This is a genomic window from Gordonia sp. DT218, assembly GCF_049847105.1.
Classification (GTDB): Bacteria; Actinomycetota; Actinomycetes; order Mycobacteriales; family Mycobacteriaceae; genus Gordonia.
The window spans coordinates 715,838-771,981 of the sequence record NZ_JBNCNS010000001.1 but is presented as its reverse complement, the minus strand read 5'-3'; the positions used below and the strand labels follow the sequence as shown (position 1 = coordinate 771,981).

53 protein-coding genes and 4 tRNA genes (2 of these 57 running past the window's edge) are annotated in these 56,144 nt (G+C 64.6%); 28 read left to right on the top strand and 29 right to left on the bottom strand.

The annotated features are described in order from the left end of the window. From ACPXCG_RS03585 to ACPXCG_RS03570, 4 genes are all read right to left on the bottom strand, one after another. Positions 1 to 865, bottom strand: the 5' portion of a protein-coding gene (locus ACPXCG_RS03585; RefSeq protein WP_425789137.1) for a LysR family transcriptional regulator. It extends 5 nt beyond the left edge of the window; the window shows 865 of its 870 coding nt (coding positions 1-865); its start codon is at positions 863 to 865; the stop codon falls past the left edge of the window. 4 nt (positions 866 to 869) lie between these two features. After that, complete coding sequence (locus tag ACPXCG_RS03580) at positions 870 to 1,772, bottom strand: LysR family transcriptional regulator (protein ID WP_425789135.1); 903 nt, start codon at positions 1,770 to 1,772, stop codon at positions 870 to 872. 68 nt (positions 1,773 to 1,840) lie between these two features. Continuing rightward, a complete protein-coding gene (locus ACPXCG_RS03575; RefSeq protein ID WP_425789133.1) occupies positions 1,841 to 2,602 on the bottom strand; it encodes a crotonase/enoyl-CoA hydratase family protein in 762 nt (253 codons plus the stop codon). Then, positions 2,599 to 3,672, bottom strand: a complete 1,074-nt coding sequence (locus tag ACPXCG_RS03570; protein ID WP_425789131.1) for an MBL fold metallo-hydrolase — start codon at positions 3,670 to 3,672, stop codon at positions 2,599 to 2,601. Before ACPXCG_RS03570 ends, ACPXCG_RS03575 begins: the two co-directional genes overlap by 4 nt. Positions 3,673 to 3,865: 193 nt before the next feature. Here ACPXCG_RS03570 and ACPXCG_RS03565 point away from each other — a divergent pair, with 193 nt between their 5' ends. Continuing rightward, a complete protein-coding gene (locus ACPXCG_RS03565; RefSeq protein WP_425790477.1) occupies positions 3,866 to 5,032 on the top strand; it encodes a CaiB/BaiF CoA transferase family protein in 1,167 nt (388 codons plus the stop codon). Positions 5,033 to 5,250: 218 nt separating this feature from the next. Here ACPXCG_RS03565 and ACPXCG_RS03560 read toward each other — a convergent pair whose 3' ends face one another. The 3 genes from ACPXCG_RS03560 to ACPXCG_RS03550 are packed head-to-tail and all read right to left on the bottom strand — an operon-like array spanning position 5,251 to position 8,279. Next, positions 5,251 to 6,399 carry a CoA transferase gene (locus ACPXCG_RS03560; protein ID WP_425789129.1) on the bottom strand — a complete coding sequence of 383 codons (1,149 nt, stop codon included), beginning with the start codon at positions 6,397 to 6,399 and terminating at the stop codon, positions 5,251 to 5,253. A 36-nt stretch (positions 6,400 to 6,435) separates the two neighbouring features. Beyond that, the gene (locus ACPXCG_RS03555) at positions 6,436 to 7,437 is read right to left on the bottom strand and encodes a MaoC family dehydratase (RefSeq protein WP_425789127.1); all 1,002 of its coding nucleotides are present in this window, start codon (positions 7,435 to 7,437) and stop codon (positions 6,436 to 6,438) included. Then, positions 7,434 to 8,279 carry an HpcH/HpaI aldolase/citrate lyase family protein gene (locus ACPXCG_RS03550; RefSeq protein ID WP_425789125.1) on the bottom strand — a complete coding sequence of 282 codons (846 nt, stop codon included), beginning with the start codon at positions 8,277 to 8,279 and terminating at the stop codon, positions 7,434 to 7,436. The genes ACPXCG_RS03555 and ACPXCG_RS03550 overlap by 4 nt, the downstream gene beginning before the upstream one ends. 175 nt (positions 8,280 to 8,454) lie before the next feature. On the opposite strand from ACPXCG_RS03550, the gene ACPXCG_RS03545 reads away from it, so the two are divergent. Then, complete coding sequence (locus tag ACPXCG_RS03545; protein ID WP_425789123.1) at positions 8,455 to 9,606, top strand: acyl-CoA dehydrogenase family protein; 1,152 nt, start codon at positions 8,455 to 8,457, stop codon at positions 9,604 to 9,606. 10 nt (positions 9,607 to 9,616) lie between these two features. Next, positions 9,617 to 10,360: a GntR family transcriptional regulator gene (locus tag ACPXCG_RS03540; RefSeq protein ID WP_425789121.1), complete on the top strand. Its 744-nt coding sequence runs from the start codon at positions 9,617 to 9,619 to the stop codon at positions 10,358 to 10,360. A gap of 14 nt (positions 10,361 to 10,374) precedes the next feature. Here the strand turns inward: ACPXCG_RS03540 and ACPXCG_RS03535 are convergent, their stop codons facing one another. Further along, positions 10,375 to 11,184, bottom strand: a complete 810-nt coding sequence (locus tag ACPXCG_RS03535; protein WP_425789119.1) for a GNAT family N-acetyltransferase — start codon at positions 11,182 to 11,184, stop codon at positions 10,375 to 10,377. Positions 11,185 to 11,284: 100 nt separating this feature from the next. Between ACPXCG_RS03535 and ACPXCG_RS03530 the strand changes: the two genes are divergently transcribed. From ACPXCG_RS03530 to ACPXCG_RS03515, 4 genes are all read left to right on the top strand, one after another. Continuing rightward, positions 11,285 to 11,818: a YtxH domain-containing protein gene (locus tag ACPXCG_RS03530; protein ID WP_425789117.1), complete on the top strand. Its 534-nt coding sequence runs from the start codon at positions 11,285 to 11,287 to the stop codon at positions 11,816 to 11,818. 146 nt (positions 11,819 to 11,964) lie between these two features. After that, positions 11,965 to 12,747, top strand: coding sequence for a YcnI family protein (locus ACPXCG_RS03525; protein WP_425789115.1), 783 nt, complete (start codon positions 11,965 to 11,967; stop codon positions 12,745 to 12,747). Further along, positions 12,740 to 13,318, top strand: a complete 579-nt coding sequence (locus ACPXCG_RS03520; protein ID WP_425789113.1) for a copper resistance CopC family protein — start codon at positions 12,740 to 12,742, stop codon at positions 13,316 to 13,318. Before ACPXCG_RS03525 ends, ACPXCG_RS03520 begins: the two co-directional genes overlap by 8 nt. 15 nt (positions 13,319 to 13,333) lie before the next feature. Beyond that, a complete protein-coding gene (locus tag ACPXCG_RS03515; RefSeq protein ID WP_425789111.1) occupies positions 13,334 to 14,272 on the top strand; it encodes a copper resistance D family protein in 939 nt (312 codons plus the stop codon). A gap of 15 nt (positions 14,273 to 14,287) precedes the next feature. On the opposite strand, the gene ACPXCG_RS03510 is transcribed toward ACPXCG_RS03515, so the two are convergent. After that, positions 14,288 to 15,196, bottom strand: coding sequence for an alpha/beta fold hydrolase (locus ACPXCG_RS03510; protein WP_425789109.1), 909 nt, complete (start codon positions 15,194 to 15,196; stop codon positions 14,288 to 14,290). Positions 15,197 to 15,283: 87 nt separating this feature from the next. Between ACPXCG_RS03510 and adhP the strand changes: the two genes are divergently transcribed. Together adhP and ACPXCG_RS03500 are read left to right on the top strand one after the other, a co-directional pair. Continuing rightward, positions 15,284 to 16,312, top strand: coding sequence for an alcohol dehydrogenase AdhP (adhP, locus tag ACPXCG_RS03505; protein WP_425789107.1), 1,029 nt, complete (start codon positions 15,284 to 15,286; stop codon positions 16,310 to 16,312). Between the two features lie 41 nt (positions 16,313 to 16,353). Further along, positions 16,354 to 17,235 carry an alpha/beta fold hydrolase gene (locus ACPXCG_RS03500; RefSeq protein ID WP_425789106.1) on the top strand — a complete coding sequence of 294 codons (882 nt, stop codon included), beginning with the start codon at positions 16,354 to 16,356 and terminating at the stop codon, positions 17,233 to 17,235. A 193-nt stretch (positions 17,236 to 17,428) separates the two neighbouring features. Here the strand turns inward: ACPXCG_RS03500 and ACPXCG_RS03495 are convergent, their stop codons facing one another. The 5 genes from ACPXCG_RS03495 to ACPXCG_RS03475 all read right to left on the bottom strand — a co-directional run bounded on the left by ACPXCG_RS03495 (position 17,429) and on the right by ACPXCG_RS03475 (position 21,834). Beyond that, entirely contained in the window at positions 17,429 to 18,679 is a 1,251-nt protein-coding gene (locus tag ACPXCG_RS03495; RefSeq protein WP_425789104.1) for a DUF222 domain-containing protein, read from the bottom strand. Positions 18,680 to 18,776: 97 nt separating this feature from the next. Next, entirely contained in the window at positions 18,777 to 19,415 is a 639-nt protein-coding gene (locus ACPXCG_RS03490) for a LutC/YkgG family protein (protein WP_425789102.1), read from the bottom strand. Continuing rightward, positions 19,412 to 20,932, bottom strand: a complete 1,521-nt coding sequence (locus ACPXCG_RS03485; RefSeq protein WP_425789100.1) for a LutB/LldF family L-lactate oxidation iron-sulfur protein — start codon at positions 20,930 to 20,932, stop codon at positions 19,412 to 19,414. Before ACPXCG_RS03485 ends, ACPXCG_RS03490 begins: the two co-directional genes overlap by 4 nt. Further along, a complete protein-coding gene (locus ACPXCG_RS03480) occupies positions 20,929 to 21,669 on the bottom strand; it encodes a (Fe-S)-binding protein (protein WP_425789098.1) in 741 nt (246 codons plus the stop codon). The genes ACPXCG_RS03485 and ACPXCG_RS03480 overlap by 4 nt, the downstream gene beginning before the upstream one ends. An 89-nt stretch (positions 21,670 to 21,758) precedes the next feature. Further along, a tRNA-Lys gene (locus tag ACPXCG_RS03475) sits at positions 21,759 to 21,834 on the bottom strand. A gap of 176 nt (positions 21,835 to 22,010) precedes the next feature. On the opposite strand from ACPXCG_RS03475, the gene ACPXCG_RS03470 reads away from it, so the two are divergent. The 3 genes from ACPXCG_RS03470 to ACPXCG_RS03460 all read left to right on the top strand — a co-directional run bounded on the left by ACPXCG_RS03470 (position 22,011) and on the right by ACPXCG_RS03460 (position 22,334). Further along, positions 22,011 to 22,083: transfer RNA gene (locus ACPXCG_RS03470), tRNA-Glu, on the top strand. Between the two features lie 58 nt (positions 22,084 to 22,141). Continuing rightward, positions 22,142 to 22,215 (top strand) — tRNA-Asp (locus tag ACPXCG_RS03465). A 42-nt stretch (positions 22,216 to 22,257) separates the two neighbouring features. Further along, a tRNA-Phe gene (locus tag ACPXCG_RS03460) sits at positions 22,258 to 22,334 on the top strand. A 95-nt stretch (positions 22,335 to 22,429) separates the two neighbouring features. Here the strand turns inward: ACPXCG_RS03460 and ACPXCG_RS03455 are convergent. From ACPXCG_RS03455 to ACPXCG_RS03425, 7 genes are all read right to left on the bottom strand, one after another. Then, positions 22,430 to 23,518 carry a tyrosine-type recombinase/integrase gene (locus ACPXCG_RS03455; protein WP_425789096.1) on the bottom strand — a complete coding sequence of 363 codons (1,089 nt, stop codon included), beginning with the start codon at positions 23,516 to 23,518 and terminating at the stop codon, positions 22,430 to 22,432. A 6-nt stretch (positions 23,519 to 23,524) separates the two neighbouring features. Further along, a complete protein-coding gene (locus ACPXCG_RS03450; RefSeq protein WP_425789094.1) occupies positions 23,525 to 23,749 on the bottom strand; it encodes a helix-turn-helix transcriptional regulator in 225 nt (74 codons plus the stop codon). A gap of 279 nt (positions 23,750 to 24,028) precedes the next feature. Beyond that, a complete protein-coding gene (locus tag ACPXCG_RS03445; RefSeq protein WP_425789092.1) occupies positions 24,029 to 24,817 on the bottom strand; it encodes an FtsK/SpoIIIE domain-containing protein in 789 nt (262 codons plus the stop codon). Beyond that, positions 24,814 to 25,347, bottom strand: coding sequence for a hypothetical protein (locus ACPXCG_RS03440; RefSeq protein WP_425789090.1), 534 nt, complete (start codon positions 25,345 to 25,347; stop codon positions 24,814 to 24,816). Before ACPXCG_RS03440 ends, ACPXCG_RS03445 begins: the two co-directional genes overlap by 4 nt. A 1-nt stretch (position 25,348) precedes the next feature. Then, positions 25,349 to 25,723, bottom strand: a complete 375-nt coding sequence (locus ACPXCG_RS03435) for a hypothetical protein (RefSeq protein ID WP_425789088.1) — start codon at positions 25,721 to 25,723, stop codon at positions 25,349 to 25,351. Between the two features lie 75 nt (positions 25,724 to 25,798). Next, positions 25,799 to 26,227, bottom strand: coding sequence for a hypothetical protein (locus ACPXCG_RS03430; protein ID WP_425789086.1), 429 nt, complete (start codon positions 26,225 to 26,227; stop codon positions 25,799 to 25,801). Between the two features lie 72 nt (positions 26,228 to 26,299). Next, positions 26,300 to 26,986, bottom strand: a complete 687-nt coding sequence (locus tag ACPXCG_RS03425; protein WP_425789085.1) for a hypothetical protein — start codon at positions 26,984 to 26,986, stop codon at positions 26,300 to 26,302. A 165-nt stretch (positions 26,987 to 27,151) separates the two neighbouring features. Between ACPXCG_RS03425 and ACPXCG_RS03420 the strand changes: the two genes are divergently transcribed. From ACPXCG_RS03420 to ACPXCG_RS03385, 8 genes are all read left to right on the top strand, one after another. Further along, positions 27,152 to 27,775: a hypothetical protein gene (locus tag ACPXCG_RS03420; RefSeq protein ID WP_425789083.1), complete on the top strand. Its 624-nt coding sequence runs from the start codon at positions 27,152 to 27,154 to the stop codon at positions 27,773 to 27,775. Positions 27,776 to 28,166: 391 nt separating this feature from the next. Continuing rightward, entirely contained in the window at positions 28,167 to 31,424 is a 3,258-nt protein-coding gene (locus tag ACPXCG_RS03415) for an HsdM family class I SAM-dependent methyltransferase (protein WP_425789082.1), read from the top strand. 198 nt (positions 31,425 to 31,622) lie between these two features. Further along, positions 31,623 to 32,762 (top strand): DUF3644 domain-containing protein, encoded by a 1,140-nt coding sequence (locus ACPXCG_RS03410; RefSeq protein ID WP_425789080.1) that lies wholly within the window; start codon positions 31,623 to 31,625, stop codon positions 32,760 to 32,762. A gap of 599 nt (positions 32,763 to 33,361) precedes the next feature. Beyond that, positions 33,362 to 33,742: a hypothetical protein gene (locus ACPXCG_RS03405; protein ID WP_425789078.1), complete on the top strand. Its 381-nt coding sequence runs from the start codon at positions 33,362 to 33,364 to the stop codon at positions 33,740 to 33,742. A gap of 3 nt (positions 33,743 to 33,745) precedes the next feature. Further along, positions 33,746 to 34,048, top strand: a complete 303-nt coding sequence (locus ACPXCG_RS03400) for a WXG100 family type VII secretion target (RefSeq protein WP_425789076.1) — start codon at positions 33,746 to 33,748, stop codon at positions 34,046 to 34,048. Between the two features lie 9 nt (positions 34,049 to 34,057). Continuing rightward, complete coding sequence (locus ACPXCG_RS03395; protein ID WP_425789074.1) at positions 34,058 to 35,341, top strand: HNH endonuclease; 1,284 nt, start codon at positions 34,058 to 34,060, stop codon at positions 35,339 to 35,341. Between the two features lie 38 nt (positions 35,342 to 35,379). Then, a complete protein-coding gene (locus ACPXCG_RS03390; RefSeq protein ID WP_425789072.1) occupies positions 35,380 to 36,006 on the top strand; it encodes a hypothetical protein in 627 nt (208 codons plus the stop codon). Between the two features lie 4 nt (positions 36,007 to 36,010). Then, positions 36,011 to 36,652 carry a hypothetical protein gene (locus ACPXCG_RS03385; protein ID WP_425789070.1) on the top strand — a complete coding sequence of 214 codons (642 nt, stop codon included), beginning with the start codon at positions 36,011 to 36,013 and terminating at the stop codon, positions 36,650 to 36,652. 199 nt (positions 36,653 to 36,851) lie between these two features. Here ACPXCG_RS03385 and ACPXCG_RS03380 read toward each other — a convergent pair whose 3' ends face one another. The 3 genes from ACPXCG_RS03380 to ACPXCG_RS03370 form a co-directional block, all read right to left on the bottom strand. Continuing rightward, positions 36,852 to 37,661 (bottom strand): SHOCT domain-containing protein, encoded by an 810-nt coding sequence (locus ACPXCG_RS03380; RefSeq protein ID WP_425789068.1) that lies wholly within the window; start codon positions 37,659 to 37,661, stop codon positions 36,852 to 36,854. Positions 37,662 to 38,135: 474 nt separating this feature from the next. Further along, the gene (locus ACPXCG_RS03375; protein ID WP_425789066.1) at positions 38,136 to 38,492 is read right to left on the bottom strand and encodes a hypothetical protein; all 357 of its coding nucleotides are present in this window, start codon (positions 38,490 to 38,492) and stop codon (positions 38,136 to 38,138) included. A gap of 493 nt (positions 38,493 to 38,985) precedes the next feature. Continuing rightward, entirely contained in the window at positions 38,986 to 39,378 is a 393-nt protein-coding gene (locus ACPXCG_RS03370) for a hypothetical protein (RefSeq protein ID WP_425789065.1), read from the bottom strand. A gap of 764 nt (positions 39,379 to 40,142) precedes the next feature. Here ACPXCG_RS03370 and ACPXCG_RS03365 point away from each other — a divergent pair. After that, entirely contained in the window at positions 40,143 to 40,553 is a 411-nt protein-coding gene (locus tag ACPXCG_RS03365) for a hypothetical protein (RefSeq protein WP_425789063.1), read from the top strand. A 2,364-nt stretch (positions 40,554 to 42,917) separates the two neighbouring features. Here the strand turns inward: ACPXCG_RS03365 and ACPXCG_RS03360 are convergent. Together ACPXCG_RS03360 and ACPXCG_RS03355 are read right to left on the bottom strand one after the other, a co-directional pair. Then, complete coding sequence (locus tag ACPXCG_RS03360) at positions 42,918 to 44,516, bottom strand: GMC family oxidoreductase (protein WP_425789061.1); 1,599 nt, start codon at positions 44,514 to 44,516, stop codon at positions 42,918 to 42,920. A gap of 55 nt (positions 44,517 to 44,571) precedes the next feature. Beyond that, positions 44,572 to 46,320 (bottom strand): aldehyde dehydrogenase family protein, encoded by a 1,749-nt coding sequence (locus ACPXCG_RS03355; protein WP_425789059.1) that lies wholly within the window; start codon positions 46,318 to 46,320, stop codon positions 44,572 to 44,574. A 177-nt stretch (positions 46,321 to 46,497) separates the two neighbouring features. Between ACPXCG_RS03355 and ACPXCG_RS03350 the strand changes: the two genes are divergently transcribed. The 4 genes from ACPXCG_RS03350 (at position 46,498) to ACPXCG_RS03335 (ending at position 52,336) form a co-directional block, all read left to right on the top strand. Then, positions 46,498 to 47,688, top strand: coding sequence for a PucR family transcriptional regulator (locus ACPXCG_RS03350; RefSeq protein ID WP_425789057.1), 1,191 nt, complete (start codon positions 46,498 to 46,500; stop codon positions 47,686 to 47,688). A gap of 148 nt (positions 47,689 to 47,836) precedes the next feature. Then, positions 47,837 to 49,363, top strand: coding sequence for a long-chain-fatty-acid--CoA ligase (locus ACPXCG_RS03345; RefSeq protein ID WP_425789055.1), 1,527 nt, complete (start codon positions 47,837 to 47,839; stop codon positions 49,361 to 49,363). A gap of 65 nt (positions 49,364 to 49,428) precedes the next feature. Continuing rightward, positions 49,429 to 51,138, top strand: a complete 1,710-nt coding sequence (locus ACPXCG_RS03340; RefSeq protein WP_425789053.1) for a hypothetical protein — start codon at positions 49,429 to 49,431, stop codon at positions 51,136 to 51,138. Between the two features lie 157 nt (positions 51,139 to 51,295). Further along, on the top strand, positions 51,296 to 52,336 hold the full coding sequence (locus tag ACPXCG_RS03335) for a hypothetical protein (RefSeq protein ID WP_425790475.1): 1,041 nt from the start codon (positions 51,296 to 51,298) through the stop codon (positions 52,334 to 52,336). Between the two features lie 7 nt (positions 52,337 to 52,343). Here the strand turns inward: ACPXCG_RS03335 and ACPXCG_RS03330 are convergent, their stop codons facing one another. Genes ACPXCG_RS03330 through ACPXCG_RS03320 form a run of 3 tightly spaced genes read right to left on the bottom strand, consistent with a single transcriptional unit; the run spans position 52,344 to position 54,363 of the window. Beyond that, positions 52,344 to 53,096 carry an ABC transporter permease gene (locus tag ACPXCG_RS03330; protein ID WP_425789052.1) on the bottom strand — a complete coding sequence of 251 codons (753 nt, stop codon included), beginning with the start codon at positions 53,094 to 53,096 and terminating at the stop codon, positions 52,344 to 52,346. Continuing rightward, positions 53,093 to 53,809 carry an ABC transporter ATP-binding protein gene (locus ACPXCG_RS03325; RefSeq protein WP_425789050.1) on the bottom strand — a complete coding sequence of 239 codons (717 nt, stop codon included), beginning with the start codon at positions 53,807 to 53,809 and terminating at the stop codon, positions 53,093 to 53,095. Before ACPXCG_RS03325 ends, ACPXCG_RS03330 begins: the two co-directional genes overlap by 4 nt. After that, positions 53,806 to 54,363, bottom strand: a complete 558-nt coding sequence (locus ACPXCG_RS03320) for a TetR/AcrR family transcriptional regulator (protein ID WP_425789048.1) — start codon at positions 54,361 to 54,363, stop codon at positions 53,806 to 53,808. The genes ACPXCG_RS03325 and ACPXCG_RS03320 overlap by 4 nt, the downstream gene beginning before the upstream one ends. 84 nt (positions 54,364 to 54,447) lie before the next feature. Here ACPXCG_RS03320 and ACPXCG_RS03315 point away from each other — a divergent pair, with 84 nt between their 5' ends. From ACPXCG_RS03315 to ACPXCG_RS03305, 3 genes are all read left to right on the top strand, one after another. After that, positions 54,448 to 55,050: an NUDIX hydrolase gene (locus ACPXCG_RS03315; RefSeq protein ID WP_425789046.1), complete on the top strand. Its 603-nt coding sequence runs from the start codon at positions 54,448 to 54,450 to the stop codon at positions 55,048 to 55,050. A 130-nt stretch (positions 55,051 to 55,180) separates the two neighbouring features. Continuing rightward, the gene (locus tag ACPXCG_RS03310; RefSeq protein ID WP_425789045.1) at positions 55,181 to 55,729 is read left to right on the top strand and encodes a YceI family protein; all 549 of its coding nucleotides are present in this window, start codon (positions 55,181 to 55,183) and stop codon (positions 55,727 to 55,729) included. A 161-nt stretch (positions 55,730 to 55,890) separates the two neighbouring features. After that, positions 55,891 to 56,144, top strand: partial view of an adenylate/guanylate cyclase domain-containing protein gene (locus ACPXCG_RS03305; protein ID WP_425789044.1) — the beginning only. Its footprint extends 1,468 nt past the window's final position; the window shows 254 of its 1,722 coding nt (coding positions 1-254); it begins with the start codon at positions 55,891 to 55,893; its stop codon lies off the right edge, out of view.

The window sequence follows — 56,144 nt, the reverse complement described above, 5'->3', positions numbered from 1 at the left end:
GCGATTCGCGGATGAGGTCGACGAATGCCTGACCTACCGGCGAAAGGCCCGCCGGGTCGTAGGTGATCGCGAACGGCCGGACGAATCGGGGATCGACGGTCCGAACGACGACACGGTCGGCAGCGGCCTCGGCCATCGTCTTCTCCAGCAAGGTACCGCCGATGCCGGCGAGCACCATCGGCAACCGTTCCTCACGATGCTCCGACAGAACCGCGAGTGGTGGCCGCACGCCGGCCACCCGGATCGCCTCTTCGATCTCGTCCGCCACCGAATGCCCGCGCGGGACGAACACCATGGGGATCGTCGGTAGTTCGGCGAGCGGGATCGGACCGTCGGGAACCTGTGATCCTGGCGGATAGACGAGCACGTACTCCTGCTCGCCGAGCACGATGACCTCCAGGTCGTCGCCCGCGATGGGCAGATGCGCGACGACGAACTCACAGTGTCCGTCCTCGATCACCGAGGCCGCCTGCGTCTCGTCGCGAAGCTCACCGAAACGGACGCCCACCCGGGGGTACTCACGGCGGAAGCGCGCGATCAGTTCCACGATCGGCCCGCTCGCCATCGCCGGAGCGGCGAGGATGTCGAGGCGGCCGGTCAGTTCGTCGGCCGATGCGGAGAGGAGATCTTCGACCGCGCCCACGTCACGCACGATCTGGCGTGCCGGTCCGACCATCGTCCGGCCCGCGGCACTGAGCACCATGCCGCGTCCGATGCGATGGAACAGCGGCACGCCGAGCTCGCGTTCCAGAGCTCGAAGCGCTTGTGACACAGTGGGTTGCGCGACACCGAGGGCGCCGGCAGCGCCACCGATGCCCTCGTGTTCGACCACTGCGAGAAAGTACTCCACCTGACGTAATTCCATCGACCTACCAGTCGCCGAACTCGGACGGGTCCGAGGTGACACCGACGTGCCCCTTGGCCACCGCGATGAACGCCATGGCCGCGGGCGAGGGCCGGCCGGCTCGGAGGACCAACCCGAATGCCCGAGTCAACGGTGGGTCGAGCGGCAATCGCCGGCTGCCCGGCATCTGCTGTTCGGCGACCACCCGCGGCGCGACGGTGGCGGCCGTCCCGCGTTCCACCAGGTCCCAGGTCGCTGTTGGATGCGCGCAGTCGACCACCACGTTGCGGGCGTCGTCGTCGATGAGGTCGCCGATGATCGCCGACGAGCCCGGATCGGCGATGTCGAACACGAGTGGGATCGAGCGCACCCGCCGGCGGGGTACGGGGTCGGTGAGGCCGGCCGCCAGCGCCGGCGGGGCGGCGAGCACGAGTTCCTGGGCGCCGAGCGGAATGGCCGTGAAGGTCGCGTGCTCGGCTGCCGCGTCCATCAGGCCGATCTCGGCCTCGCCTCGTCGCAAGGCCGCCAGCACACCGCTCGGCCCGTCGGCCGCGACGACCCGCGCCGAGAGGCGCGGAAACCGTTCCCGGAACACCCGGATCATCTCCACCACGGGGTCGATGCTGAACGCGCCGTGGGTGACGATGTCGACCCGTCCGGCGCGTAGTTCGCGCACCGCCTCGACCTTCGCCTTGGCCCGGTCGACGTCGCCCAGGATGCGTCGCGCGGCGACGTCGAGTTTGAGGCCGGCCTCGGTGAGTTCCAGGCGACGGCCGGTGCGGTCGAACAACGTGACACCCAACCGTCGCTCGAGCGTCCGGATGGCCTGGGACAGGGACGGCTGCGAGATGTAGAGCGACTGCGCCGCCTTGGTGATCCCGCCGTGGTCCACCACCGCTACGAAGTAGGTGACGAGGTGCAGGTCCACCTCAGTGATGGTACGGATCGTCGATCGCGTCGGGTCCGGTCACCGGCGGGCGCCGGTGACCGCCGGGATCACTTTCCCGTCCAGTTGGGTGCCCGCTTCTCGGCGAATGCGCGCGCACCCTCCTGTGCGTCCGCGGAGGTGAAGACCTGCCCGAGGTGCTTCCACTGTGCCTTGAAGAGATCGGCGTCGGTGTAGTCGATGGACATGGCGACCACCTGCTTGGTCGCCCGCACGGCGAGCGGACCGTTGGCGGCGACGGTCGCGGCGAGTTCTCGCGCGACGGTCAGCGCCTCGCCGGGCTCGGCCAGCCGGTTGACCATGCCGAACTGGTGGGCGCGCTCGGCGGTCATCGGATCGCCGGTGAGGGCCATCTCCATCGCGAGCTGGTAAGGGAGGATCTTCGGCAGCCGCTGCAGACCCCCGGCCGCGGCCGCCAGGCCGCGCTTGACCTCGGGGATACCGAATTTCGCGTCCCGCGCGGCGACGATGAGGTCTGCGCTCAAGGCGAGCTCGCAACCACCGGCCAGCGCCCAACCCTCGATGGCTGCGATCAACGGCTTCGCCGGGGGCGACTCGACGAGTCCGGCGAACCCCTTGCCCTCGATGTTCACGTTCTCGCCACGGGTGAAGCCCTTGAGGTCCATGCCGGCGCAGAAGGTACCGCCCGCACCGGTGAGGATGCCGATGGTGATGTCGTCGCGCGAGTCCATCTCGTCCACGGCGGCCGCGATGCCCTCGGCCACCTCACGGTTCACCGCGTTCTTGGCCTCGGGTCGGTTGATGGTGATGACGGCGACGCCGTCGGCGAACTCGGTGAGAACTGCGGTCATCGGGAACTCTCCTCAACTGCGGCGGACGGTGTGGTCAGTGACCACCGGATGGGGACACCCTCGGTCGGGCTCAGGATGCCTCGCTGCTGCAACACGACCAGGTGTGCGTTGGTCTCACCCAGTGCCATCCGGCTCAGCGGAACCGACAGCTGCTCGAACGGTCGCGACCAGGTCACCGAGCGGGTGATGTCCCAGGCCGTGGACTGGGGCTCGGCGGCCACCGCCGCCGTGATCTCGTCGAGTCGTTCCTCATGGTGTGCGAGAAGATGTGTGACCCGGTCGGCGAGTCCACGGAACCGATACTCGTGGGAGGGCAGCGCCTCGAGGTCGGGCAGGTGCTCGGTGTTGGCCAATGAGATGAGGTACTCCGACAGCGGGTTGTGCGACTGGAACCGATTCGTCGAGACGTTCGGGCTGATCCGCGGCAACAGATGGTCGCCGGTGAAGATGACCCCGGCGTCCTCGTCGACGAAGCAGAGGTGACCGGCGGTGTGTCCCGGGGTCCACAGCGCCCGCACATTCCATCCGGGCAGATTCAGTGGGTCGCCATTGTCGAGTTCGACATCCATGGTGCGACCGTCCGGCAGGCGGGCGATCTCACGGAATCCGGTGTCCACGACGTCGGTAGGCGCGCCGTGGATCTCGAGATCCCGCTGTGCGCCTTCGATCTGTCGCTCGATCTCCGCCTCGGTGACATGGTGCAGGTGGCGCGCATCGTTGTGGTGCATCGCGAGCACCGGATCGACGTGCTCGAGCAGCCGCGGCACCAAGCCGAAGTGATCGGGGTGCAAGTGGGTGATGGAGACGTGCCGGACGTCGGCCACATCGTGGCCGGTGGCGTGTAGACCATCGACAAGGGCACGCCACGATTCGTCGGTGTTCCATCCGGTGTCGATCAGGGCGATACCGTCGGGCAGGGCGAGTGCGTAGATGAGTACGTAGCGCAGCGGGTTCGACGGCATCGGGACCGGGATCGACCACAGGCCGGGCCGAACCTCCTCGACCGGGGGCAGCACCTTCTCGGCCCATGCCTCACGCTGACGATGGCCGGTGACCTCGATCGTGGTCATTTCACCTCCAGATGATGACGCCGATGATCCAAACGGTTGCGGCGATCAACTTCCATCGGATCATGAGGTGTTCGTCATGTTCAAAGTGGGTCCGACTCAGACACGATGAGGAACTACCTATGGCGGCGGGAGATGTGCGCCGTTGACGACCCGCGGGTCGGCAGGTGATGGTTGCCCGGTGGATGCCGATCAGATGCCCCTGCCGCTGGCCGGGATCACCGTCGTCGCGCTCGAGCAGGCCGTCGCGGCACCGCTCGCGACCCGACACCTCGCCGACATGGGTGCCCGCGTGATCAAGGTGGAACGGATGGGGGAGGGCGACTTCGCGCGGAACTACGACGACGCCGTGCACGGCCTCGCATCCCATTTCGTCTGGCTCAACCGTGGCAAGGAGTCACTGACCCTGGACCTCAAGTCGTCGTCGGGGCGCGACGCGCTGCACCGGCTGATCGCCCGTGCCGACGTGTTCCTCCAGAATCTGGCACCCGGTGCCGCGGCGCGACTGGGGTTCGGTGCCGACGAACTGCGCGCCGACCATCCGGAACTGATCGTCGTCGACATGTCGGGGTACGGCAACGCCGGTCCGTACCGGGAGCGCAAGGCCTACGACATGCTGGTGCAGGCGGAAGCGGGCCTGATCTCCGTCACCGGCACCGTCGACGAGGCGGCCAAGACCGGTATCCCGACGTCCGACATCGCTGCCGGTATGTACGCCTTGACCTCGATCCTCGGTGCACTGGTGCGGCGCGGGGCCACCGGTACGGGGGCTGCGGTCTCGGTGTCGATGTTCGACGCAACGGTCGAATGGATGGGGCATCCGATGTACATGCGGCTCTACGGCGACCGTCAGATCGCACGGTCCGGCGTGGGGCACGCGGCGATCGTTCCGTACGACCGCTATCCGACCAGTGACGGCGAGATCCTCATCGGGGTGCAGAATGACCGCGGCTGGCAGGTCCTCGCCGGCGAGGTACTCGGACGCCCGGACCTCGCCGCCGATCCCCGATACGCCACCAACATCGGCCGGGTCGCTGCGAGAGCGGACGTCGACGCGGCGGTTGCGGCGGAGACCAAGCGGTTCACCACCGTCGACCTCGATGAAAAGCTCGCTGCAGCAGGTATTCCCGCCGCCGAGATCCGTGAGCTCGACGGCGTGGTGGCGCACCCACAGTTGTCCGGACGGGATCGGTGGCGCGACGTGGACACCGAGGCCGGACCGATCCGGGCGCTGCTGCCCCCGATGACGTTCGGCGACGTCGAGCTGCCGATGGGTGCGGTGCCCTCCCTCGGCCAGCACACCGAGGCGATCCTCGCCGAACTGGCTCGCGACGAGACCGACCCGCCTCCGCTGATCGAGTAGGGGACGGGTCGTTCGGTGCCTTGCCGCAGATCGGGAAGGGACGAGCCGCGTCGATTCTTCCCGCTGATCGAGTAGGTGACGAGCGTAGCGAGGAGCCGTATCGAGATCACCTGTCGCTCGGGTGGTCTCGATACGCCACTCGCTACGCTCGCGGCTACTCGACCGGCGGTGGGGGCGAATGCGTGGCTACTCGACCGGCGGTGGGGGCGAATGCGTGGCTACTCGACCGGCGGTGGGTTGTCAGCGCCCAGTTCCGGGGCGGGGCCGGTGAAGTAGTGCTCGCCGTCGAAGGCGGCCGGATGACCTGCGGCGAGAAACGTCCCGATCCTCGGCTGGTCGAGTTCGGCGAACATCGGGTTGGTTGCCAGCACTCCCGCCGCCACGACCTCCTCGAAACTTCGGTAACGCTCCCAGAGCACCGATGATCCGCCAAGCGCCGCAGTGACCTCCGCACTGCTGTGACGCGCGAACCACGGCTCGAACAGTGCGGTGAGCACCGCCCGATGGGTGAAGCGGTCGGCCTCCCTGCGGAAGTCGGCGCCGAGGGCCTTCTCCACCGCCTCGACGGCGTCGCCCACCTCGGTCAGCCCGACGAGGTCGCGGAAATGGCGCGGCGTGAGCGCCACGATCATGAACCGGGCGCCGTCCGCGGCGACGAAATCGGTTCCGTACGTGCCGTAGACGTCGTTTCCGGTGCCCACCCGTCCCCGGCCGTTGACCTGCGGTTCGGTCAGGTAACCGAGCGTGCTGGCGATCGAGAGGGCCGTATCCTCGAGCGGCAACGTGATGTGCGCGCCGATGCCGCTCTGTTCGCGTCGACGGACCGCGGCCGAGATGGCCAGGGCTGCATACAATCCACACGCCATGTCCCACGCCGGCAGCACATGGTTGACGTTGCCGGCGTTCGCGACCGGTCCGGTGATCATCGGGAACCCGAGGCCGGCGTTGACGGTGTAGTCGACACCGGGCGTGCCGTCGGTGCGTCCCAGGATCTCGCAGGTGATGACATCGGGTCGCAGCGCAGAGAGGGTCTCGTGGCTCATCCACGACCGTCCGGCCGAGTTGGTCAACAGGATGCCGCCCCCCGTGACGGGATCGGCCACCAGGTGCTGCACCAGCGACTGTCCCGCTTCGCTGCGCAGATCCGCGGTGATCGACCGTTTGCCCTTGTTGAGTCCGGTCCAGTAGATCGACTCACCGCTGTCGGTGACCGGCCAGCGGTGCACGTCGGCCGCACCGCCGATCGGATCGATCCGGATCACCTCGGCGCCGAGTTGCGAGAGCGTCAGTCCCGCCAGCGGCGACGCGACGAAACTCGACACCTCGACGATGCGGAGGCCGGCGAGGGGTTTGTCAGGGGTGGTCACGATGCTGCTCCTTCGGAGGACTCATGCCATGAGGGGTTACGCCATGAGGGCGTGGAAACGCCAGTCCAGGACGGGGCGTGAGCCGTCGCCGTCGTGTGCGACGACCACCGACCGCAGGTCGAGATGTCCGCCCCCGCCGTCGAGGGCGGCTGCCTGTTCGACAGTCAGTTCGCTGGTGAGCGTGTCACCTTCTCGAACCGGTCCGGTGTGGTCGCACGACTTCCACCCCAGCACGGTGACCAGGTTCGGCAGGGCTCGATTGGCCTGGGCGAGAGCCACTCCGATCGTGTGTCCGCCATAGACCAGACGACCGGCCGCGCCGACGCGCTCGTCGTGGTGCGTCGCCGCGATGTTGAGAGTGAGGCGGGCGAGCTCCGGCGCGCTCGACACGACGTCGCCGCTCGACGCGTAGACATGACCGGCCAGGTCGGGAGAGAAGTGTTGTCCGCGAACGGACTCCCGGTACGCGGGGAGGTCCCAGTCCGGGATGACGGCCTCTGTGGAGCGGTCGGTGCCGATGGCGGACAGGTCATCGGAGGCACGGACGCGTTCTGGGTCCGGCGATTCACTCAGGGGCAGCATCGCGCACCGGTAGAAGTCGAGCACCACGGCACCGTGCTGATCGGTGGTGATGATGTGCAGCGCGGCCAGCCCAGTCGGGGCACGGCCGGGTTTCGACGAGTTCTCCCGCAGCCCGACCACTTCGGTCGTGGTGCTCAGGGTGTCGCCGAGGTGCGGATGGCGCAGGAATCGCAGGCCGCGATAGAAAAGGTTGGCCTTGACGTGATGGGTCGCCAGCGTGGACTGCCCGATCGCCAGGTCGCAGACCAGTCCGGGGTGAGCGATCGCGCGGTCGCGTCCGGTGATCTGTCCGGCCAGCGAGACGTCGAGGGCGAGGCGCATTCGGTTGCCGACGATGGCTTGGTGGGCCGCCGCCATTCCCGATGTGATGGTCACCGACGGTGCGTCGTCGAAGACCTGCCCGATGGCGAGCTCGTCGAAGTAGGGGCCACCGACCGGGATCGTCGCGCCGGTCATGCGGGGTCCGCCTTGGCGAGGATGCGGCGGGCCGAGACGGCGAGGGCCTCGTCGAGCATCCGTCCGTCGAGGGCAGCGGCACCGTCGCCGCGGGCAGCGGCCTCGTCCAGCGCGGCGAGGACCCGTCGCGCGTCGGCGACCACGTCGGGGTCCGGAGTGAAAATCGCTTTCGCCGAATCGATCTGGGCGGGATGGATCACCCAGGTGCCGTCGAAGCCGAGGTCCCGGACCCAGGTCTTCGCGTTCCGGAACGCATCATCGTCGGCGATGGTGAGGTGTGGTCCGTCGATCACCGAGATACCCGCGGCACGTGCGGCCGTCAGCACGGTCTCCTGGACCGGGTGCCAGACGAGTTGCGGTGCGGTCGACGAACGTCCCAGCGTTGCAGCAAGATCCGCGTATCCGATGATGACCGCGGCGAGCCGATCGGACCCACGGCAGATGTCGGCGATGTCGCGGATGCCGACCGGGGTCTCGACGAGGATCTGGAGGCGAGCGGGCGAGTCGCCGAGGAGGCGATCGGCGTCCGCGAGTTGCCTGGCCGACTCCGCTTTGGGGAGTACCGCCGATGCAAGCGACGATCCCATCGTGGCGCAGGCGGACAGATCCGCCTCGACCCAGTCGGTCCCGAATGCGTTGATGCGGATCGACACCGGCCGCTTGCCACCGAATTCGGCGACGAGTGCAGCGGCGGCGTCGCGGGCAGTGACCTTGTTCTCCGGCGTGACGGCGTCCTCGAGGTCGAGGATCACCTCGTCGGCGTCGGAGGCGAGTGCCTTGCGTGCTTTCCGGTCATCGGAGGCGGGCGCGACCAGGACGGCCCGGCGTCTGTGTGTCTGCACGAAATCCTCTATCCCAGGTACGGCCAAATGTGCGGCCAAATCGGTGTCCCAAGAACTCTTACCAGACGCCCGGATGCAACGGAAGTGCGCGACAGGCCTTGACACCGTCACAACGAACGGTAAATATGGCCGTACAAATTGTCATCAATGTATTACTGTTGCGTGAGGTGGGTTCATGAGCAACCTGAATGCCGAAGAGTCGTTTCTTGTCGAGACGGTGCGTGCGTTCGTCGACCGCGACGTCAAGCCATCGGTGCAGGAGGTCGAGCACGCCAACGAGTACCCGGACAAGTGGATCGAGCAGATGAAGCAGATCGGCATCTACGGTCTCGCGGTTCCCGAGGAGTTCGGCGGATCACCGGTCTCGATGCCCTGCTATGCCCGGGTGACCCAAGAGCTCGCCCGAGGCTGGATGAGTCTGGCCGGCGCAATGGGCGGCCACACGGTGGTCGCGAAGCTGCTGACCGATTTCGGCACCGACGAACAGAAGCAGAACTATCTGCCTCGGCTCGCGACCGGCGAGATGCGGGCGACCATGGCCCTCACCGAACCCGGCGGCGGGTCGGATCTGCAGAACATGTCGACGGTGGCCGAGGTCGACGGCGACGACCTGGTCATCAACGGTTCGAAGACATGGATCTCCAACGCGCGGCGTTCGGGTCTCATCGCGTTGCTGTGCAAGACCGATCCGGCCGCGCAGCCGCGGCACCGGGGCATCTCCATCGTGCTGGTCGAACATGGCCCGGGACTGACGGTCTCGCGTGATCTGCCCAAGCTCGGATACAAGGGCGTGGAGAGCTGTGAGCTCTCGTTCGACGACTACCGGATCTCCCGGTCGGCGATTCTCGGTACCGAGCCGGGCAAGGGCTTCGGCCAGATGATGAAGGGTCTGGAGACCGGGCGTATCCAGGTCGCCTGCCGTGCCCTGGGAGTGGCCACTGCGGCCCTCGAGGATTCACTCGCCTACGCCCAGCAGCGCGAATCGTTCGGTCAGCCCATCTGGAAGCACCAGTCCATCGGCAACTATCTGGCCGACATGGCCACCAAGCTCACTGCGGCGCGGCAGTTGACGTGGCACGCCGCCGACCAGTACGACCGCGGCGAACGCTGCGACATGGAAGCCGGCATGGCCAAGCTCTTCGCCTCCGAGATCGCCATGGAGATCGCGCTGAACGCGGTCCGCATCCACGGCGGCTACGGCTACTCGACCGAATTCGACGTCGAGCGCTACTTCCGGGACGCTCCGCTGATGATCGTCGGCGAGGGCACCAACGAGATCCAGCGGAATGTCATCGCGGGGCAGCTCGTCGCCCGGGGCGGGATCTGAGGATTCCGCGATGAGCGCACGCGACACGACCGAGCCCGCCTATCGGGCACTGGCCGGCACGCTGCGTGCGCGGATCGCGGAGGGCCGCTACCGCGGCGGGGTCCGGTTACCCACCGAATCGGAGCTGTCCGACGAGTTCGGTCTGAGCCGACAGACGGTGCGGCGTGCGTTCCAGGATCTGGTCGCCGAGGGTGCGGTGTACCGGGTCCCGGGCCGAGGGACCTTTGCCACCGAGGGCAATGGGCGATACCTGCGGCAACTAGGGTCCATCGAAGACCTGATGAACTTGTCGGACGACACCACCATGGAGGTGGTGTCCGCCCCTCGACGGCAGGTCGATCTCGACGCGGCCGGTCGCCTGCGACTGGACACCGACCTGGTGTACCGCATGGTCTTCCGACGCTTCCACGATGGCGTTCCCTTCGTCCTGACGACGGTGTGGTGGCCGGAGTCGGTGGCACGACCGGTGATCGAACGACCGGAGGTGGCGGCCGGGGCCACGAGCGCGCACACCATGATCGGTCTGCTCGAACCCCATCTGGCCCGTCCGATCGCGGAGGCCGCGCAGTCCATCACGGTCGCTGCTGCGGATGCGTCGGTGGCCGAGCAGGTGAATTGTCCGGAGGGCCACCCGATGCTGCGGGTCGACCGCCTCTACAGCGATGACGACGGGAACGCTGTCGAGTTGGCTGTGAGTCACTTCCTGCCCGAGCACTACACGTATCGGGTCACCTTGCGGCGGAGTACCAGCTGACCGGTGGCGCGCGGTCAGTCTCCGTCCGGAGTCACCACGTAGTGGCCGGACCGCAGGAACCGGGTCGTGCGCTCGGTTCCGGCAGGACCGAGGAGCGGGGCGAGCGCGGCGCGCAGGGCGATTCGCCACCGTGCCGCGGCCACCGCATGTGTGCGCCGCATCGCCTCGATGTCGCGCGGGACCGGAATGATCACCACCGAGTCGGAACCGATGTCGGTGACCGGGTGGGGTTCGTCGGCGACGACGTCGATGCCGAGACGCGCACCGACGCGGAGTAGATCGTCGGCGGTGTCTGTGGGTGCCTCGGGCGCCGATGAATCGAGTGACCACGAGACGAGCAGCCGATCGCTCTCGTCCCCGCCGGCGAGTTCGTCCGCCAGCTCGCCATAGAAATCGCGGTGGTAGGCAAGCGGTACCGCACCGAGTTTGGTGAGGTTGAAATAGGCGTTGCGCGCGACGAGAGGATCGAAGGTCCAGGTGATGGTCTGCAGGCCGCGCGCCACGGCCCACTCGCGCTGGTGCATCTTGAGTGCATGGCCGACGTTGTGGCCGCGGCCGACCCGGGAGACCCCGGTGATGTGGCTGTGCAGTGATCGACCGACCGGCGCCGCGAAGAAGCCCACGCTCCCGCCTGCCAGCCGGTCGCCGACATACGCACCGGCGACATAGTTCCCGGCGTGCGAGAGGGCGCGGAGCATGTCGACGCTCACCGGCCGATTGCCGGGGTCGGGGTGCCACACGTCGTCGAACACATGGGTCAGCTGCTGGAGATCTGTGGGGGACGACAGCTCGCGGATCTCGACAGCGGTCGACGTGTGCGGCATGACCTCATCCTGTCATCGTTGACGCGGATCACGGGGCGAGTCCGGCCAACCGTCGGTGCCCTGCTCAGGAGGTCCGGTCAGCGCACTAGGATGACCGGTCATGGGTCGTGCGACGCCTGATCGATCGCCGGATGCGCTGACGCGCGTCGCGGCGGGCGTCGTCGTCCCGGTGGTCGCGGTGGCTGCACACGGTCTCGGAGGCGGCTCGGTGCAGGGCTCGGCGGGAGTGCTGCTCAGCGGGGGCATCGGCGCACTTGTTGCGCTGGTACTCGGCAGTCAGCGACGACGGTCGGCGACCACGGCCACGCTGTCCACCGCCGGCCTTCTGACGCTGGCCCAGATCGCGTCGCACCTGTCGTTGATGGCCGTTGCAACACCGTCGTCGGCGATGCACCACGACGCACTCCTCCCGATGCTGCTCACACACCTGATCGCCATCCCCCTGAGCGCCGGGCTCATCGTGGCCGCGGCCGGTCTGCTGCGGGCACTCACCTCGACGATGCGGCGCCTGATCCCGCCGCCGCGGTTCGCCGCGTCTCCTCCAGTCGTGCCCGTGCGCTGGGTGGCGCCGTACCTCTATACCGGTGTCGTCGTCGGAGGGGTCGGGGTCCGCGGTCCGCCCGCACTGCCCTGACCCGATTCGCCAACGCTGTCCGACCCCGCGCCGCGACGCGGTGGCATCTCCGCGTGCCGGCACATCTCTGAGCGTGCCCGGCCCACGTGGGGCGATCATCACACGCCTTTCTGCGTGTCTCCGAGACTTGGAAAGAACCAAAAATTATGAGTAACAGACTGATTCGACGATTCGCCCTGCCTGCAGGGGCCCTCGCCATCGCGGCGGCGGCCACCTGCGCCGGCGTGGGCGCCGCCACTGCGCACGTCACCGCGAACGCGCCGACCCTGAGTCAGGGGGGCTACGGCGTGGTGAACCTGGTGGTGCCCAACGAATCCGACACCGCCGCGACCACTGCACTGACGGTGACCCTGCCCAAGCTGAAGTCGGCCCGCCCCGAAGTGATGTCGGGATGGAAGGCGACAGTCGCCAAGGACCCCTCCACCGAGGAGGTCACCTCCATCACCTGGACCGCCCTGCCGGGTACGCCCGGGGTCCCGGTCGGCGAGTTCGCCCAGTTCCGCATCTCGGGCGGGCCGTTCCCCGAGCAGGAGAGCGTGTCACTACCCGCCATGCAGACCTACGCCGACGGCGAGAAGGTGGACTGGTCACAGCCCATGGGCGCGAACGGGGAGGAGCCGGAACATCCGGCGCCGACTCTCACCTTGCCGGCAGCCGAAGAAGGTGCCGACCATCACGGTGGCAGCGCAGACCAGAGCGGTGGCACGGAGACCTCGACGGCGTCGGATGCGGACTCGTCCTCGGCTGACGGCACCGCACGGTGGCTGGGCGGTATCGGCCTGGTGATCGGAGCGCTCGGCGCAGTGTTCGGTATCGGCGCGCTGGTCCGCTCCGGCCGACGCGGTGCCGCGACACCTGGCGGTGACGATGCGCGACGCGGTGACGATGCGCAGAGCGGTGACGATGCGCAGCGCAGTGACGATGCGTAGGCCAGAAATGGTGGCCCCGGCTGTCCGTCGTCGTTCACCGTCGGCCGTGCTCGCGGTGGTCCTCGGTGTGCTGATCACCGGGCTGATCGGTACCTGGGCCGCGCCGATCGCGTCGGCCCACTCACGGGTGGTGTCGACGGATCCGGCCAACGGGGCCTCGGTGCAGACCGGCCCGCAGCAGGTCACCATCACCTTCAACGAACCCATCCAAGAGTCGTTCGCCGTGCTGACCGTGGTGGGTCCCGACAACCACTACTGGCAGGACGGCAAGGCGACGGTGAGCGGTCCGCGACTGAGCGTCGCGTTGCGCGAACTCGGTCCGGCCGGGACCTACACGCTCAACTACCGCGTCACGTCCGCCGACGGCCACCCCGTCGAGGGCAAGCGGACCTTCCAGCTCACCACCGCAGGCAACGGAACTCCCGGTCCGGCGGCCGACACCGCGTCCGGCGGGGGCGGCGACGGTCCGCCGTTGTGGCCCTTCATCGTCGTCGCCGTCGTCGTGCTGGTGGGTGGGCTCGGCGTGATGCTGTGGCTGACGCGCCGGCCCTCTCGACGGTCGTCGTCGTGACCGCGACGGACTGACGTGGGCATTGCGGGCAGGCGTACCCCGGAGTCGCGATCGTGGATGCGCGATCTGGCGCTACCGGGTGCGTTGCTTGCGATGTTCAGCGGCCTTGGTCTCTGTTGGATCCTCGCCGCGCCTGCCGGGCCCGAGGCCGCAGCCGTCCCGTCCACGGCTGCGGTCGGCGCCGCCGTCCTGCTGGTCGGCCTGGGTGCGCTGCCCGGGCTCGGGCTCCATCCGTCGATACGGGTCATCGGTGTGGCGGGTGGCGTCTGGTGTGTCGCGGCGCTCGTCTCCGCCTGGATGCGCACGGCAGACCAGGCGGGCGAGTCGTCGCTGGCGGTGAGCGTCGGCCAGTTCGCCGACACCCTCGGTGAGGGGGCCCCCGAGGTGGTCGAACTGATCGCGGCTGTGCTGGTGGTCGCGCTGGCGTCCGTCCAGCTCACCGGCCGGATGGATCCGCCGGTCGCGGCCTACGCGGTGCTCGGGGCCATCGGACTGCTGGCAGCCGCCATCACCGGGCATCCGAGTCAGACCGCGGTCGGACCGGTCCTGATCGGCGCCCACGCCCTGGCCGCCGCCTGGTGGTGCGGCTGTCTTGCGGCAATGCTCGTCACCATTCGCGGCCGGGCCGGGTGGACCACGGCGCTGCCCGTCTTCTCACGACGGGCGGTGTGGGCGGTGGCGATCATCGCCGCGACGGGTGCGGTCACCGGTCTCATGGAGGTCGGTGGTCTCGGCGAGCTCGTTGCCGCGGGCTACGGGCGCATCCTGCTGGCCAAGCTGGCCGGCACGGCCGCCCTCGTGGTGCTGGGCGCGCGACATCGTCGGCGGTGGGTGCCGGCGGTCATCCGGCATCGGTCATCGGAGACCACGTCGATCCGACTCGCGATGGGGGAGCTGCTGGTGATGGCCGTGGTGCTGGGATTGGCGGTCGGGTTGTCGACCACCGCGCCCTGACGGTCGGCGCCGGAGTCAGCGGGGTTGGTCCCAGACCGCCAGCAGTTCGGTGATGATGTCGACCGACATCCCGAGCGCCCCCAGGTGACTCTCGCCGTGCATCGTGAACAGTTTTGCGTCGGGTAGGAGTGACACCATGTGTTCGCCGTGGCTGTAGGGGATGATGTGGTCGCGGTCGCCGTGCCACCAGCGCACCGGCACGGTCACGTCGGCCACCCGGAAGCCCCAGCCCTGCGAGAAGACCACGATGTCGGAGAATGGCGCTTCCATTCGCTGGGACCCGCCGTGGAGCAGGTCGTCGAGGAACATCGCCCGGAACTCGGGGCGCGACAACAACTCCCGATCGCCTTTCGGCGACAGGCGTCCGTAGATGGAGATCGCTGGATCGGCGATCGGGCGCGCCACACTCAGCACCGAACTGACCACTTTGCCGACCGGCGCACCGGCCACCCGTAGGACCGGTGCGGCCGCGCGGGCCAGACGCATCGCACCGCCCTCGATCGCGTCGGGTCCGACGGTCGGCGCGACGCCGCCGAGGATGCCGGCCGTCACGACCCGATCGGGAAAGGCATGGGCCACCCCGAGGGCATATGGTCCGCCGCCGGAGAGGCCGATGACGGCGAACTCGTGGATGCCCAGCGAATCGGCGACCTCGCCCAGGTCCGCGGCGAACTCGGACACCGACTCATAGGAGTGCGGGGTCGAGGAGCCGACGCCAGGCCGATCGAGGCCGATGATCCGAATGCCGTTCTCGGCCGCGAATGCGCGAGCCTCGGTCGGGATCTGGCGGCGTGCTCCCGGCGTCCCGTGCAACCAGAACATGGCGCGGCCGTTGGCCGATCCGAACTCGGCGAACCCGATCCGCCGTCGACCTCCGTCCACCGCGACGGAGCCCTCGATCTTGGGGCGGTCGATGTCCATCATTCGTCCAGCATCCCACGTAAGTTGTGTCTTGGGTCACGTGACCCCGACAGGTTTGGGGGAGACATCTCGATCGAAAGGTGATGCGCGATGACAGATCAGACTTTCACGGCAGCCGTGGTGACCGGTTTCGGAGACCCGCTGACGATCTCGGAAGTGGAGATGCCAGTCCCCGGTCACGGGCAGGCGCTCGTGAAGCTCGAGACGTCCGGTGTGTGCCACACGGACCTCCATGCCGCGCACGGGGATTGGCCCGTGAAGCCGGCACCTCCGTTCGTCCCGGGCCATGAGGGCTACGGCACCGTGGTCGGGGTGGGGCCGGGCGTGACCGACATCGCGGTCGGCGACAAGGTCGGCAACGCGTGGCTCTGGTCGGCATGTGGCCAATGCGAGTACTGCCGCACCGGGTGGGAGACACTGTGCGAGAAACAGCAGAACGGCGGGTACTCGGTCAACGGCTCGTTCGGCACCCACATGCTCGTCGACGAGCGGTTCGCCGCCCGCATCCCCGATGGTGTGGACCCGGTCGAGGTGGCACCGATCCTCTGCGCAGGCGTCACGGTCTACAAGGGTCTGAAGGTCTCCGAGACCAAGCCGGGCCAGTGGATGGTGATCTCCGGGATCGGAGGTCTCGGCCATGTCGCCGTTCAGTATGCGGCGGCGATGGGTATGCGGGTCGCCGCCGTCGACATCGGCGACGACAAGCTCGATCTGGCCCGTGAACTGGGCGCGGAGGTCACCGTGAACGCTGCCGAGGTGGATGTTGCCGAAGCGATCGTCGAACAGACCGGCGGCGCACACGGCGTGCTCGTGACCGCTGTCCACCCGCAGGCGTTCGGGCAGGCGATCGGCATGGCGCGACGCGGCGGGACCATCGTGTTCGTCGGACTGCCACCGGGCGACTTCCCGGCGCCGATCTTCGACGTGGTGCTGAAGGGACTCACGATCCGGGGTTCGATCGTCGGTTCCCGGCAGGACATGACCGAGGCACTCGACTTCTACGTGCGGGGGCTGGTGAAGCCGACCATCGCGACAACGCGACTCGAGGACATCAACGATGTGTTCCGCCGGATGGAGGAGGGCAAGATCGAAGGGCGGATCGTGATCGACTACCGCTGACCACAGGTATTTCTCATCGAGAACCGCGTACCGTCGTGAGGGTGAGTTCTGAGTTCGCCCGTGGTGTCGCCCGTGGATTCGGGCACGTCCTACGTCCGTATCCGATCCGCGACATCCCGCCCGGCACGAGTGTCGATCTCCCCGGCCGCGGGCCGACCTACGTCACCGATTCCGGACCGAAGGACGCACCCGCGGTATTCCTGCTGCATTCGGTTCTGACCACCGGACTGCTCTGTTGGTACCCGGTGATCCCCGAACTGAATCAGCGGTACCGAGTCATCACGATGGATCAGCGGTGGCACGGTCGCGGCATCCGCTCGGATGGCTTCGACCTGGTGGACTGCGCCGACGATGTGGTGGCCCTGGCCGACACACTCGGCATCGACAAATTCATCGCGGCGGGCTTCTCGATGGGTGGCGGCATCGCCCAGCTGACGTGGCGGCAACACCGACAACGCGTCGCGGGACTGGTGCTCTGCTCGACCGGGCCCTATTTCAGCACCCGCGACCCCGCGCACCGGGCCAATGCCCAGCGGACCGGACGACTGCTGACCGCGACGAGCCGGATCATGCCGAAACCGTCGCGACGCCTCGACGACACCTCCGCCCACACCGCGGTGTGGGCGATGCGTCAGTTCTTCTCCACCCCGCTGGGGCAGATGGGGCAATTCGGTGACGGACTCGGTGAATTCGACTCGCGCCCATGGCTCGACGAGATCGATGTGCCCACCTCGGTGGTGGTCTCCGTCCGGGACCGGGTGGTGGAGCCGGAACGTCAGCAACTGCTCGTCGACGGGATCCCGGGAGCGCGGCGGTTCGAGGTCGATGGCGGACATGCGTGCTGCGTCCTCGGTGCACAGTTCTTCATCCCGCCGTTCACCGAGGCCGTCGACGCCGTCAGTGAGGTCTCGATCGGGGCGTGAGCGTCTCGCCGGTGGCCTGCCACCGGGTGGCGGCACGGCACCGCCTACCGCGCACCCAGTCGCCGATGCTTCGGGACGGGCCGTCGGGTACGCGACACCGGTTGGCGCCATTACGGTTTCACACTATTGACTTGTCAAGGTTCGATTGCGGTCCCGGGCGCCGCCGGGTGCATGGGTGAATGGTCAGCTGGAGTCAGGCGGCGAGCGGGAGGTCGCCGACGGTCATCGTGCGTCGGTTGTAGGCGGGCAGTGGTCGTCGTCTGGGATCCACCGTGGCAGGCGGGATGAGCCATGGATGGCTGTCTGTGCCGATCACCACATCCCACCCGTTGTGGTGTACGTCGGCGTGGCACGACGGGCAGAGCAAGCAGCCGTTGGCCAGGCATGTCTCTCCGTCATCTGCCCAGTGCTTGATGTGATGCGCTTGCGTCCGACTCGCCGGCGCACCACATTTGACGCAGCATCGGTCTCGTACGTAAAGCGCCTTGCGGATGTGGGCAGGGAACAGTCGCTTGTCGCGGCTCATGTCCAGCGGCACCCGCTCGCCGTCGACGAGGACGGTGGTCACCGTGGCGTCGCAGGACAACCTGCGCAGCGTGGCCTCGGTGATGGACCCCATGAACTGCAATGACGCTCGTGTCGGCGCGTCGGCAGGGACGGTCAGCAGAACCTGGGTGCGCGGGGCGGATGTGTTCTCGCCGCCGCGGGCGGCGATGTCGAGCAGGGTCTCCAGGGCGTCGGCGCGGCGTCGGCCGGGGGTGCGGGAGTCGGGTGAGCCGTCGGGTTCGGGCCTGGGAGCTGACAGCTCCTCGATCGCGGAACTGAGCTTCTCGCCGACCTCGGCGTCGAGTTCGGCGAGAACATGCAATCGGCCGTCGTCGGTCACCTGATGGTCGAGGGTGTTGATCGAGCGGTCCTCGGCGGCCGGAAGGCCGCCGTCGACCTGCGCGGCGAGTTCATTGCCGATGACCCGGGCGCGTGCCGTGACCTCGGCGGGTGTGGCACCAGAGAAGAACTGGCCGAGGAGGTCGGTGACCTGGCGATGGCGTGCCTCGTCGTCGACGGGCTCGGGGGACCGGGTGGCGATGTGGTTGACGCCCTTGACGATCGCATCGACATGCTCTCCCGAGATCGCGCCGTCTCGGGCGTGCGCGCACAGGGTCGGCAACGAGGCCATCGATGACGAGGCGCGTAGCAATCGCGCCGCGACGGCGGGTGCGAATCCCATGACGATCAACAACTCTCGTGTCGATCGGCCGTGATCCTTCGCGATGCCGAGTCGATCGAGCATGCCCGCAAGCACGGCGGCCCGATGATCGATCAGGTTGCGCAACGTCACGACCGACCTCATCGCCTCGTACGCTTCACGTCCCGTGGTCGAGTCGTCGAAGTGGCATTCCCTGAGCGAATCGGCGATGCCGATGAGATCCCCCGCTGTTCTCATGCCATCCAATGTAGTCGAACAAACATTCGAATACAAGACCAATTCGCCAGCAGTGCAAGAAAATTCAGCCACTTCAGTGAACGTCAGTGAACAGGAGTCACACGCTCCGCACGATCAGCACGTGCAATGTCCGGGGTCCGTGGACGCCCTCCACGCGATCGAGTTCGATGTCGCTGGTGGCGCTCGGCCCACTGATCCACGTCTGCGGATGCGTGTGGACCCTGGTCTCGACGAGCCGGGCGACCGCCTCGGGGACATCGCCGACCACCTGATCGGCGTCGACGATGCATATGTGGACATCGGGTACCAACGACACCGCGCGTCGGCCCTGGCCCGGTCCGTGGTCGAGGACGATGGTGCCGGTGTTGGCCATCCCGACCGTTGCGGTTGTCACCACGGCGCCCACGGAATCGAGCTCGGCGGGTGACAGACCGTCATCGTTTTGCCAGTTCAGGTCCAGACCGAGCCGCCTCCGGACATCGCCGTCGGCCAAGATCGGTCCGTCGACGTCGGACAGTGCGGCGGTCACGGCAGCGCCGAGATCGTCCGCCGACACCTGCTCGACCACTGCACGGTAGTCGGCCACCCGCTCGGCGAAGCGATCGATCAGGCCGAGGTCACCGGTGCTCACCGTCTGCCCGTACGCCCAGTCGACGGGCGTCTCGTCCACGTGGGGATCGCTGACGTCGTCGAGTGCGGTCCGGATTCGTCCGAGTATCTCGTCGCGCGCACTCATCTCCCGCCCTCGCCGTCCCGGTCGTGTCGGGGGCCGCGCTCGCGTTTCCACCAGTCTCGGAACGACTCTGCCGGTGGTACCGGGATGTCGCGGGCCGAACTCCAGCCGGCCAGCGGTCCTGGAATCGACCCGATCGTGGTGCGCCGCCGGAAGAGTCGGTTGCTCGAGGACGCCGCCTTCTGTGCGGCCTCCAGCCGCTTGTGGGAGCCGAACATCCAGGCCATCGCCTTCATCGCCGCGGCCTCCGCCGTCGGGAGTCCGCCGCGATGTTCGTCGACGACCCGGGTCCGCAAGTGCACCAGCAGTTCCGGTATGTCGATACGCACCGGACAGGCGTCGAAGCAGGCGCCGCACAGGCTGGACGCATACGGCAGCGACTGATCGACAGCCGAGCCGGTGCCGCGTAGCTGCGGAGTGAGTATCGCGCCTATCGGGCCGGGGTAGACCGAGCCGTAGGCGTGGCCACCTGCGCGCTCGTAGACCGGGCACACATTGAGGCACGCCGAGCAGCGGATGCACCGCAACGCATCACGGCCCACCTCGTCGGCCAGCACGGTGGTCCGATTGTTGTCGAGCAGGACGATGTGCACATTCTGTGGACCGTCTCCCGGGGTGACGCCGGTCCAGATCGATGTGTACGGATTCTCCCGTTCGCCGGTGCTCGACCGCGGCAGCACCTGGAGAAAGACCTCGAGGTCGGACCAACTCGGCAGCACCTTCTCGATACCGACCACCGAGATCAAGGTTTCGGGGAGGGTGAGGCACATCCGGCCGTTGCCCTCGGACTCGACGACCACGAGACTCCCGGTGTCGGCGACCGCGAAGTTGGCACCGCTGATCCCGACCTTTGTCCTTAGGAACTTCTCCCGCAGGTGGAGTCGTGCCGCCTCGGCGAGGCGGCGCGGATCGTCAGTGAGGTCGTCGGGGGCCGGTCGTCCGACCTCCTTCATGCGTCGCAAGAAGATCTCACGGACCTCGCTGCGGTTGCGGTGGATGGCGGGGACAAGGATGTGACTGGGCCAGTCGTCGCCGAGTTGCACGATCAACTCGGCGAGGTCGGTCTCCCAGGCGTCGATGCCCGCCGCCTGCAACGCCTCGTTGAGCTCGATCTCCTGAGTGGCCATCGACTTGACCTTGACCACCTCGTCGGCGCCGGTCCGGCGGACCAGGTCGACGACGATCCGGTTGGCCTCCTCGGCGTCCCGGGCCCAGTGCACCACCGCGCCGGCCGCGGTGGCCTTCTCCTCGAACTGCACCAGGTAGTGGTCGAGGTGACGCAGGGTGCGGTTCTTGATGGCCTCCGCGGCCCGTCGGAGTTCCTCCCAGTTGTCGAGCTCGCCGACCACGCTCGCACGCTTGGCGCGGATGATGCCGGTGGCGTGGGCGAGATTTCGACGTTGGGTGGTGTTGGCGAGTTCGGTGCGGGCGGCGACCGGGAACTTCGGCATGCCGACGAAGGTGGAAGTCACACCGACATGTGGATGACCGGTCTCGGGAACGGGGTGGGTGGTCGTCATGCCGGCTCCTCCTCGGTCGACGCCAGGATCTCGGCCAGGTGCATCATGCGGATGCCGGAGCGTTCCCGTGACAGCAGGCCGCCGATGTGGGCGAGACACGAGTTGTCGCCCGCCACCAGGACTTCGGCGCCGGTCTCTTTGACGTGGGCGGTCTTGTCGGAGCCCATCGCCACCGAGACATCGGCGTTCTTCATCGCGAACGTGCCGCCGAAGCCGCAGCATTGCTCGGCTGCCGGCAACTCGACCAGATCGATCCCCTTGACGCTTCGCAGGAGTCGCAGCGGCTTCTCGCCGACTCTCAGCATCCGCAGCGAATGGCATGTCGGGTGATAGGTCACGCGATGTGGGAAGTACGCCCCGACGTCGGTGACGCCGAGGACATCGACGAGGAACTCGCTCAGCTCGACCACCTTGGGTACCAGGACGTCGACGGCCGAGCGCAACCCACGATCGCCTGCGCGGTCCGCGAGCCACGGATGCTGATGACGCACCGACCCCACGCACGATCCCGATGGCGCGACCACCGCGTCGTAGCCGCCGAAGACGTCGACGAACTGACGGACACCCGGGATGGCCTCATCGGCGTAGCCGGTGTTGGTGAACATCTGCCCGCAGCAGGTCTGCTCGACGGGGAACTCGACCTCGACCCCGAGTCGCTCGAGCAGCAGCGCCGTGGCCTTCGGGGTGTCGGGCCACATCGTGTCGTTGAAGCATGTGGCGAAGAGCGCAACCCTCATGGTGGGATCATCCACCTCTGGACGGGTGATCGCAGCCCGATCGGCAGAGGCGTCCCAGGGAGCATCAGGACGACTCGCTGCACAAATGTTGGTGCCCCCAGCAGGGCTCGAACCTGCGACCTGCGGATTAAAAGTCCGTAGCTCTACCAACTGAGCTATAGGGGCGCGCCCCGCATGTGCAGGGCCTCGACGAGTTTACAGGCTGGTTCGGTGGGTGTGAGATCGGCATGCCAGGTCGGGACGACAATGTTTGCCAGAATGGCAGATTCACCCTCTGACCATAGGATTTGTACTTTGTTCAGCGCGTGTCCTAAGCTAAGTCGGCTCCCAACGGAGAACCGGCCCCCTTCGTCTAGCGGCCTAGGACGCCGCCCTTTCAAGGCGGTAGCGCGGGTTCGAATCCCGTAGGGGGTACGCTTGCCCGGCCCCGAGGTGACGAGGGGACGGAAGAGTAATACAACAGAACAAGCAAGGCCCTGTGGCGCAGTTGGTTAGCGCGCCGCCCTGTCACGGCGGAGGTCGCGGGTTCGAGTCCCGTCAGGGTCGCAAAATTCATTTTGCGATTGGCATTCGGTTCGGGTGCCGCCCGGCCAGGTAGCTCAGTTGGTACGAGCGTCCGCCTGAAAAGCGGAAGGTCGTCGGTTCGATCCCGACTCTGGCCACCACATGTTTTCCCAGTTCACAGCTGGTTTCTGGAGCTGTTGTAGCTCGTTTTCATCGGATAGTTGGGCCCTTAGGTGGGCCACTGGTGGGCCATCGCTCAGCCCGGGGTGGACGGATTCTCGATCCTGGCCAATGTGTCGAGGGCGTCGGCGACCGCGTCCAGCTCGCCGTCGTAGAGATCGGCGTAGGTGTGGGCCGTCACCGTGATCGAGGCATGGCCCATGGCCTTCTGAAGGATGCGGAGATCCGCACCCGCTGAGCGGGCCAGGCTCGCATAGGTATGTCGTAGATCGTGGATGCGCAACGACGGATAGCCGAGGGCGGCCACCTGTTCCTTCCACTTGACTGACCGCACCCAGTTCTCGCGACTCAATCGAGCGCCGCGTGGCGATGTGATCGCCGGTTCATGACGCGGCCGACCATCGATGCGGGCCTGCAGCGCGGGCGTGATTACTGCGGGTATCGGAACCGAGCGTTGCCCTGCGCGACTCTTCGGCGCACCATCGATCAGCTTCCCACCGACCTGTGTCATTGAACGCCGAACGTGGAGCCGACGACGTCGAATGTCGACATCGGCGACGTTGAGGCCGACGAGTTCACCCCATCGCAACCCGGTGTAGGCGAGGACAGTCACGACGTCTCCTTGGTTGCCACAGAGGCGCGCCAGGGAGCTGACTTCGTCCGCGGTCAGATACAGGTGCTCGTGATGACCCAGCGGCGGGAACGAGGTTCCGTACGACGGGTTCTTGACGATCCACCCTTCGCTGACCGCGTGATCGAGAACCATCCGAAGTACCGAATGCCGCCAGCGCTTGGTCCGAGGCCCGACGGTCATCGCGTTGACCCACTCCTGCACGCTTGGGCGGTCGACCTTGGTCACCGGCCAGCTCCCGAACGCCGGCTCGACGTGGCCAGTCCAGTTGTCTTCAAAGCCACGCCGAACCTTGGCAGTCACCTCCTGACGACTGGCGAGCCACGACGAATAGACGTAGGCAACCGTGATCGCGTCGCCTCTGCGCGGGTCGTAGATCACTCCACGGTTTCGGGCGGCGATGACCTCTGCTTCGAATACCCGTGCTTCGCGCTCGGTGCGGAAGCTCTTGCGCCGCTTCACCCGCCCGGGGACTCGCCACTCGACCATCCACCGGGAATCGCCGTTGCCGTTCGCATACTTGCGAATGCTCATGGCGGCTCAACTGACGCGGCTCGCGCGGATCCAGGTGAGTACGTCCTCGCGGTCCCACCGACGGCGACGAGGGCCAAGTCGTAGATGGGGCGGCCCGTCAGCCGGAAGACCATGTTCACGGCGTACTGCGTAGTCGTGCAGGGTCGACACGGATATTCGTGTCAGGTCGGACACCTCGCGCGCTGTCAGCAGCACGGGTGCCGCCACCTGGTCCCGCAGTGTTTCACTCATCGCTCTCCTCAATTGTTTTGTGAATCAGGACATCTGTTGGGCCCAGGGGCGCGATTTGGCTCTAGCCCTCCGCCTCCCGCCGCACGGGCTTGTGGTCGTGTCCGAGGCAAACATGCTCGCTTCCGCAGTTCAGGCGCTCAGCAACTTCCAGCGACTTCCTCAGGACCTCCCGCGCTCGCGTTGCAGTCTCGGGGTCCGACTGGACCATCTCGGTGCCCCGCAGCTCGTACACGATTCCGTGTTTCACTTGATTCCCCCTCGTCTTCTGAGCAATTCGTTCTATGGCGAGCTGCTAAGCGTGTGTGTGGCAGCTGCTTCAAGCGACCTGTTCACGGCCGCTCGGAATGACGGGTAATTGAGGTAGTAGCCCTTGAAAAAGGTGATTGCCTCACCTACGACTACACCTTGCCCGGGCTTCAGCTCGAGTACCCGCTTGCTCGCGATTGGGTCAGCGGCGAGCGTCTCGCTTGCCATTCTGATTGATGCCAGATCCCGCTGAGCCATCGAGATAACCTGCGCAAGTTGGGATCGCACCCCGTCGAGCAGCCGCGCTTCCGGACGCTGTATCGCGATGAGAAGTGCAATTCGCGCCTTGCGCCCCTCGGCTGCGATGCGTGCTACCAGCTGCTCGAGTTCGGTCAGCTGGGATTTGCTCGCTGCACGCTGCAGCGCGGCGTACTCCTCAAGCACTGTCAGCAATAGCGGAGTCTCGCCGTCAAGCCATTCGAGTGGGATGAGGTCAGTTCCGGCTATCCCTAGTGCGGCCGTGCGTTTGTCCATCTCAGTTACGACCCTTCTCATTACGGCCAGGGACTCTTCGACACTCTCTGTCCCGAGCGCAATCCATCCAGAACTGCGTACGAAAGGAGATAGCGTGATGGCCGACGGATCGGCGCCACACACCCTCACATTCGGGCGGCGATATGCTTCGGCGAGGACCGAAAACATGATCGAGGACTTTCCGCTGCCGGTCACACCTGCAACAAGCGAGTGCGCGGTCAGATCGATTGCTACTGCTGCGCCCCGCTCATCGATACCGATCGGCACGCGAAGCGACGCCGACGTCATGCCACGTCTCCGTCCATTGCGCGCCGGAATGCCTCCTGGCTGGGCAGAGAGGGATCAACATCCGCCAGGTGCGGCGACGGGTGATCCAAATCCAATGGATTACGGCTTCGCAACCCGATTACAACCTCCGATCGAGATCGCGATATCACTTCCATCGGGTCAGCTCCGGGGAGCAGCCCCTCAAGACGGTGGAGTACATCGCTAGTTAGATGCGACCCAGACACTCCCTCCGGAAGCCGGATGGTGGCGCGCGGGCCGGTGGGAGCCAACTCAACTTCGCGGACGTCGGGGTGGATGACCACTGTGGATTCTTCATCGCCGTGTCGGTAGGAGAGTGGTTCAAGTCCTGCTGCTGACCAGTCGACCTGAAACCATGACCGAGTCCATTCTGCTTCGTCGGGCGTCAGTCCTGTGGTGTCGATCGCCAGGTCGTGCATCGTCTTCAACTGTTCGATAAATCCGAGGATCAGGAGTCCCGGAATACCGACCACGACTGCCAGCCCAAGCACGGACCAGAACAGCTGTGCCATGTCACTCACCTCCACGACGCCGGGTGGACGTCCCAACAGGCTCAATCCCGGAAACTTCGAACCACAGGCCACTTCTTGTGCCGGTCGCCCACGGAGCGGCCATTACCGGTCCTACAAGCCCCACAGGCGTGAACGCTTCCAGCCCATCGGGAATGGGAGTGTAGAGAGTGAACTTCAGGGATCGTCGACTTTCAATGCCCGGAATGGCGGCAAGGCAGTCGATCTCCACTCCGGCGACACCATCACGGACCTTCGGGGTCTCCACCCACTCGCCCGCCCCATTGCGTTCGCGTCGCACCGCCGGCCGTGAATCGATGATCCTCACGTCCCATCCCGTCACGTCGACCGGTACGGAATCCACAGGTGAAATTGCCATTACTGCTCCTTTCGGTTTGCACGTCACAAGCGACGCACTAGTCAAATTAGCTGTGCGACAACCATGTTCCGATGATCAATGTCGGTTGGCGCGGGGTCGTGGGTTGACAAAGACGAGATCCTCACCCGGCTTGTTACCGAGGACAATGTGCGACCACGAGCGGACGTCTCCAAGAAGAGGATCTTCTGGGTCCATCCATTCGCGGAGTGTTCGTACGGTGAAGTTGACTGGTATCCATTTGCCCGACTGTGAGATTCGATCCTCGCAGCTCTCGGCATGCTCGACGAGCACATGGAAGCTCGCATCGAGACCCGTGCACCGCGCTTCGGTGACAATAAGTACATCGATGTCGTTGGGTGGACCGTATGCTGCCCCGTGGTGACAACTGACCCACGACCCGAAAATCACGACAAAGTGTGGCCGCGTGAGGGACATGTGGACGAATTCAGACCGCAGGATCTCAAGCTCGCGATCGAAGTCTGACTGCTGTGTCTCGACGGTCATGATGGAGCTTCCTCACAAGCGATTGTTGCAGCGCAATAGAAGTGGATGTATAGAAAGGGTGTGTGGGGCGTTTCAGGCGCCCCAACAGATGCGGATCTCGGCTGGTGGGCTCGGATCGTCGGGCATGGGTGCGATCGTCGAGTCATCGAGCCAGAGTGTGACTGGACTCGACGCGGCCTGGCTGCGGTTCGTCGCAGTCACGGCCTCAATCTGGTAACGCCCGAAGTAGGACTCCCGAGGACGAAGCACGTACAAGTTTCGTGCTAGCTCCTCCCACAATGTCGTTCCCAGTAGCCGTTTTCGGCTCACATCCCATCGGCCACATGCCAGCACCATGACATTCGACTCGACGGCGAGTGAGCGAATCGCTTCGAGTTCGGCGTATCGTGCGGGTGTTTTGCGGATGACTCCAGCCTTGGCCTCCAGGGCCGACGTGCTGTCGAGGACGAGTAGTCCACCCTCCCCGACTGTTGCTACTGCTTGCGCGAGAGCCTGGAAGCCTCCGAAGTCGAGAGCAGTGCGTCGGACGTTTGGGTATCCAAGGAGCTCGTCTGCGAGTTCGTTTGGTGTCCAATCGCTCGCTGCAATGGCAACATTCGACTGCCACTCCACTGACCGCGATAATTGCTTTGCAATCCAGAAACCCATGCGGGTGGAGATCGCGCCTGGGCCGTAGAGCGCCGCGAGGCCAGGTACAAGTCCGCCATAGATCATGTCCAGCGCTTCGACGCCTGTCTCATTGACCTTCGCTTCAGTCATTGTGTCGCCTCCACATCCTGTGGTCCCGTCCGAGTTAGCCGATAGGACCAACTGCTGCTATCGGTAGGAAGAGTGGTCACTGTGCCGACTCACGGCAAGCGGCAGAACCCACAGTTTGTGGAAATGTGCAGTACAGGACCGATTCTGGGAGGGTATGATTCGACTATGCCGCTACCCAAGGAAGTCCGCGATCTGGCTGTCGAGCGACTGGTTCGACTGGAAGCAATATGGATCATCGCTGTCTTCAAGCTTCCTCCTAGTGACACCTATCTTGAGAGCAACTTGATTGCGTCAATTACCAAAGGTGAAAAGAGTGAGGATGCCATTGTTGATTGGATGCGGAGTTTGCGACCGGATGAGTTGCTAGATTCGATGACGCGAATGACCGGCACGGAGTGGATACAAACAACCGAAGGGGGCGATGGGGAAAGTCCCGTGTACGATCACCTAGATCCAGGGGAGATTCTCGAAGATTGGATCTTCTTAAAAGCCATCGATTTCGCTATTGACTATGCTCGTCGGGTTCGAGTTGACGAAACTAGTATCGACGATTATTCCGCACGCTCAGCGCTTGCTCGCCTACTTGTTCTGGAAGCAATGAACTACGCTTTTGAAACTTACGCGCATGCTCATACATCTATTGCTCACGACGAACATCGTGAGGCAACATGGGGGCGGATAGGTGCCATTCTGGGAATGGAAGCGAAGAATATGAGCGCGTATCACTCTCGCCATCGGACACAATCTGTCAACACGCCATATCGGCGACGGAGCCGCCGTAAGCATTAGCGATGCACGGCTTATATTTTGGAATTCTATCCAAGGTATTTGCAACTCGTGTTGCACCGTATGGCGTAGTCAAAGATGTTCTCTCCGCGGACGTGGCGTGGCGAACTGTGCTGTCGGATCTCGCTCGCGAAGCGGCACGAGAATGGGCCAACGTTCGCCGGAGCAGGTTCCCCTACAACCCAGAGCCGGCCTGGTCCCGAAGTGTGCGGCGGCCTCAGGACTGTCGACACGGAGGGCGTTGTGAGTAGCGATACGATCGACGGGGTGGAGAGTTTGCAGTGAGTCCGATTCTCTGCGGCACATCCGGCGTGCTTTAGTTGCGTGTCAGCGTCCTGACTTACGATCAGTCCTTGGACACAAGCCAGAGCAAACTGCGCAGGAGGATTCCCCGATGGCGAAGCGCCTCTCCAGTGGGCGGAACGAAATCGGCATGTTGTCTGACATTCGTGACGTAGCGGAGCAGGTCGGTGCAGAGACGCTCGGCTTTGAGATCGAGTGGGCTGTTGAAACAACCGCTAGGCGTATCGGCAAGCGGCCGGATGTCGAGATCCGTCGAGCTTCCGGTAACCGTGAACTCTTGGCGTCTGGGGAGGCCAAGCGTCCGGAGGTGCCGGAGGGCGTGCATCCATACGTCTCTGGTGAGGTCAATGGAGCTATAGCGAAGGCCAAAGCGCTCGGCGGGCGCTACGCATTCACGACCAACTTCCTGTCGATCGCGATGTTCGATGCGGAGGCGTACGACGCCAGCTCCGGCTATCTCAACGCGATGGTTGGCGAGGAGGTCAGGCTTCTCGACGAGAAGGAGGCGCTCGTCGCAGACTGGTGGAGCACGCTCACACCGCAACGCCGCAGCGACCTCCTGCGCCCTGGTCTCGAAACGTTCTTCGGACAACTCCGCACGCTGCTTCGCTTGGGCAAGACTGTAGCCAAAGCTGGCAAGGACGAGGTTTACCTCACAATATTCAAGGCGTCATCCGACGCTATCCTCGCTGAGGCCCTGCCAACCGTCCTCGACGACATCTCCGGTCTCCGGCTGCCGGTCGCGGTGGCTGTCGAGGCGAGGGATCGAGGCTTTGATACTTCGAAGGCCGACGTTGTTCGGTACTACGTCGCGCAAGCCATCGGCGAGGTGCTCACATCAGGCCTTTTCTATGAGACTGTCCGCCCGACCTTCTCCCTGAAGGCAATCTTGTCTGGCACCTCGCCCAACACCTCGCAGCTTATGTGCGAGGTATTGATGAGAAACCTGGCCGAGGCGACCCGGGTTACCGGTGATTACGAAACGATCTTTGATTTTTCAGAGGGCGCGAAGTACGTACTCGGCATTGAGAGCCAGACACTTCGGAACCACTGGCTCGAGCTGTTCGGTGCGCTCGATGGAGTGAGGTTCGAGGAGGTCAACTCCGAGATCATCGGAGTCATATTTGAGCGCCTTATATCCGCAGAACGCCGACAAGACATGGGGCAGCATTACACCCAGACCCGCCTGGCGCGCGCGATGACGGCCTGGGCCGTCGAGGGGCCTGACGACATGGTCGTCGACTTCTGCGCAGGTGGCGGTACCTTCTTGGTCGAGGCTTACACCAAGCTCCGGGAGAACAAGCCTCACGAGACGGTGTTGGAGCAGGTTTTCGGCAATGACCTGGATTCTTTTGCGGTACATCTGTCGACGGTGAACCTTGCGACTCGCGATGTTTACAAAGGCCACAACTTCCCGGCAGTCTCCAACCGGGACGCTCTCGACATCCGACCGGGCGATGCGGCTGTCGACGTTTCACCGAAAGTCGGTGAGCAGTATCGGGTCGACTACCCAGATAGCTTCGAGGCCATCGTCGGAAACCCCCCGTACGACGAGAGGGCCGATAACCCGGAGGACTATCGAAGTGATCTTGCGACCGTCGCCGGGAGGGGCGGGTTGTCCGTACTTCCGAAGGGCATGCCGGACAACATCAACCTTGCAGGCTGGTTCGTCCTTCTCGCTGCAGCGTGGCTCAAGCCGGGGGGCAGGATCGCGCTCGTCCTACCGGCAGCCATTCTCCAGAACGAGAAGCATGTAACGCTAATCAATTGGCTCCGTTCCCGATTTGACATCTCTGTGTGGCATACAGAGTCGGACGTATGGTTCTCCGACGCCCGCGTCGCTCCAATCACATTGTTCGCCAAGGAGCGCGAGAAAAAGGAGGCTTCATACGGACGCTTCGAGTTCGTCGACGTGCTCGCCCCGGTGAGCGGAGGGATAGCCGTCGTGGATGGCTTTCCTCGCCCTGGCGATGCGCATGATGTCCGCGACCTCGGCACTCTGTTACCTGACCAGGATGGAATCATCGCAGGGACAATCCCTGACCCCCTCAGTGCCTTTGAGCTTGCTCCGAATGTCATCCGGCTGGGATCAATACCGGGCGTCGTCATTGCCAGCGGCAACAAGCTCGGCCATCCGCTTTATCGTCTCAAGGACCGTGACCCGAAGAAGCCCGGGGTGCGTCGCGACCTCGTTGGATTTGATATTCAGACTACACTGAACCGCAGTTACCTGACCCCGTTGTTCCGCTCGCCAAAGGACGAACCGACAGGCGAATTCGACCCGTCCCGAGTTGACTGGTGGATATTGTCGGCCCCTGCCGCAATTCCGAAGGGGGGCGCGTTGGAAAAGTACATCCGGGCTGTGAAGCGTGCGGGCGCGGCAGACGCTCCGAGCGTGCAAGCCAAGGGCAAGACTTGGTGGTCGGTCGACTGGAAGCTTTCGCACATCTCTGTGGGTATACATCCACAGTTCCAGCCCCAGGTCTGGTGGAGTGACGAGGAGTTCGTCGGAACCAACAACTTCCATACGGTGACGTTGACAGTTTCCACCCCCAAAGAAGACCAGGAACTGGTAGCTGCTTCACTCGCCAGTGTCTACGGCAACCTCTCGTCTCTGTACCGCAGTAACGAGGTCGGGTGCGAAGGAGTGCGCTGGGTCTCGACCAACAACCTTGACGGCTGGTACGTCCTTGATTGGGCGAAGGTGACCAGTGAGGACAAGAAGGCAGTGCTCGACGCGTACCGTGAGTTCCGGAAGCTGAAGTACACCAAGGTCTACGAGATGACTGCTACCGCAAAGTCGGCTTGGCAAAATCTCAATGCTGCAGTGGCGAAGGCGGCTGGTCTCACCGATCCGCATGCAAGCGCTCGTATGGGACTGCGCGAAGCGCACGAAACCACGTTTCGGCGCCGTCAGCGCGAGATTGTGGCCACGAGTGGCCGGACAAGGGCTGGGGCGTCTGGCGGTGGAAAGCTCTTGCGCGACATTAAGGCCTTCACCGAAACCAACTTCCAATCTGCCCTAGCCGCTATGTCCGACGGTGACGCGACCGTTAATCTCAGGACGCACACCGTCGAGGACACACTCTTTGACATCGAGAACGAATCGGAGAGGTACCGGATCGGCAACGCGCTAGTGGTGATGGTAGGTGAAGGTTTTGAAGCAGCGCCCTTGTGGGACGACTCAACCATCGATGCGGTCGCGACTCTGTATGATCAGGTACTCCGTCAGTTTGTCCAGCTGGACGATGACGGAAACCCGCCGTCCGGCTATCAGCACACTGCCGACCTCATTCGTGAGCAGGTCACGCGAACTCTCGCTGGGGCAGTGAAGAAGCGATTGTCATAGTCCGCAAGAAGGCAAATCGCATGTTTCATCGCGTGCTTAAGCACTATCTGCGTCGGCGGTCGGCCGCTGTGTCGATCAGCCATCCAAAGAGCTTTGCGCGGTGTCATTCTGATAGCCGACATGAGACCTCGACACGCAGTTGCGACCTGCCCACCCTAAATCAATCTTCGCCCCGCTCCGCGCCGTTACGCTGTGAAAATGCCCAGGGAGTCATACAACGTTCGTATCCTGCGCGGCAAGGCTATTGCTTCCCTACGCACGGGGGTCACGGCCTTCAACGGCCTGGACGACAGCGGGCGGACCACTACAGTTTTGCTGAGCTTCCAGCACGCTTTTGAGATGCTGCTGAAAGCAGTCTTGGAGGCGAAGAAGGACAAAGGAGTCTTCGACAAGCGAAGCCAGAAGTCGATCTCGCTGGACAAGGCCATCAATCGCTGCCAGCAGATCGAGGGGGTGAAGCTGACTGATGACGAGGCCGGGGTTATCCGGCACCTCGATGCCATGCGAGACGCTGAGCAACACTGGCACCTGGTGGTCGACGAAGGACTCCTGTTTCACAACGCTCGATCGGCGGTAACGCTGTTTGATGACCTGCTCCAGCGAGTCTTCGACGAACACCTGTCAAAGTACATTCCGACACGTGTTCTGCCGATAAGTGCCGAGGCTCCAATGACTCTGGACCTGCTAGTGGATAGAGAATTTCAACGGATCGCAGACCTGCTTAGGCCTGGGCGGAGAGCGACAGAAGAGGCAAAGGCTCGAGTGCGTGCGTTGTTAGCGACCGAGGCCGTCGCGGACGCCGATGCTGCGGAGGTGCGTGAGGACGATGTGCGCCGTGTGACCCGGGGTATCCGTGAAGGGAAGTCGCGTGCGCAGGTCTTCCCAAAACTAACTGGCTACACCTCGGAGATCGAGGGCGACGGGGTAGCAGTGGAGGTCCGCATCGTCAAGAAGGAGGGGCTGCCGATCACCTACACGGACGACCCCACAGCCGATACGGCCGCGATTCGGACAGTCGACCTGGAGAGAAAGTTCCATATGGGTGCTCGCGACCTCGCTGACAAGGCCGGAATCGGGAAATCTCGTGCTGTGGCCCTCCGCAGGCATTTGGGTCTCGATGACGACGACGATCACTTCTCCCATCGGTTCCGGTTCGGCGGTATGGAGCACCGTAGATACTCTGACAACGCTCTCAAGGCGATGCGACAGGCCGTGAAGACAATTGACCTGGAGAAGGTCTGGCAGTCACACCGGACCATCCCTTACAACAGCGAGATCGTGCCGCCGGCATGCGACCAGCCCGGCTGTGCGATCTCTGCCCTGAAGGACCTTCCGTGAGCGCACGGTGAGGCACAAGATGTAGACGTTCTGCGGTGGTCGACGAAATTGTGTGAATGACAGTGCTCTACGAAGAGGTTGCGGCAGCTCCTCGCGAGAATTTAGAGCTCGGTCGGAAGTACATCCGGACCCGTGGGGCCGCGGAACCTGACATGTCCATAATGTTCCCGACGCGAGCACCTGGCGAAAGCGTCGATCCCCTCCTGCGGGATGTACCCCACGGTGCCGTGAAGCACCGCTTCTCCAGAAAACCGTTCCGTGTCGGACAGGCGGTCGGTGAGAGCATAGGCAATCATCTTCTTACCGGCGCCGGGCCGCCCAGCAGGGCGTTGAGCCGTCCGGCGACGACGCTAGGGTCCACGTCCGTGAACAAAGTATCGCTCCAGCGCCCGGTGTTAATGCGCACGGTCAGCGATCGCAACGCCGCTGTCATGCGCCCAGAATCCTTCTACCCGAGGACCTCCATCTCTCTAGATGACATCTTCGGTGATTGGTGTAGGCGTTCGCAGGGAGAGGCAGGCTGTCGGCAGTTACCTGTAGGCCAACCAAACGACACTCGATAAGAGTGGCCACATACACGATCCTGTAGCTTGAGTGCGATGTCGGGGTTCGATATTGAAACTGATGGCGCTGAGCTGGCAGCTGCAGGACGGGGGCTCAACGCTGGCTCGATTGTGCTCATCGAAGCGGTGCGGATTCTGGACGATTGCACAGTCTTCCTAAGACGCCCAGAGAGCGAGTACGCGCGGCTCGACGTCTACACCGTGCGTCGTGAACAGTGGGTTCTCGGTTTCTCGACCAAGAATCGCCTGGTCAGAGTATTGGGGCCCTGTAGTTGGATGGCACTTACAGGGCAGGACTTGATGGAAAATATGCCACCTGAGGCCAATATTGGTATCGACGTCCAGGATGACCATGGCTTCTTTGTGCCAGCGGCGCTGATCGCGGCACGGTCTTTCACCGGCACCTGGGGGAGGTAAAAGTTGAGTACTGACACGTTCAGAATCCTGTTAGAGCAGGTCACGGGTGCTTCTATCGGGATCAAGTCGACGATCGATGACATGAAGACAATCGCGGTTGACAAGATCGACGGTCCATCAGGCCAGTACGGTCATGACGACCTAGCATCAGCCTTCCAATCGTTTTGTGACCGATGGGATCAGGGAGTCAAGGACCTCATTTCAGACACTGAGGGCCTCGCGGACGCATTGGATTTGGCCGTCGCCAATTACGCGCGGCAAGACCAGGTCAGTGCTAAAGCACTGGGCATCCCGATCGTCGAGTAGGTCGGGACGATGGCGGAACTTGGCGAAACGAGCGATCCGAAGGAGCTCATTCCTGGGGACGCCGCCGCGATCGACGAGAATGCCCTCGCGATCGGTGGACGCGGCAACTCGATGGCCCTGGCGGGAACGAGCCTTCAAGGAATTAATACTGGCGATTACTGGGACGGGTCTGGCGCCGAGGCGTTCCGGGAGGTCTTCAAACAAGAGCCTGTCAAATGGCTCACCGCGGCTGACGCATTCATCAACACCGGGAACACACTCGGACAGTACGCAGGCGTCGTCAGATGGGCGCAAGGCCAGGCTCAAGGCGCTATCGACAAGTACAACGAAGCTCAGCGCGCAACAGAGCAAGCAATCGCGGATTACAATGCCGCGGTCACCAGTGCGAACGCCACGAACACAGCGAACGCCGCCGATGGGAACCCGGTGCGGGTGACTGTGCCACCGTTTCACGACCCCGGCATTGAGGGCCGTGAAGCTGCGGAGGCCATGCTGGCACACGCGCGGCAGCAGCTCAAGGAGGCTGGAGACACCGCAGCAGGCAATGTTCGCAGCCAGCAGGCCCATGCCCCGAAGGGGCCGCACAAGCGAAGCGGGATCTGGGACTACATCAAAGAGGTTGGCGGTGGAATCGGCGATTGGGGAACTGGCTCATGGGGCGCACTGAAAAGTCTGTTCACGACCAACCCAGTCGACAGCGTAAAGGGGATCTGGAACGCTGTCTCGCAAGATCCCAAACAGTTCGGCAAGGACCTCGTCGACTGGGATACATGGGCTGAGAACCCTGCCCGGGCTGCTGGCCGTGTGATCCCTGACGCGGCTCTGACTGTCGCAACAGCTGGCGTGGGCAGCGTAGCTCGACGCGGCGCCGCAGAGTCCGTGGAGGCAGGAGTAGATGCTGCCGACGCCGCCAGTGCTGTGCCGAAAGGTCCGTCGCTGGCAATGAAGTACAAAGACACCTGGACTGATGCCCAGCGGGCAGAGATGGATCGGAAACTCGATACTTTCAACGAGAAGGTCAAGGACGACGGGTTCCAGCGACAGCCAGGACCGTTCGTCCGGGACCCCAACGTCAGGACCGAGTTTCTACAATCCCAAGGGTTGTCTCGGCCACCAACAGGCCTGCAAGTCGATCATATACAGGACCTCCAAGCAGGTGGAGCTGACGACGTATCGAATCTCCAGCTGCTCGACGCCAGTGTCAACACGAGCTTTGGCTCGCAACTGCGCAATCTCATGAGCCAGCATCCGCCGGGTACCGTGTTTGGTGCAGTCGAGATGCTACGAGAGTAGCCAGTCACGGGGTCGTCGCGGCTGGATAGCCTTGAGCGGTGAGAAGGGGCAAGCAGATGGAATGGAAGTTTGAGCGGCTGTCACGAAGCCTTTGGCAGCCCAGTTTGGTCGGCTCGTTTTTCGCCGATCGGGGTCTGTGCGGTGTTTCGGGAAACTCGGGTCTCCTTCGATTTCATGATAGGGAGTCTGGCCCGATCGCACAGCGGTTTGTCGATAGTGCGTTCGGCGGACGTGGCGTTCGCGCAGATGTGTTTGCGTTTGACTGGCGTGCAAGACAATTCGCGATCAGCACGTGTTTCGATGCTGAGGGCAACTACGCCGGAGGTGGTCAACCCGGAATGATTGTGGCGCTCGACCCGTTCGACATGGTCACCGAGCCGTGGGGGCTCACCATCGACAAGTTCGAAACGGCACTCACGCTGCCGGCAGTCGAAGCGCAGCTTGAGCCCGACCTTTTTGACTCGTGGCGGACTAGCCAGCAAGTCGAACCTCTAACGCTTGCGGCATGCGCTGGTGCTTCGGTACCTGGCTTCTATGGTGGTCAGCTCGAGATTGACAACCTCGAGCTGAACAACGTCGAGGTGTATTTGACCTTCGTTGAACAACTTTGGGCGCGAGCCTGTGAACAGCAGCCTGGCGACCCCGCACCAAAGCTGAACCTCTGATTCGATGCCTACGAAACTGACGCCCAAACAGTGGAAGCAACTCACCGCCGAACTAGCACCACAGGTTGGTGAGTGGCTCAGCAGGCATGACTCTGTATTGACGGACAAGGGAAGGAAGTTCGCCCAGCGGGCTATCGACAAGGCGAATCTCGCAGGCGAGACCGGAACCAGGACGCTGTTTGAGCCAGTTCTCCTCGTGGCCGCCTCAGCTGAACCCCTCGATATCGATGGCCTGTTCGCCATTTGCGACCGAATTCCCTTCACCGGCGACTACTTTCAGTGGGACTACGTCCGTGCGACCTATGCGACCGCATACCGCATCTTGGCCAGGGCCGGAGACGCTGAGAAGGCCGGGTATCCCTTGCAGATGCTCTCGTTTCCAGAAAATGGAGAGCGGCTGGCGGAACCCTTCGCTTCCGGCCTTCCCGCGATCGTGAATCGAGCCAACGGCGGTGTCCTCGGCAGGAGTGCCGATTACCCCCGGCCGACAACGACCATCCCGGCGCTTCAGCACTTGCTGGGTGCAGTTCGTGAATGGAATATCATGTGGGCGTACGGCATATCATCTGAGTGGACACGCGAGCGAATAGACGCCGAGCTGGCTCAGGCTGTGGCTAGCGCGTCGGCATTCGTTACGGCGGCTTAATTGAAGATGGACCTGCTCGATGTACTGGGGCTCCCTACGAACCTCGCGCCGAACTAGCCAGCCTCCGGACGATGAGGACGTAAGCCAAGGGCGATCGTTGGCGCGGACGAAGACTCAATGGCACTGGTATTTCCGCCGCATTACGGTCAGTGGACGTGAGACGAGCTAGTCTAGGCATGCCAGGACGCTCCCGCACTTCTCACATTCGCGAGAGCAAGTCGGCCTTCTTCGCTGAGAACTCGTCCTCGGTCAGCACTCCGGCATCCCGTAACTCTGCGAGCTTCTTGATCTGCTCAGCCATATCCGGCGCCGCGGGTGGCAGCAGCGGTGCCCTGGGCCGACCCCGATCGGCACGTACTCGGCGGAACGCCTGCACAAAAGTCTCGGCTCGCCCGTGCGCAACCTGCTTGATCTTGGCTGAGCGACCTGAAATCGATATTTCGATTACCTCTCCGCCAAGTTTCTGGGAGAAGCCTAGCGAACCGATCGCCGCAAGGTCGAATTCCTCGGTTCTTGCTGACAGCGCCGACTTGTCGAAGAAGAATAACCGCTCGGTTGTCAATACCAACATCCCCTGCCTGCCGTCGTAGACGCCTTGGGTCAGCTCGACAGCTCGCTCTTCAACGTGCAGGAACTGTGTCAGTGCTGAGGCCTCTCGGAACCCAAAGAACCGCCCCATTTTCCCGAGTCGGTCCAGCGCATCGGCGACGCCGAGATCATCAATTTGCGGCATCGTGGCCAGGATCTCGGTGAGCACCTCGTAGTGCTTGTCACCAGCCATATCGATCGCCCAGTCCACCAACGATGTGGAATCCGATTCTGGCCGCACCCCTGCCGTAACTGTCGACGCCCACCGATTCCTTCGGAGAGATCGTTTTGCCTCCCCGGTCACCGGATTACCCGGGACGGTAATGACCATGCCCGCAGCGGTCATGCCCGTGACCACTGCGTCGCAAGTGACGTCGAACGTGGCAAGGACTCGTGTGCTCGTGTGGCGAACAATTCCCATGGCAGCAACACCTTTCACGTCATCGCAATTGTACGTCGATTGCCCATACGAGAGGCACGTTTAGCGTTGATCAAATGTGGATGCGTTGACACATGTAGTTGGAAATACTGAACAAGGCCCGAAGAACTTGTCTGGAGGGGCGAAGCGCGCGGGGCACCTCAGGCCAACCAAGATGCCTTGATCCTGGAAGCTGCCTGTGAATGCGTACTGACTGCCGCGAGACCGCTGACGACACGAACCAAACCCCGTGTCGAGGAGGATGACGTTGGCCCAATTCGCGGAGTGCAACGCGATCACGCCGCAGATACCGGTGCCGTGACCGTTGAAGGTCGTCCGCACTCGCCGGCCTTTCAACGTCAAAGTGAAGGTATCGCCGCAGGTGCTCGAGCAGGCATGCGAACTGGGCCCGATCTCCTGAGCCAAACTTTCTCGGCAGTCCCGGCAGATGAGCCGGCGCTGTCGTGGTTATCGTGGTCAGGAAGGAACGGTGAAAGCGGCACTATCGGTCGAGTATGGCCAGACGATGTCGAGCTGGTCGTCAGGCTTGAGCTTAGTGTCCTGGAACATGATCCAGCCTTTGTGGCGATCACCAGGGTTGAGGTCGTTGTCGGTGAACTCGGGGTAGGCGTCGTCGCACGCCCCTGAGCTGATGGTGATGTCGTCGGTGACATATCCGTCAGGGCTCTTCGCGCGGAACCAGTCCGGCGACCCGAACGACATCGGTGCGGAGTCTTGGTCTAGCGCAACGTCGAACTGGATTGCGGTGAAGGGCTGTTCGGCGTCGACGTAGTCTCCATCGCGATAGGTTTCGCATTTCGGATGTGTGTCCACGGATACGATTGTCAGTGTTGCAGCCGCCGGCGGGCCGTTGGAGTAGGAGTTTCCACTAAGGTGGAATGGTGTTCCGACGGTGACGACCTGGGGAGCCGCTGACGTCGGAGCAGTTGATTGCTTGGAAGCGGTGGCATCCGCCGAGTCGCTACTATCCGAATCGCACCCTGCGAAAAGCAATGCGGCGGTAGCGAGGGCGAGCGCCGTTGGCCATAGTCGGCGATATGTGTGTGCCATTAGCGAGATCAGCCTCTCAAGTTGGTGTCGGCTCGCTGTGCATCTTGGCTGATAGATGCTCCGCAGAAAGTCTCTCACTGCGTTGGCGTTTCCGTCCGGCTTTTGCCGTAGAACCCGCGGGGTCTGAGGCAGGTCCCGGGTCACGGGGCCATGGTCTGCTCCAAAAGCGGACACCCGACTCACTCGACCGCTTCACCCAACTCGTCGGCGCCAGGCGAACGACTCGGACACTTGCAGGACGGGCGATTATTCGAGGTTACTGATTTGCGCAGTCGATCGCGTCTTGGTGTGCTGGTGTGCCGCTGAAGTTCTGTCCTTTGTATTGCGGCCAGTGGGTTAGGGCGGCGGCCATTGCGTCGGCCGAGACGATGGTCTTGGATGTGTCGTCCAAGGTGTTGACAAGCCATACGCCGGTTTGTTCTCCGGTCGACGTGGTGACGTTGAGCGCTACGTAGTAGAGGTCGGAGTCGGGCGATTGCACTGCTCCTGAACCGGTGACCGTCAACGGCGCTGGTTCACCACCGTGAGCGATGTCGGTGACCGTGGCCTCGGGGACGTCGATGCAGTTATCGGGCGTCGAATTGCTGCAGGCGACTGCTGTGGCAAAGATAAACGCGCCGGCGGACAGAGTGGCGACCGGTTTCCGCATAGGTGCACCTTTCTGGTGGGCAGTTGGGCGATTGTAAGTCGCGGAGTAGTCAGCGAGAACGGTTGTGAACAGAACTGTAGTCTGGTCGGCTCGTTTTTCGCCGACCGGGGACTGTGCTGCGCCTCGGGAAACTCTGGTCTGTTTCGATTTATCGATAAGGAGTCTGGCCCGATCGCACAGCGGTTTGTCGATAGTGCGTTCGGCGGCCGTGGCGTTCGCGCAGCTGTATTCGCGCTTGGTTGGCGTGCAAAACAATTCGCGATCAGTGCCTGTTTGACGCCGAGGGAAGCTGCGCCAGACGTGGTCGACCCGGAATGATTGTGGCGCTTGACCCGTTCGACATGGTCACCGAGCCGTTGGGGCCCACCATCGACAAGTTCGAAACGGCACTCACGTTGCCGGCCGTCGAAACGCAACTTGGGCCCGACCTGGTTGGCTCGTGGCCTACTAGCCAGCAAGTTGAACCCCTGACTCCTGCGACTTACGCTGGCGCTTCGGTGCCTCGGCTTCTATGAGCCGGTGTGTTTGATCAGTGGCTGGATCGTGTCGGCCCCATCAATGCGTTGGTGGCGGTGAGGATGGCGCCCCCCATGACGCGGCCCTTCCGTCGGCGGTCTTGGTGGCCGAATGCACGACGATGTCGGCCCCCAGGTCACAGCAGCGCTGCATGCCGAGTCCTAAACGAGTGACAAAATTTGACCTAACCTGAAGTGGTTTCACGCCGGAGACGAATCGAACGCCAGGTGAGAGGAGGTCGCACTCAGATGTCAGGCGACGGTAGCGGCAACCTGCATCCATACGTCCAGGTTGTGGGTCCCTTCTACGACGAGCAGGGAGCCGCGAGTGTGCTGGAAGTGACGTACAACGAGGTGGGCGCCATGATCGAGAACGGGAGTCTCATCGCCTGTCAGCTGGCGGACCCCGATAGGACCTGGGTCCTCCCTGCATGGCAGTTCGATCGGTTCGGAGGCGTCGTGGCGGCGACCGCCGATGTATGGCGTGTTCTGATCGATGAAGGCAGGGCGGATGATCTGAGATGGTCGGCGGCATTGTGGATGTGCTCGGCCAATCCTGATCTCGACGAGATGACCGCCGTCGACTGGCTGTCCGAAGGGCGATCGGTCGAACCGGTGCTCAACAGCGCCCGCACCACGATGTCGCAGTGGCAAGCCTGAACGCCGGTTCCGTCAGTTCCCGCCACGTCGGCGCGCAATCTCCGTCGACATGCTTATCGGTCTCCCGCCACACCCGTCACGTTCTCGAACGAGAGCACTCACCACCTGTCGGCAGAACGCCGGTCCGTCATTGACTGCGGCGAATCCACCGACAAGCGCTCCCTGAGCGCAGAGTCTGCGTCGCCGGCTCTGGGTATGGACCGCGACTGGAAACCGCAAACCGGGGTGGTACACCGCTGTTGTTCGTGACCAACGACGGATGATGCGACGGGCCCGGATGAAGTCGTCAACGTCCAGGGTCACCGACACTGCTGTCCGTTCCAGCCTCCAATAACCCCAGAATCGACCAGGACCTGTAGCGGGCATCCGCCACGCTTCAGGCACCAGGTGCTGGTACTCCTTCGCTGAGGAACCTTTTGCCGCACCATGTTTCGAAAAGTAGACGGCCAAACGTTTGGGGTCAGACGCACGAAGCCCCTCCTTCACATCGACGGCCGTTCCCGCCCGCTCATGCTTCATTCTCTCCACCGGATCAGGATGATCGACGATGTCGGCCCACGTCTCCGACAGCCACTCTCGGAATCGATGCACGGGCTCGGCAACCACCCGCGGAACGTGGCCGCGCTTGCGTTCGAGACGCGTACGAGGAGGTACGAGCCACAGGTGGACATGGGGCGCCCGACCATCGTCGCGTGTGCCGAGTGGGGACTCCCCACCACAGCACTCGGGGCAGTAGCACCGAGATCCTCGTGACCTCGCCTGAAACTCCAACTTCCACAGTGCTGCAAGGGGTCCGTACCGACGCTCGTATCGGCGTCGGAACGCCGCCAGATGTGCCTTCACAGTGCTCCCGGCCGGTGCCACCGACAGCCAGCACCGCGGATACGTCAGAGTGACCATCGCCGGAACGCCGCCAGCATCCAGGATCGGCGAGTAGTCGATCTCAGCCAGAGCCTTCACCATGTGCGCCCGCGACTTTCGCGACCATTCCGTGACTTCGCGCGTCGTCTCCGCGCGATCCGCCAGATGGACTGCCCCGACAGCCGACGCTGCCGCGGCAAGGAGCGCCCGCCGCTGCTCGTCGGTCAGCATCAACCACCATTCACCACACACCGGGCCCGAGGACGACGACGGCGCAGCCAGAGGTGGAAAGTCGCTCCGCCGAAGACCTTCTACCACGTGGTCGAGGCGTGCCCTGCCGAACTGCGACACCCAGAGCGCCACCTGAGATGTCGACTCTGAGGCTTTCAGATGCTGTTGGACCCCGCGCTCGACGGTCTTCGCGTCACGGTCAGGATTCACCGCAGATAGTGACACTGCACCCGGCGCGACCCGCAGAGCGAAGGTCAGTCCCTCCTTGGAACGACCCGAACCCACCGCCGACACATCCGACGCGAACACCGACCGCGCTACGCTCCGAAGCGGGCCTGGAATGGCCCGAGCAGCACCGAGAATCGTTGCCGCTGCGCCAAGTTTTCGGTCGTAACCAATCGGTCCCGACCCGACGCGTGCATTCCGACTCTCCGGTGGTGTGTCGCCGCGAAGTAGAAACTCAGCCGATATCCCGGCATCAACCACATCCACCGCGGTGGGGAACCGGAATCCGAGGTCGAACGCCCCTTCAACTGTGTCGGGTACTTCAGCGGCCAGTTTTGGGACATATAACAAGCCCTGCGCAGACGCGGTGGCGGAGCCCGCCTTGCGGCCTCCGCCTGCGCTCCCGCTCCCACCTGCGGCCTGCGCTTCCGCTTCCGCGCCTCCGGTCGGGCATGCGGACTCCGTCCGGTCCCTCCCTGCGGCGCTCCCGCTCTCGCTTCGGCCTCCGGTTCCCGCTCTCGCTTCGGCTCCGGCCTTCAGGCTCCCGTCACAGCGCGACTCACATTTCGCGCGGTTTGCGCCGTGCCCTTCGCTGCCGCCCGACCCCTGCGGGGATCGGTTGCCACTGATCGGACCCTGTCCTGCGCGGGCATCGTTGGATAGACTCGTAGTCGGAATCGACGGCATTTCGGCTCCCGTACCCCCGGCCAGCTCCAACTGGTGCGGGGGTTCTTTTATCGGGAGCTACAACGGATCCAGGTGGGCCACTGGTGGGCCAAGACCTCGGAAATACCCGGGCTAGCCGGTCCTGCTGGTCCTATCTGACCTGCGAAAATAGTTATGGTGCACGTACTCAACCGCCTGAAAAGCGGAAGGTCGTCGGTTCGATCCCGACTCTGGCCACCACACAACCCCCGCTGAGTCGGGGGTTTTCTGGTGTATGGACGTCGGTCAGACGACAACGAACTCGGCTCCGGCGACCCGGCGGATGAGTACCGGGTCGTCGGAAGCCGATGGATGTTCTGCGCCGTGACAGACGCCTCCTGATCAGCTGTCCGCGAGGATCAGATCCGCCGCCTTCTCGCCGATGATCACGGCCGGGGCATGCGTGTGCCCGCGCACGATCGTCGGCATCACCGAGGCGTCGGCGACGCGCAGGCCCGAGACACCGCGCACTGCGAGTGTGGGTGACACGACGCTGTCGGCGTCGCTGCCCATGCGGCAGGTGCCGACCGGGTGATACAGCGTGTGCGAGTGGCGATTCAGCACCTCGGTGAGGATGTCGTCACCGGGCACACGGACGTCGGTTCGCGGCTGCGACACCACGCCGAGACGCCCGCGCAGCGACGGCGCCTGTGCGATCTCGACGGTGGCCCGCAGCCCTTGCATCATCGCCGCGCGATCGACCCCGTCGGAGTCGCTGAGATAGCGCGGGTCGATCAGCGCCTTGGCGCTCGGGTCCGCCGAGCGCAGGGTGATCGTTCCGGTGCTCTTCGGCTGGACCAGGACTGGACCCATCGCGACGGCGTGGTGCGGATACGCCTCGCCGAGGCCCTCGTTGTAGAAGGCGACCGGCGCGAAGATCAGCTCGAGGTCCGGCAGGCGCAGATCGTTTCGGCTGCGGATGAAGCCGTATGCCTCGCCGACGTTCGAGGTGAGCATGCCGCGGCGACGGAGCAGGTACTCGGCCAGCTGGCGGGGGCTCTCGGCGTCGCGCAGCGTGCCCGAGTCGACGTCCCAGCCGATCGGCGCCAGCAGGTGATCGAGCAGGTTGCGGCCGACTCCGCGGTTGTGCGCGACGGTGCGGATGCCGTGCCCGGCGAGATCGTCGCTGTCGCCCACACCCGAGAGCATGAGCAGCTGCGGCGTGTTGACGGCGCCGCCGCACAGCACGACCTCGCGTCGCGCGTGCACGGTCTGGGTCCGACCCGCGTGGGTGTACTCGACACCGACCGCGCGGGTGCCCTCGAACAACACTTTGGTGGCGAGGGCTTCGGTGATGAGGCTCAGGTTCTTTCGCTTGAGCGCGGGGCGTAGGTACGCATCGGCGGTGGAGAACCGAGCGCCCTTGTGCTGGGTCACCATGGTTTGCGAGAAGCCCTTCGGCTCCGGCAGATTCGCTCGCTCGACGGTATGTCCACACTCGGCGGCCGCATCGAGGAAGGCGCGGGTCAGCGATCGGGGCGAGCGTTGCTGCGACACACGCAGTGGCCCGGTGGTGCCTTCGTCGCTCTCGGTGGCGCCGGAGACGTTCTCGATGCGCCGGAAGTAGTCGACGAGGGAGTCGAACGACCAGTCGTCGCCGGCGTGCTCGGCCCAGGCGTCATAGTCGGCGGCGAATCCGCGAACCCACATCATGGCGTTCATCGACGATGACCCGCCGAGCGTCTTGCCGCGTGGGTAGAAGACCCGCCGACCGCCCAGTTCCCGCTGCGGTTCGGTGGAGTAGTCCCAGTCCGACGCGCTGCCGAAGAGTTTCGAGAACGCTGCGGGGATGTGGATGAACTTGTCGGAGTCCTTCGTCCCGGCTTCGAGGACCAGGACCTCGTTACGAGAATCGGCGCTGAGTCGGTTCGCGACGACGGCACCGGCGGAACCGGTCCCGACGACGACGTAGTCGACGGTGCGTGCTGCTGTGCTGGGCATGGAGGCCTTTCGTGGTTGGATGGTCGGCCGCAGTTGTGTTCAGCCGCAGGTTGGTTCAGCCGCGTAGTGCGGACGCGAAGATGGCGGGCAGTTTCAGCGGGGACGGCGCGCTGGCGAAGTCGGCGAGCAGGCGACCGGTCGTGGCGGCGGTCCGGTTGGTGACGAACCACGGCGGCTTCGGGGAGATCGACCATTCGCGATGCAGAACCGAGCGCGGTGCGGGCCGGAAGGGCCCGCGAACCACGGTACGTTCGGTGTCGGCGAGCAGGAAGGCGTTGTGCACCACGCCGGTTCCCGATTGAATGTCGTCCATCGTGTGGCCCGGAAAGGCGCCCCACGTGGCGGCGGCGCTGAGGAAGCCCACCCCGGTCCAGGCGTTGACGGCGATGGTCCCGTAGCGCAGGTCGGCGATCATCGTCTCGAATGCCTGGCCGAGTTCGGCGATGGTTCCCGGGTGTGCGATCACGTTGATCCCGAGGGTGCCGAGGAAATGATTGTTGGCGGCATCGGTTGCGGTGGTCAGGAATTCGGTGCCCGTACCCGGGAGTTCGAGGACACCGAGGACGGGGCCGAAGTACTCCGTGCGCAGGATCGCCTCGTCACATTCCCCGTCGCTCCGCTCGCCCCGGTCGTCGAGGGACAGTCCGGTGACGAGTAGTCGCTCGTCAGCCGTGCCGAGCTGCTCGGCCTCTGGGTACGCCGTGCGGGCGGCGCCGACGCGGTCGTCGCTGCCCGGGTAGTAACAGACCCGTGCCGGAGCGGAGGCGAACGCCTCGCGGAGCGCGTCGAGGAACTCCTGCTTCTGGTCCCAGTCGGCGGAAACGACGACGACCTGGGCGGCCACGCAGTTGTAGCCGCCGTTGTGCAGTCGTTGGGTCGCGATGTGCTCGGCCTGGAAGCGTAGGTCCGATGCGCTCCATCGACCGGGCACCACGATGGCCGGGGACACACCGCCGAGTTCGCTCGTGATCGGCTTGGTCAGGCGGGGATTGTTCTGTGCCCGACGCTCCCGGGCTTGCTCGCCGGTGCCCCAGACGATTGCGTCGTGCGTGTTCGCGCTACCGGTCATGTGTACGTGCGCCACCGCGTCGTGGCCGACGAGGTACTCGCCGACGTCGGCCCCACCGGTGAGGATGCGGATCGCGCCGAGCGAGATCAGCGGTTCGAGCACCTGCTCGAGCACGGGCAGCAGGGGATCGGTGAGCGGGTTGAGCTTGAGGGCGACCACCCGGTTGTGGGCGAGGAGTTCGTAGATCACGTCCAGCGGGGCGATCGACGTGATGTTGCCGGCGCCGAGGACGACCCCGATGCCGCCGGTGACAGTGGGATCGAGCTGTGCGAGACCTGCCGCCGCTTTGGCCTGCGCGGCATCCACCCCCGGCCGCAACCACACGTCGGCGGTGAACCCGCTGAGCAACAACGAGTCGTAGACCGACGACGGCAGGACCCGGACGGTGGTCTGGCCCGCGGCGGTCCCGAAGGAGGCGTCGGCTACGGGGCTGCGACCCGCGACCAGGTCGCGAAGCGTTTGTGCCGCTGCACCGAGGCCGGTGGCGAATGCATAGGGACCGGACATCCATTCCTCGCCGAGGAGGGCCGAATGCGGCCCGAGCCGTTTGATCGACGCCGACGCCGCGACCCAGTCCGCGCCGTGCGTCCCGGTCAGTGCCCGGACACGGTCGAGAAGGTCGGCGCGTTTGAGCAGGGGCAACCCTGCCCAGGCCTTCTCACCTGCGGACAGATCGGAGAGCGCGGCGTCGATCAAGTCCCGGTGATCGGCGGTCTGGTGTGTGTCGACGCTCATGTGCGTAGATCAACTCCTGTTGTCTCGTGGTGTTGGAGGATGGTCCGATAATTGGATTCTTCGTGGTGGACCACAGTTGCCGCCATAGGCGACGGCCACGCTGTCTACCGCGTGGCCTTGTGCACGGGCACAAGGCCAAAGTGGTGCAGCTCACCATGGCGCGCTACGATGTCAGCCGTGGCCATCTCAACCAGCAGCTCGACCGCAGCTGCGCTCGCCGCCGATCTGCTCGAGGATCTTCCGGCACTCACCGGGACCCTTGTCGAACGATTGCAGAGGGCGGAGGAGACGTACCTCGAGTCGCAGTTGCTCACACTGGAGCAACTCTCGGCCGCGTGCACCGAGAATCTGAGTTCGATCCTCACGGTGCTTGCCGGCCGCGGCCGAGTACGTATCGACGTCGCGCGCGCGACCGGTCGACTCAAGGCCGAGCAAGCGATCCCGCTCCCGGCACTGCTACGCGCATACCGGCTCGGTGGTCAGCTGATCTGGGAGCAGATGCTGGACGGCTCCCGCGGTGTCTCGCCGGTGGAACTGCTCGACGTTCCCGGCCGGCTCTGGGCCGCGATCGATACGTACTCCGATGCCGCCGTGGAGGGCTATCGGGAGGCGGAGATCCTGCTGACCCACGCCGATGCCGAGGCGCGCGCGCTCCTCGGCCGGACGGTGTTCGACGACCACTCGGACAATCCGACGGCCATCATCGATGCCATGCGGGCACTCGGTCTGCCGGAACGGGCGAGCTACGTCGTGGTGTGTGCGGAGGGTTCCGAGTCGCGCCCTGCCACCGCGACCGCTACCGCCGGCCGTTTGCAGAGCAAGGGCATCACCTCGGTCTGGGACGCGCGACCGGACGGCTATCTCGGATTGATCTGTGGCCGGTACGACGCCGACATCGAGTCCGCGTTGACGGAACTCGGCGCTGTGTTCGATCAACGTGTCGGTGTGAGCGGACCGTTCTCGATGCCCATCGAGATCGCGCGTGCCGTGGACGAGGCGCGCCTCGCCCGACGTTCCGTCCCTCCCGGCGGTGCAGGTCTCAGCCGCTACGGAAGTCTCACGCTGGCATTGCTTCTCGTCCGCAGTCCGGATACGGCGCGTGAGGTTGCGGTCCGCACTCTGGGGCCACTTCTGAACCTGCCCGACGACGAACGCGAGGAGATGCTCGCGACGCTCGAGGCGTGGTTCGAGTGTGACGGTTCCACCGCGGCCACCGCGGGACGCCTGCATTTCCATCGCAACACCGTCCTGTATCGGCTGCGCAAGATCCGAGACCTCACCGGAAAGTCTGTCGACAAGCCGGTCGACGCCACCGAGTTGTACCTCGCACTGCGTGCGGTACAGCTGCTCGGTGATCCGCGGGTGTGAAGAGCTCCGCGGCGCGCATGGCCGGTGTACCCGAATGTGCGGATGAACAATGCGGTCGCAGATCGTGTGTCGCAACGACCATCGACGTCCGATCGGGTGTGCGCGACAATATGAGACATTCACGACATCAAGTTCCAGGAGTAGAGCGATGACAAACCTTTCCATGAATCTCGTGGCCACGGCACGCGATCACGGCGACACCGTCGCACTACGATGCGGGGAGCTGGAGCTCAGTTTCGCCGAGTTCGACTCGGCCGCAGCGCGAATCGCGACGTTGCTGGAAAGGGAAGGCATCGGGCCGGGGGACCGGGTCGGCATCATGTTGGGCAACACACCGGCGTTCGCGCTGGCGTTCTACGGGATTCTCCGCCGCGGTGCGATCGCGGTGCCGATGAATCCGTTGTTGAAGGCCCGCGAGATCGAGTTCTACCTGACCAACACCGGAGCGTCCGCGCTGTTCGCGACGCCGTTGTTCGCCGACGAGGCGCGCGTGGCCGTCGACGCCGCGGGCGGCCGGTTGTGGCTGGTCGACGATGCCGGTCTGGCCGAGATGATCGCCGACCTGCCGGCTCAGCCGAGCCCGGTCGAATGCGAAGACTCAGACACGGCGGTGATCCTGCACACCTCGGGCACCACCGGCAAACCGAAGGGCGCCGAACTGACCCACGGCGGCCTCGCGCACAACTGCGAGGTGACGGCGCGGACGCTGTTGGGGATCGAATACGGCGACGTGGTCATGGGATGTCTGCCGTTGTTCCACGTGTTCGGGCTGACCTGCGGAATGAACACGTCAGTCCTGGTCGGGGCGACCCTGACGCTCATTCCTCGTTTCGATCCGCGTACTGCCGTGCAGGTGATCGAGCGTGACCAGGTGAGCGTGTTCCTGGGCGTCCCGACGATGTACGCGGCGATGTTGAGCGTCGCGCGGGAGTTCAGCCCGTCAGCAACCGCAAGTCTGCGGACCTGTGCATCGGGCGGGGCGTCGCTGCCCGTTCAGGTGCTCAACGACTTCGAGAAGACCTTCGGATGCATGATCCTCGAGGGCTACGGATTGTCGGAGACCTCACCGGTCGCCTCGTTCAACCACCCCGACCGCGAGCGGAAGGCGGGCTCGATAGGCACCCCGATCGAGGGCGTGCGGATGCGGGTGGTCGACGGAGAGGGGAACGAGCTCGCCATCGATGAGCCCGGCGAGATCCAGATCGCCGGCCCCAACATCATGAAGGGCTACTGGAACCTCCCGGACGCGACGGCTGCGGCGATCGACGCGGAGGGATGGTTCTCCTCCGGCGACATCGGGAGGGTGGACTCCGACGGCTACTTCTTCATCGTCGACCGCAAGAAGGACCTGATCATCCGCGGCGGCTACAACGTGTACCCGCGTGAGATCGAGGAAGTTCTCTACGAGCATCCCGCCGTCGCCGAAGTAGCCGTCGTCGGAATCGCGCACGAATCGCTCGGCGAGGAGATCGGCGCCGCGGTCGCGCTGAAGCCGGGAGCTGCCACGGACCCACGCGAGCTCATCGACTTCGTCAAGGAACGCGTCGCCGCCTACAAGTACCCGCGCCACGTCTGGTTCCTCCCCGAGTTACCCAAGGGTGCCACCGGCAAGATCCTGCGCCGGGAAATCAACGTGTCCGACGTCGAGAGCAGCACCGGACGGGCAAACCGGTAACACACCTTCAGGATTCGCGCTAGGCTCCGCCACATCCGATCGACTTCGGCGGGGGGATGGGGCGGATGAAGGTATCTGTGCGATGGGCGCTGGCGATCGCGGTTTCCGGACTGGTCGGTGCGATGGTCGGGCAGACCGCTGCTGTTCCGATGGCGGCCGGTGAACCGTCACCGAGCCGGACCGAGCATCGGATCGCGTCGTCGTCGCCGGTGACCGACGTGATCGCGTCGGTGGTCAGTCTCAGGGTGCCGCTACCGTCGACCGCGAAGGCTCATCCCGCCGCGTGTGATCGCCTCTCCTACCTCCGGTACCGCTCAACCGACGGGCCGGCGAGATCGGTTGATGCCGACCGCGTCCTCGTCGCCCAACCCGGCATCTTCGAAGGAGCCGGGGCGTTCGAATCCGTGGCGCGCAACACCGTTTCCGCGGCGGCGGCGCGGGGACGTCATATCGAGTTCTGGGCGCTCGATCGCCGATCCAATTGCCTCGAGGACCACACCGGGACCCAGGCGGCGCTCGCGGCGAAGAAGCTCGATATCGCGACCGACTACTACTTCCACGGATCGCCGGTGAACGGGCGGAGATTCGGCGGCTACGCCGACGGTTCGGCCACCGCGTGGCTGGGTGATGTGGGGCTCGAACAGACGCTGCGTGACGAGTACGACGTGCTCCGCCGCGAGTTCCCCGACCAGGCGGCTCGCAAGCGGAAAGTCTTGTGCGGCGGACATTCACTCGGCGGATTCATCACCGGGTACTTCGCGAACTGGGACTTCGACGGCAATCGTGCCACGACGGGTGATGCCGGATTCAACCAGTGCTCCGGCTATTTCGCGCTCGACACCGTCATCAAGGCCGGCGGTCCCAACCCGATCCGCGGCGTCGACACCCCTGACATACCAGCCGCACTCGCGGCGCCGCTCGCGGCCGCCTCCGGCGAGCTCACCGATTTCTATCCGGTGCTACGGCTGCCTGCGGTCATCAATCCCGAGACGACCAATCTGCTCGCGATCGCCGGCCTCGCCGCGCGCCTGAACCCCGACGGCGTCAACGATCTCGTCTCCCGCCTTCCGCAGAACCCCAACATCGATGCCACCCTGCGGGCGCTGCTGTCGAAGGATCCGCTGATGGCCGCCACCGGATCACCGAGTATCCGCGACCTGTATGCCACCAACGACGCCGTCGTGGGGGCCCTGCTCGACGACAACTCACAGCCGCTCGGGTTCCTACAGGCGAGTGTCGGATTCATCGATCATGGGCCGGTGCAGGACAAGTCCTTCCCGGTGCCCAACGGGGTCGTCGCCGCCGCGCCGGCACTGGGCAGCGTGTTCGGGCCCGACCGCAAGGCTGCGCCTTCGGTGTACGGCGACCCCAGGGTCGTCTACACGTGGGACGACTACGACGAGGTCACCCCGAACGCCTACACCGACCCGTCGAAAGAGGTGACGTCAATCGCGCAACTGGTGCGGAGCCTGTCCGAGCCGCCACTCGACTTCACCGAATGGTATTTCCCGATGGCGATCAACACCGACCTCGTTCAGGGGACCGCTCCGGCGATCGCTGCCCACTACCTCTACCGCGACGGAGTCAAACGCAATCCCGTACTCACACTGCAGGGTGACGGTGGCCTCGGCCTGGGAGCGTCGGACAATCCCACAGACGTCCCGGTCACACTGCACGGCTACAACCACATCGACGTGCTGACCGCGGCGCAGCGACAGAACGACGGGCGGCCCGAGCAGGTCTCGACCCGGCTGGCGGCGTTCAGCGGGCGCTGACGAGACGGTGTGCGGTTCCTGACGGTGATCCACCTCGAGTGCCGCAATCCACCTGTGAACCATACGAAGGTGGATTGCGACGAACAGGGTGGATCGGGCGGTCGGGCTCGCCATACTTTCGACCATGACCGAATCGCGACAGTCGCGCACCACTGCGGTGGTGATCCGGAGCATCTACGGCACTGCGGCGGTGGAGTGGTTCCTGATCGTCGCGATCGCCACGATCCTGGTCACCCGGTTGTACTTGCAGCTGACCGGATACCCGCAGGTCGGAGGAGGCACGCTACACATCGCGCACGCGCTGTGGGGCGGTGCATTGATGATGCTCGCACTCGTGGCGGGTTGGCTGTTCCTCGGTCCGGCGATTCGCATTGCGACGATCGTGGTGGGTGGTGTCGGGTTCGGACTCTTCCTCGACGAGGTGGGCAAGTTCGTCACCAAGGACAACGACTACTTCTACGGCCCGGCGGCCGAGATCATGTACGTCCTGGTGGTGGTCGTACTGCTGATCAGCCGGGTAGTCCGCGACATCAAGAAGCCGACGGCTGCGGAGGCGATGGCCAACGCGGCCACGATCGCCGCCGACGGCATCTCGCACGGCGTCCCTGGCCGACGACGTCGGCAGGCGGCCGAGTTCCTGGACCTCGCTGCCGGGAAGGGTGCCGACCCCGCGGTAGTTGACCACATCCGGGCCCTTCTCGATGCGGGACAGGACGCGCCGGACCGGTTGATGCGGCTGCGCGACCGTGCCACCGCTCTGATCCCCGGAATGTTTCGCAGTCCACGATGGGTGACCGTGGTCGGCTGGCTGCTCGTGGTGAGCTCGGCGCTCACGTTCGTCGCCGGGGTGCTCGCCTTCTCCTTCGACTCCCGCGATTCCGACCTGTACTTCGAGGTCAGCCGCAACGGCCATGCAGCCTGGATTCTGTTCATCAGCGGCGTGCTGACGCTGGCTCTGACGTTGCCCGCCATGCTCGCGCGTAGGCGAACGGCCCGCGTGTGGCCACTTCGCTCACTCCGGCTGGCGGCGCTGGTCTTCACCCTGACCAACGCCCTCGTGGACTTCGCGCTGGAGGGCTTCGGCGCATTGTCCAATCTCGCCATCGGGCTCTTCGCGCTCGCGGTGATGACCTACCACCTCGGCCTGCAGGTCGAGGCGTCGGATGCACACGGCGAATCCGATCAACTGAGAGTGTGAGCACCGATCACCGGGTCAGTTGCAGCCGCCGCCAGGTCAGCAAGGTCAACACGGTCGACACGAGGATCAGTGGGGCCAGCAGCGCCAATTGCCACCTGGTCACGTCCACGCCGTCCGAGATCGCCCATAGTGCCGGGGCGGCGATCGTGAACCACCCGCCCGCCCCGCCGATCGTCGCGACCTGAGCCGCGATCACGATCCCGATCGCACCGACCACACCGACGAGGACCGATCGGCCGACCGTCGACACCCATGCCACGGGCAGGGCGCAGACGGCTGTCATGACGCCGAGCGCGAACTGGCGTCCCAGGCCGGGAAGGGTCTCGGCGGGAGGAAGACCCAGCCCGGATACCAGCCCGCCGACGAGCAGGGTGAGCGTGATCAGTGCGCTGGTGACGACCGCCCAAACCAGGTAGACAACGAGTTTCGCGGTCGCGATCATCGGTCGTGACACCGGGAGCGCGAACAGGCCGGTGATCGTTCCGTCGACGAATTCCCGACCGAACATCCAGGCCAGGACGACGCCGAATCCGAGAAGTGCGCCGGCCCCGGTGATCTGCGCCGCGCCGGACAGCAGGCCTGTCCAACTTCGCTCTCCGGCCGCGCCGAGTTTGTCGAGCATCCGGGGGTCGCCACTGTGCGCGGCCAGAGGCATGGCGCAGGCCAGTACCGCGGTTCCCGCTCCGAGCAGCAGGGTGCCCGCCCGCCCCACCGAGGCGCGCGCGAGCTTCACGGTCTCGGCGTAGAGCGCTTCCCTCATCGGCCTTCCCGTTCATCGTCGGCCCGGACGGTGTCGAAAAAGACGCGTTCGAGATCAGCGCTGCCCGGCGCGAGCCGTCCGATCAGGCGGCCCGAGTTGAGCACCTCGATCCGATCGGCGATCCGTGCGACCTCATCGAGATGGTGGCTGCTCACCAGGACCGCAGCTCCTGATGCTGCGCTGCGGCGCAACGCATCTCGGAGCAGGATCACGCCGGACGGATCCAGGGAATTGGTCGGTTCGTCGAGGATGACGAGCTTCGGGTGATGCTGGAGGGCGGACGCGAGTCCCAGGCGCTGTCGGTTCCCCAGGGACAACTTCCGTGCGCGCTTGTCGGCGTATCGGGTGAGGTTGAACTCGACCATTGCTTTCTCGACCACATCTGTTTGTGCCCAATGCAGTCGGGCCGACAGGATCAGATTCTGCCGCGCGGTGAGCTCGCCGTAGGTGAGTGGGTACTCGACGAGATGGCCGACCGTTGCCCACGCCGATCGCGCCACCCGGTCGATCGGTTGCCCGTCGAACTCGACGATGCCCGAGTCCGGCACCAGCATGCCCAACAGAACGCGCATCAAGGTGGTCTTGCCTGCGCCGTTGAGCCCGACGAGCGCGACGATCTCGCCGGGGTCCAGTTGCGTGGTGACGCCGCGGACGCCCGTTCCGTCACCGAATTCGCGGGTGACGTCGCGTACCGCGATCCGGGGAGTGGTCATCGGGCGCCCTCCAGGATCCCGAGAGCGCGCCCGATGGCGGCGCCGATCGGTTCGTCCGTCCGCTGTGCCCAGGACATCAGGGTCGCATTGAGTGCGCCGATCGCGGATGCCGCGGCAACGTCGGCGTCCAGGGAGTCGACTCCCCGTGCGCACAACGCGTCGCGAATCGCCATCTCTGTCCTCGCCGTACTTTGTGCCATGGCGACGCGCAGCCGCGGTGACGACGCGATCACTCGCAACCTGTCGCGGATCCGGTCGGTTTCGGCGGTGCCTTCGCTGGACCACACCGCCCGGATGCCGCGCGCGACCGCGACAAGGGCGGGGACGTCGCGAGGCTGGCGTGCCACCGCGGCGGCGATCGCAGGGTCGAACGGGTCGTCGAGCACCACTCTTTCTTTGCTGGGGAAGTTGCGATAGAACGTCATCTCCGTGACGCCCGCGGCCCGCGATATCTGAGCGACGCTGGTGTTCTCGAACCCGTCGGTGGCGAACAGCTCCAATGCCACACCGACGAGCCTCTCGCGGGTGCGCTGAGCCTTGCCGGCCTGCGACATACCAAGAATGTTAGATTCTAACATTCTTGGTGACAAGGGCCATGCCGCGGATTCCCGGCGACGTCGACATGATCAACTGAGACCGTGAGCACTCTTGATCGCGCGTCCGTGACCGCCCGGATTACTGGTTTCGAACGACGGGTGGCGGACGTGGCCGATGCCCGTGCCGCGGCTGTCGCGATCACCATCGCCCAGAAGGGCGGCCATCATGGGATCTGGCTGACCAAGCGGCCCGCGACGATGCGTCGGCACGCGGCGCAGTACGCCCTGCCGGGCGGCCGACTCGACCCGGGGGAAGATCCGCCGACCGCCGCGCTCCGGGAACTCCACGAGGAGATCGGCGTCGAACTACCTGCCGACAGCGTGCTCGGCATGCTCGACGACTACCCGACCCGATCCGGGTTCGTGATCACTCCGGTCGTCTGTTGGGCCGAAGAAGAGACGGAACCGACTCCCAGTCCGGAAGAGGTGGCGCAGTTGTTCTTCGTCACACTCGAGGAGTTGATGGTCGAGCCCCGGTTCCTCACCATCCCCGAATCGGATCGTCCGGTCATCCAGCTCCCGATCGTCGGCGCATTGGTCCATGCGCCCACCGCGGCGGTCATCTACCAGTTCGCCGAGGTCGTCCTCCGGGGGAGATCCACCCGTGTCGATGGCTTTGAACAGCCGGTTTTCGCCTGGCGCTGATTTTTTCAAAAAAATTTCCAGAACCGGGGAATTGAATCGGACCACGGTCCGTTTGAACGTGTGATGGGTCGCGAAGGCCCACGCCGACAGACCGAATACCGATCACCGTCCACTTGGAGGATTTGTCACCATGACCACAGCCGTAACCGCTCCCATCGCCGCCGGCACCTGGGCGATCGACCCGACCCATTCCGCCGTCGCTTTCTCCGTGAAGCACCTCATGGTCAGCAAGGTCCGCGGGAACTTCGAGACCTTCTCCGGCACCATCACCATCGCCGAGGACGGCACCCCTGCCGTGCAGGCCGAGATCGACGTCACCTCGATCAGCACCGGCAACGAGCAGCGCGACGGACACATCAAGTCCGCCGACTTCTTTGACGCGGAGAAGTTCCCGAAGGCCACCTTCGTCTCCACTTCTGTCGCCCCCAAGGGTGACGACTACGTCCTCACCGGCGACTTCACCCTCCGCGGCGTCACCAAGACCGTGGACCTCGAGCTCGAGTTCAACGGTGTGAGCCCCGGCATGGGCAACGGCCCGGTCGCCGGTTTCGAGGCCAAGACCGTGCTCAACCGCAAGGACTTCGGCATCGACATCGAAACACCCCTCGAGGGCGGCGGCGTCGTCGTCGGTGACAAGGTCACCATCACCCTCGAGATCGAGGCCGGCCAGCCTGCTTGATCCCGGCTGCCTGACCTCGGCACCGGAGTCACCTCCGGTAGACCCCTGACGGGAGTCGATGCCGCGCGAGACCCGCGCGGCATCGGCTCCCGTTTTCGTGTTCGGCGCCACCGCGGCGTTCGGTAGGCTTGCACTACGCCGCTGGGCAGGGAGGTGGCCGTATGGTGCGACCACGCGGCCCCTGGTCCGACACCGTCGGGTCGTGGGGCGGAGTCCATGTGCCCTCATTGTTGTGGGGCCGGATCAGCGCACCGATCTCGCAGCATTGGGCCAACTTGACCGCGACCGAACGCGCGCGGATGGCTCGATGGGCCACTGCGGCGGCGGCCATGGCGATCAGCATCACGAACTGTGTCGTCGGTGTGGAGACCTTTCTCCTCGTGCAACTCGCCTTCAACGGGGGCCAGCTCAACTT

Coding starts and splice junctions, on each gene's coding strand:
- ACPXCG_RS03575 (WP_425789133.1), bottom strand. CDS start 2,602: ATGACCGCAGTTCTCACCGAGTTCGCCGACGGCGTCGCCGTCATCACC.
- ACPXCG_RS03570 (WP_425789131.1), bottom strand. CDS start 3,672: ATGACCACGATCGAGGTCACCGGCCATCGTCAGCGTGAGGCATGGGCC.
- ACPXCG_RS03565 (WP_425790477.1), top strand. CDS start 3,866: ATGCCCCTGCCGCTGGCCGGGATCACCGTCGTCGCGCTCGAGCAGGCC.
- ACPXCG_RS03555 (WP_425789127.1), bottom strand. CDS start 7,437: ATGACCGGCGCGACGATCCCGGTCGGTGGCCCCTACTTCGACGAGCTC.
- ACPXCG_RS03545 (WP_425789123.1), top strand. CDS start 8,455: ATGAGCAACCTGAATGCCGAAGAGTCGTTTCTTGTCGAGACGGTGCGT.
- ACPXCG_RS03540 (WP_425789121.1), top strand. CDS start 9,617: ATGAGCGCACGCGACACGACCGAGCCCGCCTATCGGGCACTGGCCGGC.
- ACPXCG_RS03535 (WP_425789119.1), bottom strand. CDS start 11,184: ATGCCGCACACGTCGACCGCTGTCGAGATCCGCGAGCTGTCGTCCCCC.
- ACPXCG_RS03530 (WP_425789117.1), top strand. CDS start 11,285: ATGGGTCGTGCGACGCCTGATCGATCGCCGGATGCGCTGACGCGCGTC.
- ACPXCG_RS03525 (WP_425789115.1), top strand. CDS start 11,965: ATGAGTAACAGACTGATTCGACGATTCGCCCTGCCTGCAGGGGCCCTC.
- ACPXCG_RS03520 (WP_425789113.1), top strand. CDS start 12,740: ATGCGTAGGCCAGAAATGGTGGCCCCGGCTGTCCGTCGTCGTTCACCG.
- ACPXCG_RS03510 (WP_425789109.1), bottom strand. CDS start 15,196: ATGATGGACATCGACCGCCCCAAGATCGAGGGCTCCGTCGCGGTGGAC.
- adhP (WP_425789107.1), top strand. CDS start 15,284: ATGACAGATCAGACTTTCACGGCAGCCGTGGTGACCGGTTTCGGAGAC.
- ACPXCG_RS03495 (WP_425789104.1), bottom strand. CDS start 18,679: ATGAGAACAGCGGGGGATCTCATCGGCATCGCCGATTCGCTCAGGGAA.
- ACPXCG_RS03490 (WP_425789102.1), bottom strand. CDS start 19,415: ATGAGTGCGCGCGACGAGATACTCGGACGAATCCGGACCGCACTCGAC.
- ACPXCG_RS03485 (WP_425789100.1), bottom strand. CDS start 20,932: ATGACGACCACCCACCCCGTTCCCGAGACCGGTCATCCACATGTCGGT.
- ACPXCG_RS03480 (WP_425789098.1), bottom strand. CDS start 21,669: ATGAGGGTTGCGCTCTTCGCCACATGCTTCAACGACACGATGTGGCCC.
- ACPXCG_RS03455 (WP_425789096.1), bottom strand. CDS start 23,518: ATGAGCATTCGCAAGTATGCGAACGGCAACGGCGATTCCCGGTGGATG.
- ACPXCG_RS03450 (WP_425789094.1), bottom strand. CDS start 23,749: ATGAGTGAAACACTGCGGGACCAGGTGGCGGCACCCGTGCTGCTGACA.
- ACPXCG_RS03445 (WP_425789092.1), bottom strand. CDS start 24,817: ATGACGTCGGCGTCGCTTCGCGTGCCGATCGGTATCGATGAGCGGGGC.
- ACPXCG_RS03440 (WP_425789090.1), bottom strand. CDS start 25,347: ATGGCACAGCTGTTCTGGTCCGTGCTTGGGCTGGCAGTCGTGGTCGGT.
- ACPXCG_RS03435 (WP_425789088.1), bottom strand. CDS start 25,723: ATGGCAATTTCACCTGTGGATTCCGTACCGGTCGACGTGACGGGATGG.
- ACPXCG_RS03430 (WP_425789086.1), bottom strand. CDS start 26,227: ATGACCGTCGAGACACAGCAGTCAGACTTCGATCGCGAGCTTGAGATC.
- ACPXCG_RS03425 (WP_425789085.1), bottom strand. CDS start 26,986: ATGACTGAAGCGAAGGTCAATGAGACAGGCGTCGAAGCGCTGGACATG.
- ACPXCG_RS03420 (WP_425789083.1), top strand. CDS start 27,152: ATGCCGCTACCCAAGGAAGTCCGCGATCTGGCTGTCGAGCGACTGGTT.
- ACPXCG_RS03415 (WP_425789082.1), top strand. CDS start 28,167: ATGGCGAAGCGCCTCTCCAGTGGGCGGAACGAAATCGGCATGTTGTCT.
- ACPXCG_RS03410 (WP_425789080.1), top strand. CDS start 31,623: ATGCCCAGGGAGTCATACAACGTTCGTATCCTGCGCGGCAAGGCTATT.
- ACPXCG_RS03405 (WP_425789078.1), top strand. CDS start 33,362: ATGTCGGGGTTCGATATTGAAACTGATGGCGCTGAGCTGGCAGCTGCA.
- ACPXCG_RS03395 (WP_425789074.1), top strand. CDS start 34,058: ATGGCGGAACTTGGCGAAACGAGCGATCCGAAGGAGCTCATTCCTGGG.
- ACPXCG_RS03385 (WP_425789070.1), top strand. CDS start 36,011: ATGCCTACGAAACTGACGCCCAAACAGTGGAAGCAACTCACCGCCGAA.
- ACPXCG_RS03380 (WP_425789068.1), bottom strand. CDS start 37,661: ATGGGAATTGTTCGCCACACGAGCACACGAGTCCTTGCCACGTTCGAC.
- ACPXCG_RS03370 (WP_425789065.1), bottom strand. CDS start 39,378: ATGCGGAAACCGGTCGCCACTCTGTCCGCCGGCGCGTTTATCTTTGCC.
- ACPXCG_RS03365 (WP_425789063.1), top strand. CDS start 40,143: ATGTCAGGCGACGGTAGCGGCAACCTGCATCCATACGTCCAGGTTGTG.
- ACPXCG_RS03360 (WP_425789061.1), bottom strand. CDS start 44,516: ATGCCCAGCACAGCAGCACGCACCGTCGACTACGTCGTCGTCGGGACC.
- ACPXCG_RS03355 (WP_425789059.1), bottom strand. CDS start 46,320: ATGAGCGTCGACACACACCAGACCGCCGATCACCGGGACTTGATCGAC.
- ACPXCG_RS03345 (WP_425789055.1), top strand. CDS start 47,837: ATGACAAACCTTTCCATGAATCTCGTGGCCACGGCACGCGATCACGGC.
- ACPXCG_RS03340 (WP_425789053.1), top strand. CDS start 49,429: ATGAAGGTATCTGTGCGATGGGCGCTGGCGATCGCGGTTTCCGGACTG.
- ACPXCG_RS03330 (WP_425789052.1), bottom strand. CDS start 53,096: ATGAGGGAAGCGCTCTACGCCGAGACCGTGAAGCTCGCGCGCGCCTCG.
- ACPXCG_RS03325 (WP_425789050.1), bottom strand. CDS start 53,809: ATGACCACTCCCCGGATCGCGGTACGCGACGTCACCCGCGAATTCGGT.
- ACPXCG_RS03320 (WP_425789048.1), bottom strand. CDS start 54,363: ATGTCGCAGGCCGGCAAGGCTCAGCGCACCCGCGAGAGGCTCGTCGGT.
- ACPXCG_RS03310 (WP_425789045.1), top strand. CDS start 55,181: ATGACCACAGCCGTAACCGCTCCCATCGCCGCCGGCACCTGGGCGATC.